Here is a 54,045-nt window from a genome sequence, read left to right on the forward strand (position 1 = left end):
CCAAAACCGCTACGCGCTTTTGGGCGAAATGCATCAAACAGTTCCAATCAGCATGAAGCGCGTATAATTTTTTGTCGGCAGTTCGCCGGAGAACCGCACCTCCCGTAGCGCCGCCATTTCCTCGAAGGCTGCAAGCGAAGCCACGCAGTTGATGTGCGTCGGCTCGCTAAAATAATCGTTCGATTGCAGCAGTACATTCGTGCCCGGCGGAAGCAGAGCAAGCCAGGCGCGCAGATCGGCTATATGTTCGCAGCTCGTATTGACCATCAGATCGGGCCGCCCGGCCGCATAGTCGAGTGCGTACATATCTGCCGTCAGCGCCCGGAACCGGTCGCCGGCTTCCCGGTTGAGGGTCCGGGCGACCGGCGCGACTTCGGGGTCGATGTCGATGCTATCGACCGCCGCGATGTCGAAGCGGGCGTCGTTGAAAAGCATTGCCGGCAATACGCCGTACCATCCACCCAGAACCCATATGCGCCCGAAGCGGCCGCCGCCGCTTTCGAACAGCCTGTCGAGCGCCCACATCTTGCAGGCGACCTGCTTGTGGTTGAAGGCGTTGGCGATATCGGCCTTCGGATGCTTGGCGACGACGCGCGCCAGCCCTGCCACGAGAGGGCAGTTGACATAAGCAGCAATTCCCCGCGTGAGGTCCAAGGCTTGCTCGTGCCAGTCCATGGCATTGCGTGGTTGCGTGACATCCATCATAATTCGTCTTGTATGTTGGGATTTTGGGCGACACAACGCAATGTTGCCACCCGCAAGACTGTTTGATTCCGCGGACGTGATCATGCTGCAAGCCGCTTGGCTATTGCCCGGTGCCGGAGAGAGCCTGTTGCATCTGTCCGGATCATCGGCGTCCATCCGCCAGCACCAGCCGCGCAGCTGCGGCCTCGTGCTGCTCGGCTGTTCGCCAAAGCCCTGCGAAAGCCGCGGACCGTTTGGCCAGCTGCTTTCTTCGCCGATCAACAATGCCCATGTCGTTGCCATCGACCGTGCGCCGGAACTGGATCGCGCCGCCTCGCAGGTTCCTTGCATCGTTGAGCGCAGGACAATGTCCGTGCACAGCAGCTTCGAGCTTGGCGATGAAGAAATTGCCGATACGCCATTCGCCAGCAGGTGCTTTTACATCCTGCATCCTTCCAACTGAAGGGTCTACAGTCGCATATGGAAGCCAGCCTAGCCCGCTATATCTGGACGCACACCAAGAAGCAGCAGCTCTGGATATTGATGATCGTCGTGCTTTCGATGATCCCGTATTTCATGTCCTTCGACCTGCCGAAGCTGATCGTCAACGGACCGATCCAAGGTCGCGGCTTCGAGCAACCGGGCGCGACCCAGCCATTCATGAGGCTACACTATAACCTGCCGTTCATTGGAGAGGTCCAGTTCTTCTCCGGTTTTCAGCTCGACCGCGAGGAGACCCTGTTTGCCCTGAGCCTTGTGTTCCTCTTGCTAGTCGTCATCAACGGCCTGTTCAAATTCTACATCAACACCTACAAGGGCCGCCTCGGCGAACGCATGCTGCGGCGTATCCGCTTCGATCTGGTCGACCGTGTGCTGCGTTTTCCGCCGGTTTACTTCAAGCGGGTGAAATCCGCCGAAGTGGCGACCATGGTGAAGGACGAGGTGGAGCCGCTGGGCGGCTTCATCGGCGACGCCTTCCTGCAGCCGGTACTGCTCGGCGGCCAAGCGCTGACGGCCATGCTGTTCATCATGATCCAGAACGTCTGGCTCGGAATGATAGCGGTCGTGATCGTGGCGATCCAGATCGTGCTCATCCCGCGAATGCGGCGGCGGCTGATCGTGCTCGGACGCCAACGGCAGTTGACGGCGCGCGCGCTTTCGGGCCGGGTTGGCGAAATCGTCGACGGCATCGGCGCGGTTCACGTCCACGATACATCAAACTACGAGCGCGCCGACATAGCTGCCCGGCTCGGGCTCATCTTCAAGATCCGCTTCGATCTTTACCAATGGAAATTCATGGTGAAGTTCCTCAACAATTTTCTCGCGCAGCTCACGCCCTTTCTGTTCTACATGATCGGCGGGTATCTGGTCCTCCAGGGGCGGCTGGACGTCGGCCAGCTCGTGGCCGTGATCGGCGCCTACAAGGACCTGCCCGGACCGATGAAGGAACTGATCGACTGGGATCAGGATCGGCAGGATGTCCAGGTCAAATATCAACAGGTCGTTGAACAGTTCACCGTCGAAGGTCTCATCGCGCCGAAAATCGGGGTATTGACGATCGACGATCCCGATCCGATGACCAAGCCGCTGTCGGCGATCAATCTGTCCGTAGCAGACGATGGCGGTGCAATGCTCCTTAACCGTATCTCCCTCCAGGTCAAGCCGGGTGAGACGGTGGCACTGGTCAGTACCGCAACAGGTGGAGCGGAGGCGCTTGCAGAAGCCTTCGCGCGGCTGAACTGGCCGGACAGCGGAAGGGTCGCTTCGGGCACCGACGACCTGCTTGAACTCCCCGAAGCAGTAACCGGCCGGCGCATGTCGTATGCCTCGTCGGATGTTTTCCTGTTCCAGGCAAGCCTCCGCGACAACCTGCTCTACGGGTTGAAGCATGCGCCGCTGACATCGGTGCCTTATGACGGTGCTGCGGCAGATCAGCACCGCTGGAACATTCACGAGGCGCGCCGGTCGGGCAATCCGGATCTTGATATTCACAGCGACTGGATCAACTATGCTTCCGCTGGCGCTACCGGCCCGCACGACCTCTTTGAAGCCGTGCGCCGGGTGCTCGACGCGGTTGTTCTGTCGCGTGACATTCTGGATCTCGGCTTGCGCTCTTCGGCCGACCTCACGCGTCACACGGAGCTTGCCAGGCGGATCGTCGAATTGCGTGCGGCGCTGCGGACCCGGCTGGAACAAGAGGGGCTGAGCGCACTGGTGGTTCCTTTCGAACCGGGCGCCTACAACAAGGAAGCAACGATCGGCCAAAACCTGCTCTTCGGCGCTGCCGCCGGCCCCGCACTGGCCGACAGGGCCCTGGCGGCCAATCCCTATTTTGCTTCCGTGCTGAGGCAAGCCGGCCTCGACCGCACGCTCTACGACATGGGCTTGGAGATCGCCAAACAGGCGATCGAGCTGTTTGCCGACCTGCCGCCCGATCACCAGTTCTTCCAGCAGCTCGCCTTCATGAGCGCGGAGGAGATACCCGCCTACGAAACCTTGCTGCAACGGCTCAAGAACCGTCCCTACGAGGCGGTTTCGGAGAACGATCGCGCCATGATCGTCACCTTGAGCTTTGCCTACATCGAGCCCCGGCACCGCTTCGGCCTGCTGAGCGACGAGCTGATGAGCAAGATCGTCGCTGCACGCAACCGGTTCTATGAAGACCTGCCGCCCGAGCTGCACAATGCGGTCGAACGGTATGATCCTGCCAAATACATTGCCGCGGCCACCGTCATGGATAATGTCCTGTTCGGGCGTGTGGGCAACAATCATCCCGACGCGCCCGACCGCATACGCTCCATCGTCTATGACATTCTTGACGAACTGGGGCTTTATGGCGAACTTCTGGATGTCGGCCTGGACTTCAACGTCGGCTCCGGCGGCAGGCGGCTGACCGGTGGACAGCGACAGAAGCTCGATGTTGCCCGGGCCTTGCTCAAGCGTCCCGATTTTCTCATTCTCAACCGGCCGCTGTCGGCGCTAGACCAGCGCATGCAGGATAAGGTGCTGCGAAATGTGCTCGAGGAAGCCAGGCGCGACGGCCATTCGCCGGCAATTGTGTGGGTCGTGACGAATCCGGCAATGGCGATGATGTTCGATCGCGTTATCGTCTTCGACTCGGGTCAATTGGCGGAAGACGGAACACACGAGACACTTTTGGCAGGGAACGGTATCTTCAAGGAACTGTTGTCATAGAGCAACGGACATTCAAATGGGATCATTCTGCCGGTGCACGATATCGGGCTCGCCACCTTTCGCGTGGTTTGTCTCGCCATCCCGGAAAGAGAATTGATTCCATCTGGGCGTCCGTTGCTCTAGTCTGGCAAACGCGAATTTTGGAAGGTTTGCGACAATGCTGCTCAAGGATGAAGTTGGAATGCTGCAACGCGTTCCCTTGTTCTCTGCCATCGAGCCGACAAAGCTCAAGCTGCTTGCGTTCACATCCGATCGTGTGAGCTACAGCGCCGGCCAGATCCTTTTCCGGCAGGGCGACGAGGGAGACGCCGCCTATGTCATCCTTTCAGGCAGGGCGGATATTCTTGTCGATTCCGACAGCGGACCGATAAAAGTTGCCGAACTGGAGCCAAATTCGATCGTTGGCGAGATCGCCATATTGTGCAACAGCTCCCGCACTGCCACCGTCAGAGCGGCAAGTCCGCTGGAAGCCCTGAGAATCCGCAAGGATCATTTCCTGAGGCTTATGAGGGAGTTCCCGGAAATGACCATCGAGATATTGCGGGTTCTTGCCGATCGCCTAAGCCATACGACCGCGGATCTGATCGACGCACGAAGCGCCAAATAACGAAGGACGTGCGCTCGATCCTCGCCGTCGTGACGGCACTGTCCTCTCGCTGAGAAGATCACCCGGAGAAAGCCTGTCTCGCCTAGCAGCAGTTGTTTGGATATGATGGGCGAAGGGGTAGCATGGACGACAACGTTTTCCTGGTCAGGTTTTGGGGTGTCCGCGGCAGCATTTCGGTATCAGGGCCAGAATTCTCTCGCTATGGCGGCAACTCAATCTGCGTCGAGATGCGATGCGGTAAGCATACGCTTCTGTTCGACGCAGGCTCTGGCCTACGGCCTGCCGGCGCGGCGCTTCAGGCGTTGGGCGTGACCGATTTCGACCTGCTTTTCACCCATTGCCATTACGATCACATCATCGGGCTGCCGTCTTTTGCGCCGATCTATGACCGGGGCGCCAAGGTTACGCTTTGGTCCGGGCATCTTGCAGGACACATGACGACCCGGCAGATGGTCGATGAGTTCATGCGGCCGCCGTGGTTTCCGGTGAAACTGGAGGCCTGCAAGGCAAGCCTCGACTATCGCGATTTCGTATCCGGAGACGTGCTTCGCCCGCGCGAAGGGGTGGTGGTCCGAACCGGCAGTCTTATGCACCCGGGCGGCTGCATAGGCTACCGGGTCGAATGGGGCGGCGGCGTCGTGGCGGTGATCACAGACACTGAGCACGAGCCGGACAAACTCGATCAGGCGGTGCTCGGCCTGATCGAAGATGCCGACCTCGTCATTTACGATTGCACCTACACCGAGGAGGAAATGGAACGCCGCCGCGGTTACGGGCACTCGACGTGGCAACAGGGCGTCAAGCTCTGTGAGGCGGCCGGTGCGCGGAGGCTTGCGCTGTTTCACCACGATCCGACACGCACCGACAAGGAACTGGACAAGATCCAGAAACTGGCCAAGGACAGGTTTACCGGCGCTTTTGCCGCGCGGGATGGCCAGACGCTCAAACTTCCAGTCCCATTGCGCAAAAGGCGCTGAGCTATTTTCCTCTATCTCTTTGTTTTGACGCAATTCCGGACGGAAACCGTTCATACTTTCCTGGAATTGTTCTACCGGCGCTGCGCCCGATCAATGTCCTGATCGGAAGCCATGCGCAGGCTTCAGTCTGTGCGGTGACTGTGAACAGCCGTTCGAGGAAGAGCCAGGCCGATTCATCATGTACGAGATGGTGGGTGAGCAGGCCCACCGGTTCGCCCCCATCGAATGCATGCTGCAATTGCGCGATGATAGCCTGAACCAATAGGCCATGATCGCGGCAGCCGCGCGTGCCATGCCAATCCATGATGTCGACATTGCTGTTGATGACCGCAAGTGAAGCCGGCCTTGGCGGCCCATAGACCGACAATGCCGAAAATCCTATCGATCCAAGGTCGGATACCAAGCCGGCGTCGATCCTGTTCCAGGGTGGCACCAGCATCGGAACGGCACGTGCGCCGTGCAGGCCGGTTACGTGCGCCAGCCCGCGAGCCAGATCATCGAGCACCGCCTCGCGTGGCCGATGCGCGCCGAGCTCCTGCTTCTTCTGGCCCTCGGGCGCATGATTTCGGTGCGCCCAGCCATGGATGGCGACCGTGGCATGCGGCGCCTCGTCAAGCCGAACGACAAGCTTCTCGTCAGTCAGGGCGGGAATGACGGCCAGAGTCACCGGAACCGCGAATTCACCGGTGAGGTCGAGCAACCGATCAAGCGCAGGCGTCGGATCCACGGCGTCATCGTCGCGCAGCCAGAACTCTGCCTTACGGTCCGCCCGCTGCCGGCTCGCCAGTTCCTCCACCAAGGGTTGCCAGATTTGATCGGATGTCATGAGACCGGGATCTTCGCAAGAAGTTCGGCCAGACGCGCCGCTGCAGCACCGAGAGAACGTTCTTCGAGGATGAAACGTCTGGCTTCTGCGGCCATGATGGATCTTTCGTCGTTACGGGCCAGAAGCCTTTCAATGGCAGAAGCGAACGCCGCCACATCGTCCGGCGGGGTGAGAAACCCGGCCTGGCCATTCCGGACGACCTCCGGCACGCCGGCGACGTCCTGAGCCACAACCGGAAGGCCGGCGGCCTGTGCTTCAAGATAGGCAACGCCATAGGCCTCGCCGAAACCCGGCCAGACGTAAATTCCCCCACTGTAGAGGACATCCGGCACGGCGGCTGGCTCAATCGCGCCAAGCCATTCGATACGCTCGGCGGGCAAGCCGGCGAATTGCGCTTTGATCTCCTCGCGGGCAGGTCCGTCCCCGACGACCGACATGGTCCAGGGCAGGTGACCGATCGAACCGAGCGCCTGCGCCAGCATGCGATAGCTTTCGACTTTGTCGCCCGGGCGCATCATGGCGACGGTAACGAGGCGCGTCGGACAACCCCGTGCCGGCGTTTCCCGGAATAGCGAGGTGTCGATGAAGGGCGAAAGCATGCCGAAAGCGGCGTCGGGTACCGCATCTGCCAGTCCCTGACGATCCCTTTGCGTGAAGCAGATGTTCAGCACCGCCTGTTCGACGGCTCGCGCCACCAACGCTTGCGTATCGGCCCACAAACCGGTGTTGCGCCGCCTCGAATGGGAGGCTTCCGCTGTCACATAGGGGACACCAAAGGCCAACGCCAGTTCGGGCCCGATCAGGTCGGGCGCCTTGTAATAGGGATGATAGGTGAACCACAGATCGGGCTTGCCGTCACGATCCCAAAGCCTTGCCAGCCGCGCGGCTTCCTCCCGGGCCTCGATCTTGAGCGCATCGAAACTTTTCCAATCCGGTTCGCGTAGATAGAAGCGCAATTCGGATGCCAGTTCGACGCTATGTCCTCCATGCTCCAGCGCCTTGACCAGCATCCGTGCCATCTGGCGGTCGCCGGAGGCAACGGGATGATTGGGCGACTTCAGCGGCGCATAGAAGGCAATTCGCATCGCCGGACCCTATCATCGGAAAGCCTGCGCAAGTCAATTTCGAAGCATGATCGACTTCACCCTCAAGCACTGGAATGTGCTATCTGATGCTCATGGAAACAGCTGCCGCGTCCGATCCGTTTGTTGCTTCTCTGCCGGTCTTCGCAAAGTTTGAAAGCGTTGCCGATATTGATAACTATCGGCCTCTCCCCGATGGCTGGGCGCTGGCCACCGCAGACATCGTCGGCTCGACCAAGGCGATCGAGGCGGGGCGCTATAAAACCGTCAATATGGCCGGTGCCAGCGTCATTTCGGCGCTGCTCAATGCGCTGGGTAGGCAAGATCTTCCCTTTGTCTTCGGCGGCGACGGCGCGCTCGTGGCGTTTCCCGGCTCGGCGCTGGAGATCACCCGCAACGCGCTGGCGGCTGTCCAGAGATGGGTGGCGGACGAACTGGATCTGACCTTGCGTGCCGCAATCGTGCCGATAAAGGATATAAGAGCGCAAGGCCTCGACGTTCGCGTGGCGAGGTTCCAGGCCTCCGATGCGGTCTTCTATGCCATGTTCGCCGGAGGTGGCGGCAGTTGGGCGGAAGCCGAGATGAAAGCGGGGCGCTACCGCATCGATCCTGCGCCGGCCGGCGCGCGGCCGGACCTGACCGGCCTCTCGTGCCGCTGGAACCCGATCGAAGCCCGGCATGGCGAAATCGTCTCGATCATAGCCATACCGGGGGCGTCGCGCGACTTGCGCGGTTTTCAGTTTCTGGTTTCCGACATCATCGCCCTTGCCGGCAGGCAGGAACGCGATGGCCACCCGGTGCCGGTGAACGGGCCGGACTACAGTTTGCTGCCCGCCGGCCTCGATATCGAGGCGCGGGCCACGGCGCCGGCAGGACGGCGATGGCTGTCGAAGCTGTGGATAGTGTTCCTGATGACGCTTACGGCTGTTACGGATAGATATGGCTGGACGATCGGCAGATTCGATCCGAAGATCTACAAACGCGAAGTGGCCAGCAATTCGGATTTCCGGAAGTTCGACGATGGCTTAAAGATGACCATCGACGTTGACGCGGATGTGTTGCAACGGATCGAGAACCGGCTGAAACAGGCGGAAGAGGCGGGCATCTGCAACTATGGCCTGCACCGCCAGAAATCGGCCTTGATGACATGCCTCGTCGCATCGCCGCTGCAGCGCGATCACGTTCATTTCATCGATGGCGCCGCCGGCGGCTATGCGATGGCTGCCGCAAGCCTTAAGGCGAAGGTGCCGGTCTGACGGCTTGCGGACATCGATTTTCCGCAATATGCCTCGGGGCTCTTGTGAGCGGTGAGCCTCACCATGGAAGCGGACGGCCTGTCCGAATTGACGGGAAGCAGATTTTTGGACGCCTCACGATCGACATATGACCGTCTTCTGAACCGGATTTCGACGCGTGCCGCGCAAGTCGGCGTGATCGGACTGGGCTATGTCGGGTTGCCGCTGGCGGTTGCGATCGCACGCGCCGGCTTCCCTGTTTGCGGCTTCGACATCGAAGCCCAAAAGGTCGAGAGCCTGAACAACGGACAATCCTACATCGAGGCGGTGACGTCGACAGCCCTTGCCGGCCAGGTGGCGAGCGGACGGTTCCGCGCCACTGCGGATTTTGCCGAACTGGCCGTCTGCGATGTCATCATCATCTGCGTTCCGACACCACTGACGAAACACCGCGAGCCGGATCTCTCCTTTGTCAGGAACACCGCCGGCACCATCGCGAAGCATCTGCGTCTCGGCCAGCTGATCGTGCTGGAATCGACCACCTATCCCGGCACCACCGACGACGTGATCAAGCCCATCCTGGAAAAAATCGGCTTGCAGTCGAGGATAGACTTCTTCCTCGGCTTCTCGCCCGAACGCGAGGATCCCGGCAACCGCAGCTTTGAAGTCGCGACGATCCCCAAGGTCGTGGCAGGTGACGGCATTGAAGCGGCGACGCTCGTGCAGGCTTTCTACCATGGCGTGGTCAAGACCGTCGTTCCGGTTTCCACCACGGCGACCGCCGAGGCGGTCAAGCTGACGGAAAACATCTTCCGCTCGGTCAACATAGCCCTCGTCAACGAGTTGAAGATCGTGCTCGGTGCGATGGGAATCGACATCTGGGAGGTGATCGAGGCGGCAAAGACCAAGCCCTTCGGCTACATGCCGTTCTATCCTGGCCCTGGACTTGGCGGGCACTGCGTTCCGATCGATCCCTTCTACCTGACGTGGAAGGCTCGCGAATACGAACTGCCGACCCGCTTCATCGAGCTGGCGGCAGAGATCAACACGGCCATGCCGCGTCATGTGGTCGATGAACTGGCGAAGGCGCTGGACCGGCGCTGCGGCAAGGCGCTCAGCCGCTCGCGCATTCTCATCATCGGGCTCGCCTATAAGAAGAATGTGCCCGACATCCGCGAAAGCCCCTCATTGCGGCTCATTGAACTCATCGAGGAATGGGGCGGCAAGGCGGAATTCCACGATCCGCATGTTACCGAAATCCCGGCCACACGGGAGCATATGGCGATCAAGGGGCGTCGCTCGGTCGAATTGACCGATGTGGCCTTGAAGGATTTCGACGCTGTCGTCGTTGCAACCGACCACGACGCGATCGACTATCAGGCGATCGCGGATCACGCTCTACTGATCGTCGACACACGCAATATTTTTGGCCGCCTCGGGCTAGCCCGAGAGACGGTGGTGAAGGCCTGACGGCGTCCGAGCCGGCGAATTTGTGCAAGGAGATTTCGAGATAGCATGAGCACAGCGCAAGCAGAAATTTCTGCCATTCTCATGGATAAGGTTGCCGATTGGCTGACCCAATCGGCGTTGGCGGGCGACGACCTGGAAACATTGGTAAGGGGCTTTTGTGAACGGCTGGCTGCTGCCGGCCTGCCGTTGAAGCGGGTGCATTTGAGCTTTTCGATGCTTCATCCGCTTTATGACGCGCTCGGCTTCACCTGGCTCCGCGGCCAGGGCCTGGAAGTGGAAGGCTTCCGCAAGGAGAACGGCGTTCATTCCGACAGATTCCTGACCAGCCCATACTACCATCTGCTCAGCCACAAGCTCGACCATCTGCGGCGCCGGCTCGACCCGTCGGTGCCGTCGGAATTTCCTGTTTTCGATGACCTCAAGCTGATGGGCGTCACCGATTACATGGCTTTCGTCCATCCCTTCAGCGGCAACACCAGTCAGGGCATGATCGGGTCTTGGTCCACCGACAGTGCTGCAGGCTTCAGCGACAGCATGATTTCGGCGCTGCTGCGCATCCAGAACCATCTCGCTATCGCAACCAAGATGGCGGTGCTCACCAAGCTTGCCGACAACATGATGACCACTTATCTCGGCGGCGACGCCGGCAGGCGCGTGCTCGACGGCCAGATCAAGCGCGGCGAGGGTGATACAATCCGGGCGGCACTGGTCATGGGCGACATGCGCGGGTCGTCAAGACTTGCCGAAACCTCCGGCCGCGAAGTCTATATCGATACGCTGAACCAGTTTTTCGACGCCGCTGCTGCACCTTTCAATCGCAAGGGCGGGCAGATCATGAGTTTCATAGGTGATGGCTTCATTGCCGTCTACCCTTGCGCAAGGCACCGTTCACAGTCCGAGATCGCCTGCCAGGCTGCTCTTGCAGCAGCGCACAAGGCCACCGCGCGCATGATGGATCTCAATCTGCGCAGAAAGCAGCAGGGATTGAGCGACATAAACTATGGTATCGGCCTGCATGTCGGCAATGTGATGTTCGGCAATGTCGGGCTTACCGACCGGCTCACATTCTCTGTCTTCGGCTCGGCTGTAAACGAGGTCCAGCGCCTCCAGACCCTGACCAAGAAATATCCGCACAGCGTTCTCGCCAGCAAAGATTTCGCCAGCTATTGCGGCGCCAACAACTGGCTGGCGCTCGGCATGGAGGAACTGGCGGGCATCAGGCAGAAGCTAACGGTGCTTTCACCCGATTTGTCGGGTACTCTCTCGCTCGACGAAGACGGTGCGCTGGAGCCGATTTACGACCGAATATCGGACGCCGAGCAGGTCATGCTGCTTCATCGCAATGCCGCGCGGCCGTCCGCGGGCGACCCGAGGAAGCTCCAGTAACCGCCACGATCTGATCCGAACGCGTTTGGTAACAGTCCGGTCGCCGGTTCCGCCAGGGAACTGGCGACTGTTCGAATCCAAGTTGCTCTAGGCTGGCAATGCGATAGTCTCGCCTTCTGGACCTGCCAGAGTGGGGGCTGGTGTGAGAATGAATTTGGGCGTTGATCTGCTGCGGATCGAGGATGTTGGCATCTCTTTTGCCATTATAGGGGGACCGTTGCATGCCGTCAGGCGTGCAAATCTTCGCGTCCTGCCCGGCAAGGTTACCGCGCTTGTGGGCGAGTCCGGTTCCGGAAAATCGGTTCTCAGCCAGGCAGTGATGGGCATTTTGCCGAACACAGCCCATGTTCGCGGCCGTATCCTGTTTTCCGATCCTGAAAAGCCCGGCACGACGCAGGATATCCTGCAGATGCCGCGTGACGGACTCGAAATCCGGGCGTTGAGAGGCAGCCGCATCGGCAAAATATTTCAGGAGCCGATGACATCACTGTCGCCGCTGCATACGATCGGCAATCAGGTGAGCGAATCCCTGCAGATTCATACGCCCATGGCTTGGGTGGAGCGCAAGGCGCGGACCGAGGAAATGCTCGGACTTGTCGGCTTTCCCAACCCCAAGCGCGCCTATGACATGTATCCCTTTGAACTTTCGGGAGGATTGCGTCAACGCGCCATGATCGCCATGGCGCTTATCTGCCGGCCCGCGCTGTTGATCGCCGACGAGCCGACGACGGCGTTGGACGTCACCATCCAGGCGCAAATCCTGCAATTGCTGCGCGAGCTTCAGACGAAGCTGAACATGGCGATGCTGCTGATCACGCACGACCTTGGCGTAGTCGCCAACGTCGCCGACGAGGTGGTGGTCATGTACCATGGCGAGATCATGGAAGCGGGACCTGTGGAGGCGATATTCCGCCGGCCGGGCCACCCTTACCTGAAGGGCCTGATGGCAGCCGTTCCGCATTTCGACCTGAAGCCCGGCGAAAGGCTAAAGGCGCTCCGCGAGGTGCCGGTGAATGTCGGGAACCTGCTCGGCAAGCAGACGGCGCCGGCATCGAAGGGGCCGGACGACATCCTGCTGTCGGTCAGGGATCTGACAAAGACCTTCACGATCCGCAAGTCCGGATGGTTCGGCGGAGATCATCAAACCTCTGTTCGCGCCGTGGACGGCGTGAGCTTTGATATCAGGCGGGGTGAGTGCCTGGGTCTTGTCGGCGAAAGCGGCTCCGGCAAAACCACCGTCAGCAAGATCCTCATGCGGGCTGTCACCCCTAGCGGCGGCTCTGTGATCTTCAATGGCCGCGATGGTCCGATCGACGTCTTGGAAGCCGAGGGAGACGCCCTGCGCATGCTGCGCGCGAAAATCCAGATGGTCTTCCAGGATCCGGTTTCGTCGCTTTCACCCCGCATGACGGTGGAGAACATTTTGAGCGAGCCGCTGGAAATCCATCGACGTGGCAATGCCGCGTCCCGACTCGCCACGGTCAAGAGCCTGATGCAGGCAATCGGGCTCGACCCGCGCTTCATAAAGCGTTATCCGCATAGTTTCTCCGGCGGGCAGCGTCAGCGTATCGGCATCGCGCGCGCGTTGGCGTTGGGGCCTGAACTCCTGATCTGCGACGAGCCGGTTTCGGCACTCGATGTCTCTGTCCAGGCGCAGATCCTGAACCTTCTGAAGGACCTGCAGAAGGAACTGGGCCTGACCTACCTGTTCATATCCCACAACCTGGCGGTGGTGGACTACATGGCAGACCGCATCGCGGTGATGTGCGGCGGGCGTATCGTCGAGCTCGCGCCGCGCGAAATTCTGCTTAGGAAACCGGTCCACCCCTACACGCGCTCACTGGTCGCCGCAGTACCTTTCCCCGATCTCGACAGGCCGATGGATTTCAAGACGCTGAAACTCAGCGGCGCTTCCGACACCAGCGCATGGGGACCGCAATTCCGCGACGAGGGCGACGAGGACATGCTGTCGCCGCTCGATCTTGGCGGCGGCCACCTCGTGCTGGCCCGAAGTTCGGCCGATGTCAGCGAGCTACGCCATTGATCAGCCGGCGCACCGTCCTTGGACTCATGGCTTCGGCATTTCTGCCGGGCACGTTGCGCGCCGGCGATCTGGAGCCGGAATTTCTTGAGCCGCAGCTGAAGGCCAGAGCGCTGCCGGCACTCGCCGAACGCCTGCCCAAGCGCCCGCGCGCGTTGAATCTCGCTGCGATGGGCCGGCAGCCCGGCCAATATGGCGGCACGCTGCGCACGATCATCGGCAGCCAGAAAGATATCCGGATGATGACGATCTACGGGTACGCTCGCCTGGTCGGCTATGACGAAAAGCTTAACCTGCAAGCCGACATTCTCGAAAGTTTCGATGTAGCGGATGATCGTGTCTTCACTTTCAAGATACGAGAAGGACATAAATGGTCTGACGGTAGCCTGCTGACGTCGGAGGATTTTCGCTATTGCTGGGAAGATGTCTGGCTGAACGATGAGCTTTCGCAAGGCGGGCTTGCCCCGGCCCTGCTGGCGGACGGCAAGCCGCCACGCTTCGAGATCGTCGATCCGTTGACGGTCCGCTATAGTTGGGATGCGCCCAATCCCGACTTCCTGCCCAAGCTCGCCGCTGCTTCGCCCCTATCGCTTGTTCTGCCGGCCGCCTATCTCAAGCAGTTCCACAAGAAATACCAGGATCCATTCCGGCTCGCCGGCCTAATGAAGGAGAACCGGGCCCAGAAATGGACGCTCTTGCATATCCGCATGTCGCGGCAGTATCGCCCGGAGAACCCGGAACTGCCGACGCTCGATCCCTGGCAGAACCGGACCAAGCCGCCGGCTGAGCAGTTCGTCTTCGAGCGGAACCCGTTCTTTCATCGAATAGACGAGAATGGCCGGCAACTGCCCTATGTCGACCGGATTGTCATGAATGTCAGCTCGTCGGCGATCATTTCCGCCAAGACCGGTGCGGGCGAGAGCGACCTGCAAGGCATGGGAATTGACTTCACCGATTACTCCTTCCTGAAGGATGCGGAGAAGCGCTACCCGGTGAAGATGCATCTCTGGAAACGCACACAAGGTTCGCGGCTGGCGCTGCTGCCCAATCTGAATTGTGCCGACCAGGTGTGGCGTGGCCTTTTTCGTGACGTGCGCGTGCGCCGCGCACTTTCGCTCGCTGTGGACAGGCGCGAGATCAATTTGGCTGTGTTCTACGGATTGGCGCAGGAAAGTGCCGATACGGTCCTGCCGGAGAGCCCGCTCTACCGGCCGGAATTCGCGAAAGCCTGGGTCGCCCATGATCCCGACCAGGCCAATGCCCTGCTCGACGAGGTCGGGCTTCAGGCGCGTGACGATGACGGCCTGCGGATACTTCCCGACGGACGCTCGGCGCAGCTCGTAGTGGAAACGGCCGGCGAAAGCACGCTGGAAACCGACGCGCTCGAGCTCATCACCGATCACTGGCGCAAGATCGGCATCGCCCTGTTCATCCGGACTTCGCAGCGCGACATCTTCCGCAGCCGCGCGCTTGGTGGCCAGATCATGATGTCGATGTGGTCGGGCATCGACAATGGCGTGCCGACCGCCGACATGAACCCCTACCAACTGGCCCCAACCGTCGATGACCAGCTGCAATGGCCGCTCTGGGGTGCTCACTACTTGTCCCGTGGCAAGGTCGGCGAAGCGCCCGATCTTCCGCCCGTGGTCGAGTTGATGGCTTTACTCAGGCGCTGGAACGCATCGACCGAAGCCACGGAGCGCGCCGAGATCTGGAATTCAATGCTGTCGATCTATACCGATCAGGTGTTTTCGATCGGCACGGTAAACGGAACGCATCAGCCGGTTCTGGCATCCTCGCGGCTGCGCAATCTGCCTGACAAGGCGCTCTACGGCTACGACCCGACCGCCTATTTCGGTGTCTATATGCCGGATACATTCTGGCTTGGAGAGTCCTGAGCGTGCTTCGATATTTTGTCTGGCGCATCGCCGTGATGGTTCCAACGCTGCTGGTCATATCGGCACTGGTGTTCACGATCATCGAACTTCCCCCAGGCGACTATTTCGACAGCTATGTTGCCGAGCTTCGGGCTCAGGGCGAAGCGGTGGATTCCGATCGCATCGAGATGATGCGCAAGGAATATGGTTTCGACAAGCCACCGGTCATTCGCTACTTCTACTGGGTCGGCGGGATGCTGCACGGCGATTTCGGCTATTCCTTCGAATATGAGCTGCCGGTTCGCGACGTCGTCGGGGACCGAATGTGGCTGACGGTGCTGGTTTCCTTCGTCACGATCATCTTTACCTGGCTCATCGCCTTTCCGATCGGCATGTACTCCGCCACGCATCAATACAGCTGGGGCGACTACGGCCTGACTTTCTTCGGCCTTCTCGGCCTTGCGATTCCGAACTTCATGCTGGCGCTGATCCTGATGTATTTCGCCAACATCTGGTTCGGCACGTCTATCGGCCATCTCATGGACCAGCAATATCTCGGCGAGCCGATGAGCTGGGCCAAGGCGAAGTCGATCCTCGCCCATCTCTGGATTCCGGTCTTGATCATCGGCACCGGGGGCACGGCAAGCATGATCCGGCGGCTGCGCGCCAATCTGCTCGATGAGCTACATAAGCAATATGTCGTGACCGCGCGGGCCAAAGGCCTTCATCCCTTCAGGGCGCTGGTCAAATATCCGCTGCGCATGGCGCTCAATTTCTTCATTTCAGATATCGGCTCTATCCTGCCGGCCATCATCTCCGGCGCCGAAATCACGGCAATCGTGCTGTCTTTGGAGACGACCGGGCCGATGCTGATCAAGGCGCTGCAAAGCCAGGACATGTATCTGGCAGGGTCGTTCCTGATGTTCCTCGCCTTCCTGACGGTCATCGGCGTCCTGATTTCCGACTTGGCGCTGGCGCTACTTGATCCGCGAATTCGTTTGCAAGGCGGCAGCACCAAATGAACACGCAATCGCCGCTGCCCGCTCCGGGCGCCCCGCTGCAACACTACGTTTCCATTGCGCCCTTTGACCTGGAGTCGGTCGAGGCGATGACGCCGGAGCAGTCGAAGGTCTTTCAGGCGTCGCAGCTGCGGCTGATGTGGTGGAAATTCCGTCGGCACCGGCTTGCCCTTGTATCCGGCATATTCCTGGCAGCGCTCTATTTCGGGATACTGATCTGCGAGTTCCTGGCGCCCTACGATCTGCACACGCGCAACATGGACTACATCTATTCGCCGCCGCAGCGAGTGCACCTGTTCCACAACGGCCAGTTCGTCGGGCCGTTCGTCTATGGCCGCCAGATGACGCTGGATATGGACACGCTCAAGCGGAACTACGTCGAGAAACAGGATGATGTTCAGCGGATCCGTTTCTTCTGCAAGGGCGACAGTTACCGGTTCTGGGGCCTTATCGAAGGTGACAGGCATTTTGTCTGCCCCGCCGAAAACGGCCAGCTCTTTCTGGCCGGCACTGACAGGCTGGGGCGCGATGTGCTCTCGCGCATCATCTATGGCGCACGCATTTCACTGACAATCGGCCTCGTCGGCATCAGTTTCAGCTTCCTGCTCGGCATTGTCATCGGCGGACTGGCCGGCTATCACGGCGGTATCTTCGACCTGATCGTCCAACGGATAATCGAAGTTCTGCAATCGATCCCCAGCATTCCGCTATGGCTGGCTCTGGCGGCGATTATGCCGATAACCTGGAGTCCGATCCTGATCTATTTCGGCATCACCGTCATCCTCGGGCTGCTCGACTGGACCGGACTGGCGCGGGCCGTGCGTTCAAAGCTTCTGGCCTTGCGCGAGGAGGATTACGTTCTGGCCGCGCAATTGATGGGCGCCAGAAGCAGCCGCATCATCGGGCGGCATCTCATTCCCGGCTTCATGTCGCATCTGATCGCGACGGCGACGATCTCCATACCTGGCATGATCCTGGGCGAGACGGCGCTGAGCTTCCTCGGGCTCGGGCTGAGGGCACCGATAACCAGCTGGGGCATCCTGCTCACCGAGGCGCGCAGCGTCAGCGTGATCGCGTTCTATCCATGGCTGCTTTTGCCGATGCTCCCCGTCGTTCTCGTCATCTTGGCGTTCAACTTCCTCGGCGACGGGTTGCGGGACGCCGCGGACCCCTACAAGTGACAGCGCTATTCCGCCGCGCGCAGTGCCGCCGACTCCACCCGTATGATCCTTGTCGGCAACTGTTCGCTTGTTGCAGTGTTCATCGTCCGCCTCTACACGCGGCAAGACTCGATCGGGGTTTAACACGTCGGCCTCGGGTTTCAGCCGCGAAACGCTCTGGTCGGGGGCAGTTGATTTCGTGAACTGGTTCTGGACATACAATCGCACATGAGTCGCCTTGACAGTTTCATCCGGAGGATGACCGCACAGCGCGACATACTTGATCATGTCTGCGCCGAGGTGGCAAAGATGGAGGGGCCCGTGCTCGAGCTCGGCCTCGGCAATGGCCGGACGTTCCACCATCTGCGCGAGCGCCTGCCCGGACGCCGGATCGTAGCGTTCGACCGCGCACTTGCCGCACACGCCAGCTCAATTCCCGAAGCTGAAAACCTCGTGCTCGGCGAAATACGCGAGACGGCGAGCAGGTTCATTGGCATCGACGCCGCTCTTGTTCATGCCGACATCGGCACCGGCTATGAAGATCGCGATGCAGTGACCTCTACCTGGCTTCCCGATCTGACCGCGCGCCTGCTTCGCGTCGGCGGCATCGCGGTCAGCGGCACGCCGCTCGATCACCCGCAGTTGCAACGCCTCCCGCCGCCACCTTCGGTTCCCGCCGATCGTTATTTTATCTGTAGGCGCGTGTGAGGGGCCGGGACGAGCCAAATCTTCAGGGGCCAAGCCTTCAGGGGATCGTATATACTGCTATCTCCCGGTCAATGCCGCGCAGCGAGACCTCGTGGGGCGCGGGCGTCAGCGCGTTCCTGTGCAAGAGATCGGCGGTGAGATTGTCGTCGACCACCGCCCGAGTGGCGAAGATCGCCTGTGCGTTGGCAAGGTTCTGGACCCGCGAAGCAATGTTGACCGTCTGGCCGAAATAGTCCTGTCGCTCATTCATAGACACGGCGATGCAGGGGCCGGCATGGACTCCGATCTTGAGCAGCAGATCCTCGCGCCCGCTCTTGTCGTTGAGCGTACGCATGGCATCGCGCATCCTGAGGGCTGCAGCAATCGCACGATCAGGCGTCGCGAAGGTCGCCATCACCGCATCACCGATCGTCTTCACCACCGCGCCTGCCTCCGCCGTGACGATCTCGTGCAGAACCTGGAAATGCTCGCGCACGAGATCGAAGGCTGAAAGGTCGCCCACCCGCTCGTAAAGCTCGGTCGATCCGCGCAGGTCGGTGAACAGGAACGTCAGGCTGGTGATCTTCAGGCGCTGGTTGATGTCGAGTGTATCCGTGCGATAGAGATCGCGGAACGTCTGGTTGGTGAGCAGGCGCTTGGCGGTCAGGAAGGGCCGGCGTTTTCCCAGGAAATCATGCAATGCCTGGCCGGCGATGAAGACCGTCGGCAGCACGCGGGTGTCGGTCCGGTTTTCCAGCGAAATGCGCAACGGGCCGGGTTGCATCTCCAGCGTCTGGTTCTGGACATGGTCGCGGTCGAAGGCCAAAGAGAGGCTCCGGCGCTCCTTTGTTGGTTCGCCCTTCCCGTCGATGAACTGCGCTGAATGGGTGACCGGCTCGAAGACGATGATGAATTCAGACGGAAGCTGTATGGTCAGAACCGCCTTTTCACCGGGCGCAAGCTCGATATCCTCCAGGGAGAACGCTTCTAGCTTTTTCGCGAAATCCTCTTCCGGCAGATCGACGCCGGACGCCCAGTAGATCTGGCGGAAATATTCCGCCACCGGCAGTTCGTGTGGATTGTGGGCGGCAATCCTGCGCACGCGGGGACTGACGGTGAATGTCACCTCGACCATCTCGTCGAGGGTCGGTGAATAGCCCTCTGAGCACAGCGCGCAGGTGTATTCGTCCTTTTGCAGGGTTTTCAGCGTGGCGTTGGTGTCGAGCACGCCGCCACAGCCGGGGCACAGAACATTCCAGGAAATGTCGAAGATGCCCACCCGCGCCGCATGGAGAAAGGCGCTTATTGCGCGCTCCTCGTCGAGGCCATGCTTGCTGGCGAAGGCTGGCGCATTGATGCGGCAAAGTTCGTGGTCCTCGCCCTCCGCGATGGTTCGCTTGATCGCGTCGATCGCCTGCGGATCGACATCGGCCGATTGTCGCAGAAGTGAGAATAGATCCTGAGCTTCGTTCATCGTGCAGGCTCCGGAAAATGCACCTCGAGGCATTTTGACCGGACCGATCTTTGGTCCGAGTATTCCATCTTACTTCGAAACGGACCGTACGGCCATTCGAATGGATAAGCCTGGTGACCGTTCAATTTCCATTCGGCGGATTTTAACCGGCCGCAAGCAGCACTATGATGGTCCATGGAGCATTCATCTTTGGGATTTTCTCCCATGCCGACATCAGACAATCCGCCATTTCCCGCGGCCCTGCGCCTTTTTTCTGCGGGGGTCATCGTCGTCCTGATCGTAGGCGCCGGCCTGCTTTTCATGCCTGCGATAGTGAAACCGGGCTGGCCTTGGGCCGTCACGCCGTTCAATGCGCGCTTCCTCGGTGGCTTCTACACCGCCGAAATGGTCGTGATGGCGGCACTGCTGGTCTGGAATCGCTGGTCGCCCGGCAGGCTCGTGCTCGTCATGGCCTTCATCTTCACCGTCATCGTGTCGGTGGCTTCGTTCATCAATCTCGGCTATTTCAACTTCGAGCGCAAAGCGCCCTGGCTGTGGTTTTTGGTCTATCTTGCATCGGTCGCGGTATCCGGGCTGTCCCTGTGGCGGGCCAGGGCCCGTCCTTCTGCAAAAGGCGTGACCTTAAATCCCGCATGGCGCGGCTACATGCCGGCGGAATCCGCGATCCTTGGGCTCTATGGCGTCGGCCTGTTGCTGTTTCCCCTGACATTCAGTGGCATCTGGCCATGGCCGATCGATGCCTTCCACGCTCAGGTCTACAGCGCCATCTTCCTCGCCGGTGCGGGCGGTATATATCTCGTCTGGAGAAGCGCGCCGCGCGAGGAACTGCTGGTGCTCGGGTTGGCGCAGTTTCTGGTTGGCCTGCTTACCATCCTCGGCGTCGTCATCACCGACGCTGCGGTGCACCGGATCGACTGGACGGCGACCGGGACATTGTGCTGGCTCGCCCTTTTCGGCTGGATAGGCATCAGCGGCGTCTTCAAACTCTACGCCGCCTCCCGGTATTTTAGCTCGCAATCGGCATCATAGGTCAGAGACGGCTGGATTTTCAGGTGGCGTCCGGTGCATCGTACCGGGCCGATTGCCTTCGCCGGGAACGCCATGACCAGCACGACCTCGCCACCCTCCGAGAAAATCGAGCCGCTGCTGCGGTCCGTCCGGCCAAGCGATGCGGAGGCGCTTTGCGCTATCTTCAACATGCCGGGCTTCCGCTGGGGCACGCTCAGGATGCCTTTCGAGATGGTGGAGCAGGTGGCGCGGCGCATTGCCAAGTCCGGCCAGGAAACCACCTGGATCGTTGCCGAGCTGGACGGCAAGGTCGTCGGCCATGGCAGCCTGGTCGTGCAGGGTTCACCGCGCCGTTCGCATATCGGCGAGATCAATATTGGCCTTGACGATGCCTTTGTCGGCAAAGGTATCGGCTCTGCCATACTTGGCGCGCTGCTTGACGTGGCCGACAACTGGCGCGCCCTGAAGCGGGTCGAATTGACCGTCTATGCCGACAACGAAGCGGCTCTCCGTCTCTACAAAAGCCACGGCTTTGAGGTCGAAGGCCGGCATGTGAAGGCCGGCTTTACCGACGGGCAGTACCACGACCTCCTGAGCATGGCCCGGCTGCGGTTCTAAGATCCGCTGTTTGGCGTTAGCTGTTTAGCCAGTCTGACAATTCGTGCCGAGCGAACAGGTGATTGCTCATGGAGAGCTGCGTAGGATACGGCCATTTCGTCTCACGCCATCTTAATCGAGTTGACGATCTATGTGTGGGCCGGCCGCATCCAGCAAGTCTGGTCTCGCTTGGCGTTTGCACCGCAAGCGGCTAGACGGGACCAATGACCGCCGTCTTTGATCCTACCTCTACCCCTACGCCTCCGGTGGAAATTCTGGCTGTGCTGTCGCTGCTCTGCCCGGAGGTCGTGCGCGACATCGAGCAGAACTGGAATGCACCGGTTTCCGACTACGCCCGCCATCTTTGGCGGCCGGTGGCAAGGCCTGCATCGGGCCCGGCGATCGCTGCCCGCTCGATCCTGCGCGAAGTCCTGCATCAGCGCCTCGGTATGACCATGCAGCCTGACGAGATCGGCAAAGCCCTCGACGAGTTCGAGCACAGACCGGTGATTCAGTCCGGCCTGCACTGCCTGCTTCTGATGGACCGGATCACCTTCGATGCCCTCCTGCTTGCCTGGCTCGGCGCGGTCGAAAACGGGCTGTCGGCCTTCGTCGGCTTCATGGGAACGACGATGACCATGGAGACAGTTGGCCGGGAGGGGCCGGGATGGCTCGACGTCGGCGACGACAAGATCAACCTCTTTGGCATGGGGCGCCACAAACTGTGCCGCAAAAGCGCCTGCGTGGCCGGTCCCGTCTCCCTCAACAAGCGCGCGCTCGAAGCGGTGGGCGACGAAACGGATGGCAGCCGCTGGCTGGGCACACTGCTTGCCAGCCAGGACAAGGTGTTTGAAACCGCCGCCGATGCGCTGACTGCCCTGAACCAGGATCTGGTCGCCAATTGGGATCGTGCCGGCATGGCCCTACCGGTTTTCATCGATGATCGGGCCGCCGCGGCTGCCATGGCGCGGCATCTGGAATATGACGGCAGCCTTCTTTCCAGGCTGCTCATTGAACCCGCAAGACGCCAGCGTCTCGAACATGCCTGGCAAGAGGCCGCATCGAGCCCATTTGGCAGATTCCTGCCCAATGCCACGGACTATTTCTGGGGCATCCGCGAGGAGCGCGTGCGCAAGCTCGTTCTCGAGAACGGGCACCTGATCGAGCCTGACAGGCCGCAAGGTCTTTCCATCCCGTTCGAGCGGCCACATCTCAGGCGGGCGCTGCTGGAAGGCGTGCTGCTGCCGAACTTGTTCCTGACGTTCCTTGTCCTTGCCATATTGCCGCGCGTGCGGGTCGTGGGCGGCCTGAGACAGATTGGCTACGTAGCGCTTTTCCACTCGATCCTTCTGGCCGTGCTGGACGAAAACGCGCCGGAAGAGCGCGATCTGGCCGCGGAGCTGCAGGTTCGGGAAAATGCCTGGGGCATGCGGGTCATCGATGAAAAGATCTCAGTCCGCGAGCAGCTTGCCGGCCTGCCGGAAGTGGCGCTCTTCCCAAACCTGCTCCGGCAATACCGATTGCGGACATTTGCCGAGACGACCGACGACCTGAAACTGGTTGGCGAAAACGCCAGATGGCGCAAGATCGGCCAGGCAGAGATCAAGCCGACCTGAGACTAGTGCGCAACCGCAAGCGACGGCGATCTATCGGGGAGCCTCTAGCGTCTGATCCGGCCGCATAGGCCTCACCTGTCATTGCACCGCACCGCCCCTTGCGGAGCCCATCCACCACGTGTTCGAAATCGACCGGTTCTTGTAGGGCAAGACTTTGCGACGGTATTCCAACGAATAGTCGGGATTGACGCGAAGCACCTCCTGCCATGCCGCGCGGGCTTCGGCGAAACGGCCCAGATGGCCGTAGCTGCGGGCCGGAAGCGCGCGAGACGTCGGTGACAGCGTTGCGAGTCAGCCCGTTGCATCAAGAGGTCAACGGCCTCTCATCTTCATGATAGCAGGAAGACGGAGGGTAAGAGGGAACTTTCGCAGACGACGGCCACGCAGCCGCCCGAATGGGCAGCGCTCTGCCACCGGACCCACACGGATCGCTCGCTGCCGCTTGCCCGTCGACGACTATCGGTGCATCCTTGTGAATAGCCTGGCCGTGAAGTGTGGGCGAGATCACGCCGTCACGGCCACTAGTGAGGTCTTGTTCGATGGACTGCTCGGGCTGCGGTTTCGAGATTGAGGGCGGTTACGCCTTCTGTCCGAGGTGTGGCAGGCGCCAGCCCGTGCCATGCGCCAGTTGCGGCTACACCTGCGCACCTGATTTCGAGTTCTGTCCGAAATGTGGGGCAAGCGTTGGTGCGCCCGCAAAAGCCGTCGAACGGCCTGCTCCGGCACCAAGCCGGACCATTGTGCCGTCTTCTCGAACTCCGTCGCTGCTTCCGAACATCGAAAACGAAGAAGGGCTGCATCCCGTCTCTGACGCCGATCGCCGGACGGTAACGGTCCTGTTCGCCGACCTTTGCGGCTTTACGACACTCAGCGAGCAGCTCGACCCCGAGGTCATGCAAGCGCTGCAGAACAAACTGTTCAAGGAATTGACGGCGGCCGTGCGAAACTTTGGTGGTTTCGTCGACAAATTCATCGGCGATGCACTGCTCGCTTTGTTCGGTGCGCCGGTCGCGCATGAGGACGATCCGGAACGTGCGCTTCGCGCCGCTCTCGACATGATCGCCCGGACGGCGCGGCTCGGCGAAAGCACCCCCCACTCCGGCTCGCCTCTGTTACTCCACATCGGCATAAACACTGGTCCGGTCGTTACTGGCGGATTGGGCATCGGCACCGCCAGATCCTATTCCGTGACCGGCGACACAGTGAATACGGCGCAACGCCTGCAATCGCTGGCCGCACCGGGTGAGGTGCTGGTAGGCGAGCTCACTCACAGGCTGACCCGGCATGCCTTCTCTTACGAGTCGCTGGGTGATGTCGTGTTTCGCGGCAAGGCCGGCAGCGTGCTCGTTCATCGACTGGACGCACCGCTAGCGGTGCCGCGTGCAGCGCGCGGGCTCGAGGCGCTCGGCCTCAGTGCGCCGCTAATAGGTCGTGGTGCGGAGCTCAATAGAATGATGGCGAGCCTTGACCAGGCGTGCGGCGGCTCGGCCCAACTTGTCCGCCTCGTCGGAGAAGCCGGCATCGGGAAATCGCGGCTGGTGAAGGAGTTCGTCGCCCGCGTCGGCGACGAGGAGCGTTTTCGCAACGTCGCCGTGCGGCAGGCCACGTGCTCACCGCTGGGTGAACAATCTTTTGGCGCCTTGGGCGCAGTGGTGCGCAGCGCTGCCGGGATGATGCAAAACGACAATGGGGACGAAATGCGGGGGAAGCTCGCAGGCTTGCTTGCCGATCTCGGCCTGCAGGGCGAGGAGGCGAAGCGGCTGATGCCTTTGCTCTACCATGTGCTTGGCCTTGGCGACCCCGATGCCACCTTGCAGCATGTCGAGCCCGAGCAGCTGCGGCGGCAAATTCTCTACGCAGTCCGCACAATCATCGAACGGCGGCTTGCGTTGTCGCCGCTATTGATTGTCGTCGAAGACCTGCACTGGGCGGACGCCGTGTCGCTCGAGGCACTACGTTTCGTGATGGACAGGTTGGAACGCACGCGGTTGATGTTGCTGGTCACGCATCGTCCGGCGCCGGACAACGACCAGCTCGACTCAAGTCGGGTCAGTCACACAGCGCTCAGGCTTCCGCCACTCAACAATGATGACGGACGCAGCCTGCTGGCAGCGCTTTTCGGCGAGAGCTGGGTAAGCTCCGCGGGAGGGCTTCTCGACCAGATCCTCGAGCGCGCGGGCGGCAACCCCCTTTTTGTAGAGGAAATCGTTCGCGGCCTTATCGATCGCGGTGTACTGGTGCGAGAGGGCCAGCGATGGCGGACTGTGGCAGGCGAAGTCGCAACCGGCATCCCCGCCACTATCCAGGCAATGTTGCTTGCCCGAGTCGACCGGCTGCCCCAAGAGGTGCGCCGGTTGGCCCAGGAGGCCGCGGTAATCGGCCCGCGCTTCGATGCCACACTTCTGAAAACCGTGACAGCCGACCCCAGCCGGCTCGAAGCCGGCTGCGAACTGCTTTGCGATGCGGAAATCATCGAGGAAGTTGCCGGATCAGGCTCGGTCTCGTCTCAAAGCTACCGCTTTACGCAAACATTGCTGCAGGACGTGATCTACCAGAATCTGCTCCTGCAACGCCGGACCGAAATCCACGGGCGGATCGGTGCTGCCTTGGAGCAACTGTGCGGCGACGAGCCGGAACGGCTCGAGGATTTGACGGTGCTCGGTCATCATTTTGCACAGAGCGCCGAGCGGGAGAAGGGCGCGCATTACCTGCAGGCGGCAGGCGATCGCGCTCGCATGATATATGCCAACGACGACGCCCTTCGTTTCTACGAGCGAGCACTGACTGCGTTGGGCGCGATCGGGCAAACACCGCTCAAACTGGCAATTGCAGAGCGCATTGCCGATTTGAGCGGCCCGGCAGGCCGCCGCGAGATCGCGCACCACCACTACGAGACGGTGTTGCAGGCATACCGCGAGTCGGCCAATCGCGTCGCCTCGGCGCGAGTTTTGCGTAAGATCGGTCGGCTGCTCTGGGATGTCGGCAAGCGGGACAAGGCAGAACCCCGCTATGCTGAGGCGGCAGCGCTCCTCGATGGAGCGGATGCCCCGATCGAGCAGGCGCATCTGTGGCAAGAACGTGGCCGACAGGCGTTCCGTAGCGGAGATCACGCTCTCGCGGCAAAATGGGCAGACGCGGCGCTGGATTGCGTAGGCACACTGACAACGGAGCATGTCTCCGAGGTAAGGTGTGATGCCACTCTTGTGACCGCCGAGGCACTCAACACCAAGGCTGTCGCGCTGGCTCGCCTTGGGCGAAACCGTGAGGCCGTGCGTCAGGTTGAGCGTAGCATTGAATTGGCCGAAGCCGCCGGTCTGCTGGGCGCGGCCTGCCGCGGCTACACCAATCTCGGCGTGCTTTACACGACCATCGATCCCGCAAAAGCGATGGAGGTCTGTCGGCGCGGTCTTGAAGTGGCGCGCCGTATTGGTGATTTGGGTTTCCAGGCGCGCCTCCTCGCCAATCTGGCGGTCGCTTGTTGTACTTTCACGGATCGCTGTCCAACGGAGGGCGTGCCTGCTGCCGAGAAGGCCATCGAGCTCGACCGGGCGCTCGACCAGCGCGAGCACCTGCCGGTGCCGTTGATCGTGCTTGGGCAGATCCACCAGTGCAACGGCCGTCCGGACCTGGCGGTTGGGTTGTTCCACGAAGCACTGGACGTAGCTCGCGAAACGGGCGAACCCCAACTGCTGTTTCCGTGTTATGATGGTCTCGCAACGCTTAATCTCGACCTCGACAATCTGGCCGAGGCCGAACGCTACTTTTCCCTGGCGCAGGGTATATGCGCCCAGCACGGGCTCGACCCGGAAGCGCTTGTGGTGCTGCCTTTTCTCGACTAGCCGGGGTTGGAGGTTGGAAATGTCCGCGCGTAGTGACTTGGTGCCGCTTCAACCGGGCGACCGTGCGCCAAACGTGATACTCGACGCCATTACCCAGGAAGGCAAGATCGCGCTTGACGATTTTCGCGGCCAAAAACCGGTGCTGGTCGGCCTGTTTCGAGGTCTGCATTGCGCGTTTTGCCGGCGCCATATCGCCGCCCAGGCGCGGCTTGATCCGGAGCTGCGCGAAAAGGGCGTGGAGAGCCTGACGGTGGTCAACACGCCGATCGAACGGGCGCGTCTCTATTTCCGCTACCATCCGATGCCGAATCTGCTTGCGGCCTCCGATCCTGAACGCGCTTCACATCGTGCTTTTGGACTGCCCAATCTCGAATTCACCCAAAACGAGACGAACTGGCCGTACAAGGTCTCGATGGCAGCGGCAAAGGATATGCGGGTCGACATACCAGGCGAGTTGCCCGGTCCTATGGATCCTCTTGCGGCCAGCGAAATCCTCAACAAGAGGGACCATTACGAGCTGACCGAAGCCGACGAGCAGATGCTAGCAACGGGACACGGACAATTGGTCGGTCAGTTCCTGCTGGACCGGCAGGGGATCGTCCGCTGGAGCTTCACGGAGGTTCCAGAGGGTGGGCGATACATGTTTGGGGCGCCAAGCCCGCAGGAGCTGATGTCAGCCGTATCCCAAGTCGCCCAATAGACTTGCGAACGAGGTAAGCGGGCGGGACACCGAATAAAAAGCGGAACCAATTTGTTACAAATCTAGATACTGACAAGTTCACCGTTCATGCGAGCACGGCCTCGACTTTGCCAACAAAGTCATCGAGCGAGTGATCTCCGCGAATCTCGATGCGCGGAAGGTCGATGGGATCGCAATCGAGGTCCGCCGGCCCGTGTCTGCCGCCGAAGCCGATTCGATAGCCGCACTCCTTGGCCAGCCTGCCAAGCCGTCGGTCGGTGACAGAGAAGGGTGCCGCGAACGCCGTGGTTGGCCGACCGGTCCATCGTTCGATGAACATACGAGAGCGCAGGAGCTCGGCGGCCAAGTCAGAGCTCGACAGACCATCGATCGCGCGATGCGTCGCCAGATGGCTTCCGAAGAACGCACCTTCGCCGGCGAGGCGTCGCACCGTCCCGGCGTCCATAAGCTGCGTCGGCGGGCCGCTGTAGGCGTCCCATTGTGCACTTTCACCCACCAGGTCCGTCACCAGGAACACTTCCGCGGTCAGATCGTTCGTGCGCAAGGCCGGCCAGGCATGGTCGGCAAAGTTCTGGAAGCCGTCATCGAACGTGATGAGCACTGGGCGGCCAACGAAAGGCTGACGGTTGACGATGAACCATTCCAGCTGCTCGGACCTAATCGCGTGAAAGCCATTGGCGCGCAGCCATGCCATTTGGCTGGCGAATGCGGCGGGCGCGAGCCGAAAACGGGCGAGCGCGGCCGGACCATCATCGGCGACGCTGTGATACATGAGGACAGGGATACGCTGCCGCCGCTCGCTACGTGCCACGTCGCGGCGCAAGGCCCGCGCCCCGCCCCAGACGATATTTCGCGCGACCCCGATTTCAACGGGTGCGCGGATTGGCACATGATCTACCATCGGTTCCGTCGCAACGTCGCCTGGTGACAGGCGGCGGAAGCGGTCTATGCGGTAGAGCTCGGTCTGGATCGATTGCTCGAGGACGAGGCCGTCGGTCGCTGCCAGCGTCTCTGAGATCGCTTGTGCACCGAATGTGTTCCAGTCGAAGCCCGTCCTTCCAACATTGTCTCGTAGCACGAATGCGTGTGCGCTGATGAAACTGCCGCCAGGCGCCAACGCCTCAATGAGTTTTTTGGCGATGCGCCGCACATCGGCGAGATCATCCAGGTAGTAGAGCACTTCCGAACACACGATCAGATCCATTTCGCCCGGCAGCGTGTCCGCAGAGAAATCCAGTACGCCGAACTCAACATTCGGCTGATCGCTGCATCGCGCGCGCGCCCGCCCGACGGCTACGGCGGAGATGTCAGTTGCGGTCAAATGGCCCACGCGCGGCGCCAGCTGCCGCGTGAAGTGGCCCTCCGCGCAGGCCAGCTCAAGCGCCCGCCCGATGGGACCGGCAGGCAGAATTTCGAGCTGCCGCTCATATTTTTCCTGCTCATAGGGCGAACCGTAGTTCCAGGGATCCTCGGTCGCGAAATGGCGATTCCAGAAAGATGTGCGATCATTGTCGCGCCCATCCGCGGCCCGTGCACGGCGCGGCGCTGTAAAAGGCTCTTTAGTTTCGGCGCTCGACCGAACCAGCGCCTGCGCTTCCGCGGCCAATCGCGCGAGTTTGCCGAAATGGCTGTCCCGATCAGACCGGCGTCCCGCCATGGACAACAATGCCTCGGCTGCAAACATGTTTGACTTGTCGGCACCGGCGCCCTTTTGCGGTGCATCTACAGGCGATCGCCTCGCAAGTCGCGCGGCACTGTGCATAGGCCGCTCAGGGGGCACGAAATTCAGGATCAATTCAATCCAATGACGCCTTGTCACTCTCCCGAGTACGCCGAACTGCACGAGAGCCTCGATCTGGCCATCCATCATCAGATGGGCATAGATTTGATCGATTCCTTCCGGCACTTCGATTGAGGCCGGATTTCGCGCGTCGACACGAATTCCAAGTGTCCGCGCCAGCCTGCGCGGCGCGGCAAGATCGTCGACATCGAGCAGCATTTGCTCAAAGTGATACTGCACGCGGCGAGCCGCGTCGGGATTATTCCAGACCTTGCCGAGTTCGATGATCAACTCGGTGAGGGAGCCGCCGAACCTGTCCCACCTGGCAGCCAATTGCGCTGGCACCGACAGGCTTCCTACCATAAGGCCATCGACGGCCACCTTGGCGATCTCACGCGCCCACTTACGTCCTGCCGGGAGCGTGCGCAGGGACTGCGGGTTGATCGAGCGCGAGCCGCAGCCGCAATCCGATGCGGCGTTCCACAACGCGAACCACGCGAGTGCTTCTGAAGCGGTGCGGCCGTTCGCCTCGATCGCTCCATTGGCGTGAGCCGATGCCGGGTTTTTGACCCTGGGATCGGCGGAAAAGCCGCGGGCGATCACGATTTCCGCATCTGCCAGCATCTGCGTCGAATTGCGGCTGAGCGAGTTGGGGCTGACCCGATAAAAAGCGAGCGGCTCGTCGACCATCACCCAATTTTTGCCTAGACGTGCGAGGCGCTGCCACAGATCCCAGTCCTCGCAGGTGCGCAGCGACACATCGAAGCCGCCCAACTCGGCAATTGTCTTCCGGTCGACGAGCAGCGCGTGAGTGCGGATCGCGCACCGGCGCGCGAATGTTTCGAAGGGCTGGATCGCAACCTCCGTCGCGATGCTCGACTGGGTGAGTTCGCCATCGGGCATCACGCGCCGGGAACCGCAATAGGCGGCGACCGCATCGGGCGCGGCTTCAAGTGCGGCCAGCATTTTCGCAAGGAAGCTGGCATCCACCCAATCGTCCGCATCCAGAAACATGAGCCAGTGGCCGCGCGCTGTCGACATCCCGATATTGCGCGCGCCGGCGGCGCTATACGCGCAAGAGCTCAACGTCCGAAACCGGGCATCGTGCTCCACATAACCGGCGATGATCGCGGGGGTGCGGTCCGTGGAGGCGTCGTCGACGATGATCGCCTCCCAATCCACTATTTCCTGATCGAGAAGGCAATCGAGTCCGCGCGCCAGCGTTACCTCCGCGTTGTGCGCAGGAACCACGATTGAAACCAAGGGATTATGCGCCACGCCGTGTAACCCGCGCGTTGGTTCGAAGGTAGAACAAGAGTCCCGAAACATAGCCGGCGATTTCCTGCCAAAGGAAACGGTCCTCAGGGACGCTGCGTCCAAACAGTCTCCTGCGAACTCTTCCGAGCCGCCGCGACGCCGCCATTTGGCTGCAGAGCGAGCTTGCTCCTGTCGTGCTACCGAAGTTGGAAGCCTGGCACAGCATTCGCATCCGTGCCGCCGAGCTTGGGCGCCAGCTGTCGCAGATGCACGTCAAAGCCAAGCATGCCGCATACTCATGTCGATCCCCGGAGTCGGCGCCATGACCACAGGCGGCGGTCCCGGGCACCGTATGAGTGCAATAGCTATGGCAACCTGACGTCTTTTGCAATTGGGGGCGCAACAAATGCCGCCCACTGAAGCTTTGGTGTGAATGACTGCAGTTATTGGGACTGTCGCTCCCCTCCTATCGACCGAAACGCCTCGATTCCGAGGTGCATTCTCGAACAGCCATTCTCCGTGCGAAAGAAGACCTTCCTTCTACCGTTGGGCCCGCATCGGAAGCTGATCGTCGCAGTATACAGTCGGGTGCGAGACGGTACGTGCACCGCCAGACCAGCTACTTTAGACACTTCTAATTAATCTGCGCTACTTAATTGCGCTCCAGTAGCTATAGCCTGACATTGTATTACTCATTTCGATAGTAGATTGCGTCCAATGATCGATTAGATTAGCCGGTTATGGCTGCTATCACAAAGAGATGCGAGAGCGACATCAATCCGAACTCGTGCATTTGCTGCTAGTCCAAGAGATGTAAAAGGGAGGCACGAATTGGCTTAAGCCAAGAAGATTCCGGCTTGCGAGCCGGGTATTTTGCTGGCATGCTTGCTGGTTTCTGAGTGGTGCACTGTGGCAATTGTTCAAAGAAGGGGGCATAAAGATGGCCAAGGAATCTTCGAATACCGCTTCTTCAGCAAATAAAGCGGACGCAAATCTGATAAGTAATGCAGACGGAAGCGGGCTGACCTTCATGGCGGGCCAGGCTCGCGAGAGCGGGGCCCCCGGCGACGCTGTAGGTGTCGACAAGATACGTGATCTGCTGTTCGGCAACCAGATGCAGGACTATGACCGCCGCTTTTCCAAGCTTGAAGAACGGGTCTTGCAGCGCTTCAAGGATGTCGAATCCGAGGCCAAGCGCAATCTTGAAATGTACGAGTCAAATGCAAAGAAGCAGGTGGACTCGCTTGCGGCGCAATTGCGGAACGAAAAAGACGCGCGAGCCGACGCCGACAAGGAGATTGATCGGAATCTTCGCGAGCAAAATCAGGCGCTCGAAAAGCAGGTGCGCGCGTTGTCGGATCAGTTGAGCGAGCTTGAGCGGGAAGTTGCGGACCGGATAAATCGAAACGATCATTTGCTGCGTGAGGAAATCAAGCAAAAGAATGAAAGCATTCAGATGCTGATGGAGAAAATGTTTTCCGATCTTGGCAATGTCAAGACCGACAGAAATCTTTTGGCTGGCCTGTTTGTCGAGGTTGCAAAATGTCTAAATCAGGATCCCGTCGGCAGCAAGAACAACTCGGAGCGTACCTGGAAAGTGAGTTGATCGGAACTTGACGTCGACTGTCGACCCAATCAGCCTCCCTCAAAGAGCAGCTTCGAACGATACAGAGATTGATCGCGAGGCTCTGGCTCGCCTTTTGATCGAAATTGCCCGGAACGTTGATCCGGACTATCGTGCGCGTCTCGAAGGCGTTCCAGCCGCCGATCCTCGCATGGAAACGCTGCGCCAGTTGCTGGTCGGCGGCGAAATTTCGGAGCTTTCACGAGTTACGCACCTGCTCGACGAACCCGAGCAGCTTGCGGCTGCAGTGGGGAGCGTTCTCCCCAGTGCAGCCGCACGTGCGCCTCATGCGCAACTCGGAGAGGCCCTTGCGCCAGCTGTCGAGAGGGCCGTGCAACGGTCCATCCAGAAGAGCCCGCGTACGCTGACGGATATATTGTACCCGGTGTTTCTGCCGGCTATTCGCAAGTCGATCGGCGAAAAGATCGACCAGACCTTTCAATCGCTGAATGAAACTTTAAGACATATATTTACCTGGCATGGGCTCAAGTGGAGACTTGAAGCCTGGAGAACAGGAGCAAGCTTCTCAGAAGTTGTTCTTAAGCATTCTCTTGTCTATCGTGTAGAACACGTCTTTCTAATCAATCGCAATTCCGGGCTTTTGATAGCGCATGTAACTGCCGATAATGCAACTAGCGAAGATCCTCAACTCATTTCTTCTATGCTTAGTGCAATTCAAGATTTTGTAAAAGACTCATTTAACGAGAAAGAACAGAGCGGCCTGGACACCATTCGTTTCGGGGAGCTTCGTCTCTGGTCGGAAGTTGGACCGTTTGCGACCTTGGTTGCGGTGATCCGGGGAAATCCGCCGGAGGAATTACATGAAATAATTCGCGATGTATTGCTTCGCATCCATGATGAATGCTCACAGGCTCTAGAGCAGTTTGACGGCGACAGTTCGCAGTTGGCCGGCGTAGAGACGCAGTTGCAGACCTGTGTTGAACTGAAGCAGGAGGAATCAAACCAGGGATTTCCGTGGCTGGTCGTGGCTGCAGTCCTGCTGGTTTTGATTCCGGCAGGCGGTTGGTTCTTTCTTTCCTGGCAATCCGGGCAGCGCTGGCAGGCCTATGTGTCGCGACTGGGGACCCAGCCGGGCATCATCGTTGCCGAACAAAAGGTGCGCGATGGCCAATTCTATATTGCCGGCCTGAGAGACCCGCTTGCCGCCGACCCGCAGGCTCTGTTGGCCGGAACGCAGGTCGATCCCGCTCGCGTTCATTCGCAGTGGCAATTCTATCAGAGTCTTGATCCGGAGTTCGTGTTGAAGCGGCTAACGGTGTCGCTGGTTCCGCCGGATTCAGTACGACTTTCGATCGTCAATGATCGCATCGTTGCCGAGGGTGAGGCTCCCGACACCTGGATAGATCGGGCGCGCGCAGCGGCCCAACAACTTTCGGCAGGCGGACCGGAATTCGATATCTCCAAGGTTCGTGACGTGAGCCCCGAAGCACGCGCGGCGGAGCGCTGGCAGGCCTATGTGTCGCGACTGGAGGCCCAAGCGGGAATCATCGTCGCCCAACAAACGGTGAGGGGCGGACATTTCTATATTTCCGGCCTGAGAGACCCGCTTGCCGCCGACCCGCAGGCTCTGCTGTCCGGAACGCAGGTCGATCCCGCCCGCGTTCATTCGCAGTGGCAATTCTATCAGAGCCTTGATCCGAAGTTCGTCCTGAAGCGGCTGATGGTGTCGCTGGTTCCGCCGGATTCAGTACGACTTTCGATCGTCAATGATCGCATCGTTGCCGAGGGTGAGGCTCCCGACACCTGGATAGATCGCGCACGCGCAGCGGCCCGACAGCTTTCGGCAGGCGGACCGGAATTCGACATCTCCAAGGTTCGTGATGTGAGCCCCGAAGCACGCGCGGCGGAGCACTGGCAGACTTATGTGTCGCGACTGGAGGCCCAAGCGGGAATCATCGTCGCCCAACAAACGGCGAGGGGCGGACATTTCTATATTTCCGGCCTGAGAGACCCGCAGGCCGCCGACCCGAAGGCTCTGCTGTCCGGAACAGGGGTCGATCCTGCTCGCGTTCATTCACAGTGGCAATTCTATCAAAGCCTTGATCCGAAGTTCGTGGTGAAGCGGCTGATGGCGTCGCTGACTCCGCCGGATTCAGTACGGCTTTCGATCATCAAGGATCGCATCGTTGCCCAGGGTGAAGCTCCTGCCGCCTGGATAGATCGGGCGCGGGTCGCCGCCCAACAGCTGTCCGCGGACGGACTCTCTCTAGAAATCTCCGAGCTGCGTGAGTTGACCCCTCCGCAACTCACTCATTTGAGGGAGGCTATTCAAGCGGTCGACATTTTGTTCGATTCTGGCAAGGCTGTACCGGGACCAGAGCAACTGCCGGTTCTCGACAAATTGGCGAATCAGTTGAAGGAATTGGCCAAGGCCGCCCGCAAGGCAGGCGTAACAGCACAGTTCATGTTGACCGGCCATTCGGACGAGACGGGCCGTGAAACGGCCAAGTTGTCGATCAGCGCCGCGCGCGCGGAAACAGTTCGTGCGCTTCTCAAGAAGCGCGGCGTCGATCCGGAGTTGCTCTTGGTTCGCGGCGCGGGCACCTTTGAGCCAGCGGAGATTGAAAATAGCCGAACCGGGAACTCCGCCAACCGCAGAGTTTCGGTTACGGTAAACTTCCACTAGGCGGAGCCCAGGATATTGCAAAAGAAGATCTGCATGTTGGGCGGGTTCGCTGTCGGAAAGACCAGTCTGGTTCGCAGGTTTGTGCAAAGCATCTTTTCAGAAACCTACTTGACCACGGTGGGAGTGAAAATCGACAAGAAGAGTGTCGCATTCCCGGACAAAACCGTGGATCTGATTTTGTGGGATTTGGCCGGCGAAGACGATATCGGCTCATTCCGCGTCAGCTATGTGCGAGGTGCGAGTGGGCTCGTGCTTGTCGTCGATGGAACACGCGCTGCTACTCTTGCCGTGGCGCTCACGTTGCGCGAGCGGGCCGAGGCTGAATTCGGCGCTATGCCGTTTGTATTGCTGTTCAACAAATCCGATCTGGCCGATCGGTGGGCAATATCGGATAGTGAAATTGACGAACTGAGGCAACTTGGATGGCAAATCTATCTAACAAGTGCGCTTTCGGGTGAACATGTTGATGATGCGTTTCGTCAACTTGCTTCGATGGTCAGCAAATAAACCATGCATGTCTTGCCAAGAGAAGTTAGAAGCTGGATTTACGATTTCTTCTACAACGAGCGCTCGGTCGCATATCTGAAAATCGACGCCCAGCTTTGCATAGCTGCGAAGGGCGGTAACGTTAAACATTACGGACTCTCATCAGTTCGCATAGGTAAGCCTGTTGCCGAGCAGCTTGAATTCATGGAAGGTTTGCTGCCCTGCCCGGAGCTTCCATATGATATGGCCATGGTCGAACTGCCCAGCGGGCGTGTCGCGGACCTCCATCTTTTTGCTGACAATGCCTGCGTGTGGCTGCTCTTTCTTGACGCCACTGCCGAACGCGACAATAGGCAGCGACTTCAACAGAAGGCTTATGAAATGACGCTCCTGCAAGAGAGGGAGCGTCAACTCAACGAGAAATTACAATCGATGAACGAGGCGTTGAGGGCGAGCCAAGAGGGATTGTCGCGTGAATACCAGCGCGCCGAAGCCCTGCTCCTCAACATTCTTCCGGCGTCTATCGCGGAGCGGCTAAAAGCGCACGAAGAAATTGCAGACAACTACGCAGAGGTGAGTGTGCTTTTTGCCGACATCGTCGGTTTTACGGAACGAGCGCGGAACGTCGGAGCCGTGACGACGCTCGCTATTTTAAATTACTTCTTCAAAGCGGCGGATCTGCTCTCGGAGCGATACGGCTGCGAAAAGATCAAAACAATCGGCGATTGTGTGATGGTGGTCGCTGGCCTGCCCGCCGCGCGATCCGATCATGCGGAAGCCCTTGCGCACTATGCGCTTGAACTGCGGAAGGCGGTTAAGCTCGAACGCTTCGCAGGAGAACCGATAAGACTCAGAATTGGAATTCACTCAGGACCAATCGTGGCGGGCGTCATAGGCAAAAGGCGGTTTGCCTATGACCTATGGGGCGACACCGTTAATCTCGCCGCACGTATCCAAACGTCCGCGGAGCCCGATGAAATCCGTATTTCGGATGCAACTCATCAACTGCTTGGACCAAATTTTGCTTGCGACCCACTCGAGGAAACGGAATTGCGTGGTACAGGTCGTGTGCGAATGTGGCGGCTCCCGGCCTGATTTGCCGCATGGCAGTGCCGACCCGGAAGCGCATTGCATCTCAAGCAACATCATGGTTTCGAATGTCCGCAGCGGTGCGCGAAGCAGTTGACCACCGAGCGACCGCCAAAGGTCTGTCCTGGTCAACTCACGAAATCAGTTCCTGAGATTTAACGTCGATGCCCAGTTCATAGAACGGCCGGAGGCCTGGGCCGAGGTCGGAATGCCCTGCCCCCGCGGCTAAATAAACACCGCCAAGTACCCGGCGCAACGGTCTGGCTCGGAACGATGACGTCTTGCACCGCAACATCGGTTTCTTCAAGGTAGGGCAACAACGGACATAGATGTCGTTGCTCGCCGATCTGACCGGAAGGTTAACAGCACGATGCCACTCATGACTCGACGATTGGGAGCCAGGAACCTGGCGCGCCCGGCACGGCGTCTCGGAGACCTGACTGCGATGTTTGCCCTGATTGCCAGGCCGCTCGTCTTTGGGATCGCCCTTTTGTTGGCTGGTCAGGCGCAGGCGCAGGCGCCGGCGACCGTCCCGCCTGAAAGGGTCAAACAGCTGTTCGAGGTTCTCGACGATCCGTCAGTGAAGGCCTGGGTGGCCGAACAGCGAAATCAGGACGCCGGGTCAACGGGAGCGCCCGCCGAGAGAGGGGCTTCGCCGACCGACGCATCGTCCGGCGCCGTGGCCGCACCAGGCCAGATGAATACGATGGCATCCTCGACGCTCGATGGGATCAGGCATCATATCGAAAGAATCGTGCGAACTTTGCCCTTGCTGCCAGGCCAGTTCGCGCGCGTTCGGGCAGAGACGATGGAGGATATGTCCAGCAAGGGGCCTGCCGGCGTATTTGTGCTGATTGCAATGTTCATCGCTGCCGGCCTGGCACTCACTTGGGCAACGTTCAAGCTCACCCGTCCATTTCGTCTTTGGATTATCGCGCAACCGAAGGATACGCCCGTTGGGCGAGCCAAGAAGATTGGTGGCCGCCTGCTTTATTCCAGCATGCTGATAGTCTCTTTCGCACTGGGCAGCGCCGGCGCGTTCATGTTGTTCGACTGGCCGATGCTTATCCGCGAGATTGTACTGACATTTCTGATGGCGGCAGTCGTTACATGGGGTGTGCGCATGTACGTCATGGCCATGCTCGTCCCTTCCTTCATGAACGTCGAGAACGCCGTCGAGGTTCGTGCTTTGCCGATCACCAACGAAGCGGCTGACCATTGGTCCTATTGGCTACCCCGGATCGTCGGCGTCTTCGCCTTCTTCTGCGCCGCGTTTATCCTCTTGCCAGGTCTCGGCATCGATCAGGACGGAATGATGGTCCTGTCACTGGGCGCCGATTTCGTGCTGCTGTTGCTCCTGCTGCTCGCCATTTGGCGTCGGCCAAGAACGCAGCGAGACGGTGCGCGCCACATCGGTCACACGGAAGCGACATGGCTATTGACTGCTTATTTCGTCGTCCTGTTCCTGCAGCGTATCGCCGGCCTTTATACATACTTCTGGTTCACCTTCGCCGCATTCTTCCTGCCTTTGGCAATCGTGGTGACGCAGCGCGGGGTTAATTTCGTTCTGCGGCCAGGTTCGGAAGATGTCGGCCGGCCCACGATCCCGGCGGTGACGATCGCTGTCATCGATCGCGGAATCCGAATGATTTTCATCCTGGCGGCGGCTTACCTTCTCGCACGTGTCTGGGGTCTGGACATGCAATCCATGCGGGACAGCGATACGACGACGACGTTCATATTGCGCGGCTTGATCAATGTCGTAGTCATTGCCCTCGCCGCCGACTTCGGCTGGTCGATCATCAAAGCTTTGATCGAACGAAAGCTGGGCATCGAAACACCGCACCCTGTGATCAGCGACGAGGACGTCCCGATCCTCGATCCGCAGCAGGCGCGGCTGCACACGCTCTTGCCGATCCTCCAGAATATTCTGCTCGCATCGATCATCGTGATGGCGGTGCTTATGATGCTCGCCTCGCTGGGTATCCAGATCGGCCCATTGATCGCCGGCGCTGGCGTCGTCGGCGTCGCCGTGGGCTTTGGGGCACAAACCATTGTCAAGGACGTCATTTCAGGCGTGTTTTTTCTGCTCGATGATGCGTTCCGTGTTGGCGAATACATTTCATCGGGCAATTACAAGGGTACTGTGGAAAGCTTTTCGCTGCGCTCGGTGAAGCTGCGCCACCATCGTGGTCCGCTGTTCACGATACCTTTCGGTGAACTCGGGGCAGTCCAGAACCAGAGCCGTGACTGGGTTATCGACAAATTCAACATCACCGTTGGTTATGACACTGATATCGACTTCGCTCGCAAGCTGATCAAGCGGATCGGCCTCGAACTGGCGGAAGATCCCGAGTTCAAACACTGGGTGCTCGACCCGATCAAGATGCAGGGCGTACAGGAGTTCGGCGAATACGGCATCGTATTGAGGGTCAAGGCCACAACCAAGCCGGGAGGCGCCTTCGGTATGAAACGCAAATTCTATGTACGCCTCCGCCAGGTCTTCAAGGAGCAGGGAATCGAACTCCCATTGCCGACCGTCCAGGTCCAGGGGCTACAGAACCAACATGGGGCAGAGAATGCACCGTTGGAGATCACGCCCGAGTTGAAAATGGCCGTCGCGCAGTCGCACACTATTCGGCGCAGAAAAAAAGCTAGCACAACGGAATAGAAAAGCTGCGACACCTGCTGGTCACAGTGCGGCTTTCCGCGCATCGCCCATGGCAGGGACACTCTTTTCGCCATGTAAGCAAAAGGCGCCCCGAAAGGCGCCTCTTAATCGCTTGGTTCCCCTCAAGGAAACTGGAGCGGGTGAAGCGATTCGAACGCTCGACCCCAACCTTGGCAAGGTTGTGCTCTACCCCTGAGCTACACCCGCTCGCGCGGCTTTGGGCCGCAAGCCGCGCCTATATGGCTGAAGAGCGCGGCGATTGCAACAGGGAATTCGCAGGCTTTTTGCTTCGTCGGCAATGCGAACAAGCCTCCTGCGAGACGTCGCAAGGCAATCGCCCCCGCGTTGCGCGACGGGCTTGTCTTGGCCGCATCATTGGCCGTAAACGGCGTTAGCCGAACAAGCCGTTGAAAGCGGGCCATCAGAAGAAAGACCGATGCCGAAGACCGAAGCCGAACTTTTCGCCTTTCTTGCCGGACTCGGGATCGAGGTATCGACGCGGCGGCATCCGCCGCTGTTCACGGTCGCCGATTCGCAGGCGCTGCGCGGCGAGATTGCCGGCGGCCATACCAAGAACCTGTTCCTCAAGGACAAGAAGGACAATTTCTTCCTGGTCAGCGTCGGCGAGGAGGCGGTGGTCGATCTCAAGCATATCCACCATCTGATCGGCGCTGCCGGGCGCGTGTCTTTCGGCCGGCCGGAGATGCTGATGGAGCTTCTCGGCGTCGTCCCGGGCGCGGTCACGGTGTTCGGGCTGATCAACGACACCGAGCGAAGGATCAAGGTCGTGTTGGACGAGGAGCTGATGAGCCATGCGGTGGTCAATGCCCACCCGCTGACCAACGAAGCGACGACTTCCATCGCTGCCGCGGACCTGGTCAAATTCGTCGAGGCAACCGGACATGATGCTGTTATCTTGAAAGTCTCGGCATGATCGCCACATGGGTGACTGAAACCGGGTTCTAAAGAAGGATGTTGCGCCCGTCCCTTGGCCGGCGGCGCGACCGAAAGGCGACGAGATGAGTGATAGCAACCCCTTTGGCGGCCCATTTGGCAGCAATGGCGGCCGGTATGCCACCACCGTGCAATATGGCGGCACCGATGCCGCGCGTGAGAAGGTCGCGCTTGCTGAGGCGCCGGCCGACGTCATCAAGGACACAACGACCGCTGGATTTGCCGCCGACGTGATCCAGGAATCGCGTCACCAGCCGGTGCTGGTCGATTTCTGGGCGCCGTGGTGCGGCCCTTGCAAGCAATTGACGCCGCTGCTGGAGAAGGCGGTGAAAGCCGCCGGTGGCAAGGTCAAGCTGGTCAAGATGAATATCGACGACCATCCATCGATCGCCGGCCAGCTTGGCATCCAGTCGATCCCGGCGGTCATTGCCTTCAAGGACGGCCAGCCGGTCGACGGCTTCATGGGCGCCATTCCCGAGAGCCAGATCACGCAATTCATCCAGAAGGTCGGCGGCAAGAACGGTGGCGCGCCGCAAGTGGCCGAGGCGCTGGCCGCGGCCGCCGAAGCGCGCGACGCCGGGGACGTGCAGACGGCGGCCGACATTTACGATGCCATCCTGGAACAGGCGCCGGAGACGATCGAGGCGATCGCTGGCTTGGGCGATCTGCTGTTCGAGGCCGGCGATGCCGAAGGTGCCGAGGCGGTGCTGGCGCGGGCGCCGGAAGCAAAGAAGGATGCGCCCCAGCTCGCCGCGCTGCGGGCCAAGATGGCGCTCGCCGCGCAAGCAGCAGTGCTCGGCAATCCGGCGGAACTGGAACGGCGGCTGGCCGAAAATCCCGGGGATCACCAGGCACGGTTCGAGCTTGCCATGATCCAGAACGCCAAGGGTGATCGCATGGCGGCGGCCGACAATCTGCTGGCGATCATCAAGGCCGACCGCTCGTGGAACGACGACGGCGCCAGAACCCAGTTGCTGCAGCTCTTCGAGGCATGGGGCATGACCGACGAAGCAACGCTGTCGGCACGGCGCAAACTGTCGTCGCTGCTGTTTTCCTGAGCCGGCGCAGACTGTTTTGTCGCGCGGGCTTGCGGTGGGCCGCGGCTGCGCCAGATTAGGTTTTCGGACGGCGTTCGATTTCAGGTTTCCGGTGTTGCGCCTTGTGCCGGCCGGGAGGAGACGGATTTGGTGCGCTTCCTGACAAAGCGATCGGAGGATTGAGGTGCAGGCGGGAAACGCGCATTACCGGCTCGCTGCGGACTTACCGTCGACCATGCCGATCTTTCCGCTTGAGGGCGCATTGCTGCTGCCGGGAGGCCGCATGCCGCTCAACATCTTCGAGCCGCGCTATCTGCAGATGGTCGACGAGGCGATCGCCGGGCCGCGGCTGATCGGCATGATCCAGCCCAGCCTTGACGGTGCGCTGCGTCCCAACGGCGAGCCGGAGCTCTGCAATGTCGGCTGCGCCGGGCGCATCATTGCGCTGTCCGAGAGCGGCGACGGCCGTTACCTGATTTCGCTGCAGGGCGTGTGCCGGTTCCGTATTGTCCAGGAGCTCACGGTCAAAACACCGTTCCGGCAGTGCCGGTTGGCACCCTTTCTCGCCGATCTCGACGAGGAGCAGGCAGACGCCGAGATCGACCGGCCGGCGCTGCTCAAAGCGTTTCGCGCCTATCTGCAGGCTAACGATCTGGAGGCCGACTGGGAAAGCGTCAGCCGCGCCGAAAACGCCATGCTGGTCAACGCACTGTCGATGATGGCGCCCTACGGGCCGGCCGAGAAACAGGCGCTGCTCGAAGCGGCCGATCTGAAGACACGCGCCGAGACCCTGATCGCCATCACCGAAATGGCGCTGGCGCGCGACAATGAGGATTTCGGTTCGAGTTTGCAGTAGGTTCTTGCCTTCTCCCCTTGTGGGAGAAGGTGGATTGGCGCGCAACGCCAAGACGGTTGAGGGGTGCTGGACGGAGTGTCGTCGGTGCCAAGCTGGAACACCCCTCATCCGACCGAGCTTCGCTCGGCCACCTTCTCCCACAAGGGGAGAAGGAAGTTCGCGCTCGAAACCTTAACCCGATTGCCCTGTGGAAGGACAAACCAAATGGCGGATGGACGTGACGGGAACAGGACTGTCGACCCCAAGCTGCTGGAACTCTTGGCCTGCCCGCTGACCAAGGGGCCGCTTGCCTGGGATCCGGAGCGCGGCGAGCTTATCTCGCGGGTGGCAAAGCTTGCCTATCCGGTGCGGGACGGCATTCCGATCATGCTGCCATCGGAAGCGCGTGTCATCACCATAGATGATGCCATGCCACCGCCGCCGCGCCTGGGTGGAACGCCCTGAGTGCTGCGGTTCAGAGCCGCTCCGTCGCGATCTTTCGCGCCTCTATTGAAAATTGCGCCCTTTGGGCATGACCTTCTCTGCCTTTCCCATTAGTTCCGTTTGCGCGATGCTGCCAGGCTGAGCCTCGTCTGCACTGCTCGACGGTCTGTCCGCAGGCCTTGCCTGCTCAAGCAGCACCGACAGCCACGGCGTCAGATCCTCGACCTTCTCGGCGACGATATGGATGACGTCCGATTCCGATTGCAGCTTGCCGGTGACGCGGATGAGACGCGCTCCCATGACGATGGGGCGGAAGCGGTCAAAAGTCCTTTCCCAGAAAATGATGTTGGCGACCGCATTCTCGTCTTCCAGCGTCAGGAAAATCGCCTTGCCATTGCCCGGCCGCTGCCGCACCAGCACGAGGCCGGCGACCGAAACGCGCCGGCCGTCCCGCACCTGGCCGAGCCGCACATTGGGCGTGACGCCGGAACGATCCAGCCTTTGACGCAGGAAGGCGACCGGGTGCGCCTTCAGCGACAGGCCAAGCGAGCGGTAGTCGTGGACGACGTGCTCGCCGAGCGGCATTGTCGGGAGCCTGGTTTGGGGCTCGAGGTCGCGAAAGCGGATCGCCGGCTGGTCGAACAGCGGCAGCTTTTCGGCGGCACTCTTGCCGTCGAGCGCGCGGACCGCCCATAGAGCGTCGCGACGGTTCAATCCAAGCGACCGGAAAGCGTCGGCCTGCGCCAGTTTTTCGATCTCGTCGACGTTGAGGCCCGAGCGCAGCCAGACGTCGCGTACGGATGCATAGCCGGCGCCGCGCCTCGACACAAACGCTTCCATGCGCTCCTTCGACAGGCCCTTGACCTGGCGAAAGCCGAGCCGGACGGCATGGCTGGTCCGGATGACGCCGCGCATCTGGGCATGGCGGTCAAGGATACGATCCGGATCGAAAGGCGATTTCTCCAAGGCGCAATCCCAGCCGGAAAAATTGACGTCGACCTCGCGGATCTCGACGCCGTGGTCATGCGCGTCGCGGACAAGCTGGGCCGGCTGGTAAAACCCCATCGGCTGGGAATTCAGGATCGCGGCGCAGAACAGGTCGGGATAGAAGGTCTTGAACCAGCAGGAGGCATAGACCAGCAGGGCGAAGGAGGCGGCGTGGCTCTCGGGAAAGCCGTATTCGCCAAAACCCTCGATCTGCTTGAAGCAGCGCTCGGCGAAGTCTTTTTCGTAGCCCTTGGCGACCATGCCGTCGACCATTCTCTTGCGGTAATTGCCGATCGTGCCGGTGCGCTTGAATGTCGCCATGGCGCGGCGCAGTTCATCGGCCTCGCCCGGCCTGAAGCCGCCAGCAACGATGGCGATCTTCATCGCCTGCTCCTGGAACAGCGGCACGCCCAGCGTCCTGCCGAGTATTTTTTCCAGTTCCGGCTTGGGATATTCGGGTTTTTCCTTGCCTTGCCGGCGGCGCAGATAAGGGTGGACCATGTCGCCTTGGATCGGGCCGGGCCGCACGATCGCCACCTCGATGACGAGGTCGTAAAAGCTTTTCGGCCGCAGCCGCGGCAGCATCGACATCTGCGCGCGCGATTCGATCTGGAAGACGCCGATCGTGTCGGCACGGCAGATCATGTCGTAGACGTGCCTGTCCTCGGCAGGCAGCGTGGCCAGCACATAGGGCCGGCCATACGCGTCTCGCGCCTGCGGGTAATGATCCTGGAGCAGCGTGAAGGCGCGCTGCAGGCAGGTCAGCATGCCGAGCGCCAGCACGTCCACTTTAAGGATTTTCACCGCGTCGAGATCGTCCTTGTCCCACTCGACCATCTTGCGCTCGTCCATCGCCGTCTTGACGATGGGCACGATCTCGTCGAGCCGGTCGCGGGTGATGACGAAACCGCCGACATGCTGCGACAAATGACGGGGAAAGCCCATGATCTCGTTGGCGCATTCGATCACATGCCTTGTCGATGGATCGGTCTGATCGAGGCCGCCGGCCTTTGTCTCCTTTTCGCCGAGCTCCGAGGTCGACCAGCCCCAGATCGAACTGGACAGCGCGCCCCGGACGTCGTCCGACAGGCCCATCGCCTTGGCCACTTCGCGCATCGCCGAGCGGCCCCGGTAGCTGACGACGGCGGCGGCCAGCGCGGTGCGCTTGGTGCTGTATTTGGAATAGATGTACTGGATGACCTCCTCGCGCTTTTCATGCTCGAAATCGACGTCGATGTCGGGCGGCTCGTTTCTTTCCTCGGAAATGAAGCGTTCGAAAAGCGTTTCGATCTTGTCCGGGCCGACTTCGGTGATGCCAATGCAGAAGCAGACGATCGAGTTGGCGGCAGAGCCGCGCCCCTGGCAGAGAATGTTCTGGCTGCGGGCGAATTTGACGATGTCGTGGACAGTCAGGAAATAGCGCGCGTAGTTCAGACGCTCGATCAGAGCGAGCTCCTCCTCGATGCGCTGCGTCACAAAAGCGGGCACGCCCGAGGGGTAGCGGATGGCGGCTCCCTCCTTGGCCAGCCTTTCCAGTTCGGCCTGCGGCCCAAGACCCGATTCCGTCGGCTCGTCGGGATAGTTGTATTGCAGGTCACTGAGCGAGAAGGTCAGCTCGCCGGCAAAACGCAGCGTTTCCGCCAGCGCTTGCGGATGCCTGCGGAAAAGCCGTGCCATCTCCAGCGGCGGCTTTAAGTGACGCTCGGCATTGGCCGCCAACTCCAGCCCCACCTCGGCGACGGGCACATTGAGGCGGATCGCCGTCAGCACGTCCTGCAGCGGGCGCCGTTCCGACGTATGGTAGAGAACATCGTTGGTCGCCATCAACGGGATGCCGGCCAGCTCCGCCATCGCCGCCGCCTGCTCGATACGGAAGCGGTCGTTGCCGCGGTAATCCGGCGAAACCGCAAGCCGCAGGTTTTCACCGAAACGATCCTTGAGCCGGCTAAGGAGTGCGAGGCTGGTTTCCGCGTCCGCCGACACATCCGGCAGTATGGCGAGCGACAGGAGATCGCCCCATTCGAGAAGATCGTTCTGTTTGAGGAGCGTCGCCCCTTTTTCGTTCTCGTCTCGCAGATTGGCCCGCGTCAGCATGCGGCAGAGATGACCCCAACCCTTGCGATCCTGCGGGTAGGCGAGGATGTCCGGCGTGCCGTCGCAAAAAACCAGGCGGCAGCCGGGATGATAGGAAACACCCTCCACCTTGGCCTGCTGCCAGGCGCGCACCACGCCCGCCACCGTGTTGCGGTCGGCGAGACCGATCGCCGAAAACCCCAGGAATTTTGCCGCGACCACCAGCTCCTCCGGTTTCGAGGCACCGCGCAGAAACGAGAAGTTCGACTGGATGCCGAATTCGGCATAGGGGTTGGCCGTCAGCGCATTCATGCGAAGATCCCATGCATGAACCAGCGCGGCGAGGGCTGCGAGGCGCCGTAAAGGCCCTGGCGATAGAGCCAGTAACGGCGGCCGTCGGCATCCTCGATGCGGAAATAATCCCGGGTCGGGGCATCTTCTCGTCCCGCCGCCCCTCGCCACCATTCCGGCGCGATGCGCTCCGGCCCTTCGGCGCGCGCGACCCGATAGAGCGCGCGCCGCCAGCGGAAGTTCAAAGGCGGGCCTTCCGGCATTTCGGTGGCCGGCACCTCGATCGGCTCGGGCGAACGGAAAAGCCGGATCGGCCGTTCCGGCTGGAAGACGGTCGTGGGAGCGTCCTTCGCCTTGTCCGGCTGCTTCGGCGGCGAGCTTCTCTGCGGCGCCTCCGTGAAGGGAAGGGTGGCGACGGCGCGCTCCGGCAAATGGCTCTCGACGGCGACCGTCTTCAAGACCGCGCCTTCGCCGAGCCGGGCGCGAATGCGGTCGGCAAAAAGCGCGATATCGGCACCGTCGTCGCTCGTCTCGCCGGCAAGGTCGGCCTGCTGCATGTCGAAGGCGGCGGCGGTCAGCACCGAAAGGCGCACAAGATCGAAGCCATAGCCGGCGTCGATATCCTGTTCGAGCGCGGCAAGCCTTTCGTGGAACAATTTCTGGATCAGCCGCGGCTCGCGCAGAGGCCGCGAGGTGCCGACGGCGATGCGGCTGACGCCGCCATCGACGCGGAAAAGCAGCAGCGCCAGCCGCCTTGCGCCCTCGCCGCGACGCTCGAGGTCGCTCTTCAAGGTGGTCGCCAGCATGCCGGTCAGCCGCTCGATGTCCTCGGTCAGCATGATCGGCTCGGCAAGGTGACGCTCGACCGAAAGCGGTGCCACCGGCAGGCGCGGCGACACGGCCTCCTCGAGGCGGCCAAGCGCCTGGTCGAGGCGCAAGAGCAGCGATGCGCCGAAGCGGCGGGCCAGCGGCGCGCGCGGTGCCGCCATGACGGCGCCCGCCGTGCGCAGGCCGACGCTTTCGAGGCTGGCGCGTACCTCCGGGTCGATGCGCAGCGCCGCCAGCGGCAAGGGCGCGAGAAGCGCTTCCTCCTCACCATCGGGCACGATGCGGTCGCCAGCAAACCGCGCCGCCGCCCAGGCAGCACCAGGCGTGGCGGCAAGCCCGGCGCGGACATCGAAGCCCTGATGGAAAAAACGCGACAGGATATCGTCCAGCATCGAGCGTTCGCCGCCGAAAAGATGGGTGCAGCCGGTGACGTCGAGATAGAGGCCGTCGGTCCCGTCAAGCGCCACCAGCGGGGTATAGCGGTCGCACCAGTCGGCGAGGCCTTCGAGCAGGCGCCGGTCGGCCTCCGGATCGGCCTCCACGATGTCGATCGAGGGATGCATGGCGCGTGCGTCGGCTATGCCCATGCCGCGCTTCAGATTAAGCGCCTCGGCCCGCTCGTCGAGGGCGGCGATGCGCTGGGCGTTCCGGTCGCGGTGACTGATCACCAGCGGCAGGTGATCCGACGGCCGGGAACGCCAGGACCGCCCCAGACGCTGCCGCAGGATCCTCTCGGCGGCGAGATGCGGAAACCACAGGGATAGGATTCTTTGGCCGTTCTGGGGCCCATTCCTGAGACCTTCCTTGCTCGCCCCGTCTTTCTTCGAATATGCGTTCATCGGGGTTCCACTCCAGTGTGAATTTTCCGGGCAAGGCCGTGCGGCTCTTGCCGATGGCGACGGTGAAGGCGGGTCGGCCGATCGAGCCGGCGAGCGGCCCGGCAAGCGTCTTACGCGTTGCCGCCGGTGCCGCCGACAGGATGAGGCGGACGGGCGCTGCCGTCGGTTCGGGCTCGCCGGCCTGGCGCAGCAGGAACAGCGGCCGGCCCGCACTCTGCGCGCGGGCGTGCAGCCGCCGCGTCGCGGTGAGGTCAAGCCGCTGCGGGCTGCCGCGGATTTCGAGGATGACGGCGGCCAGCGCCGTCATCCGGGCAGCCTCCTCGGCGATCCACAGCGCATCGAGCAGCCTTGGCGCCTCGGAAAACAGCAATTGCTCCGGCTCGATGCCGAAGAAGGCGTGAAGCCCCCTGGCATAGGGAAAGCCGGCCTCGCGGAAAACCTCGGATGTGCCGATCCACAGCACCGGCAATCGCGGCCCCTGGCTGAGGATCAGGCTGACGAGCGACAAGGCAAAACCGGCAACGGCCCCGGCATCGCGGGTCGCGGCGCCATGAAACTCGCTCACCGCCGCCTTCGGCAGGCCGCCGCTCAGCGCAGCATCGAGGCGCTCGGCGCCGGTGCGCAAAAACGCATCGGGCGGCGCCACGGCGAGGCCGCGCCGGACAATGGTCAGATTCCGAGCGGGTGTCGGATGCCGAGAGGGTGTCAGACTCTGACGAGGGACATCCGCGTCAAACGACGAACTGGCCGGCGCCTCCAGGCGCTCGGGCAAGGTCCCTTCGATCTTCGCGATCTGGCGGCGCAGGGCAAAAACAGTCTCCCGCGCCACGGCGCTTGTCGCCATGACGGTCAGCTTCCACTCACAATTGTTCCTGTTATGTTCCCTATAGATTCCAGAGGCCGCTCGAAGAGTCAAGCGGAGTCATGGGGAATTTATTCCCAGAAAGAGCAACCCGAGCTTTTCAAGGAAACCGCTCGGGAGGCTGGGTTCATAAAAAAGGGGCGGCTTTTGACTCTAGCCTGAAGCCAATTCTGAAGCGACACGTCTCAAATATTGGGCGGTAAAGTCGGCGATTTGATCGACTTCTTCATCGTCATATTTGCGAAAGCTAAAGCGGCTGAAGCTAGGGTCGATAGCTTGGAGGGGTTTTCGTAGGGGACCGCGAAAATTCCTCATTTGATGGTTCCCCTCATATGCCAATACGTCTGCGCATTGAAGCGGTGGGTGCCTGGTTTTTGAGCCGAAATTGAAAGTCGCCGATTTTCCCGGAAAATGCCGCTGGACTTGCTGGAACGCCTCAGTCGCCGCCGCGCTGTACTGGTTGGCTTCATGGACGAATGCGATGTTATCGTGGCCTTCCGATGCGAGTTTCTCCCACGTGCTGCGAAGGGCCCATTGCAGGCAGATGTAGTACCAGCCGCGTACCATGTCTTCCGGCTTGATGGCTAAGCTATGTTTGTGAGCCAAGACCTCGCTCAGTTTCCGCCTGTCGACGGCGGCGATAATGCCCCGAATGTAGTGGTTTTTGACTACCGGCAGGATGCACTTGACGTGTCTATCTCGCTTTTCGCGGGTCCACCCTTCGTACTCCCCATGCCTGTTATGGCAATCGACCGAGTGGTGAATTTTTATCGGCGCCTTCGCCACGATCCAATCGAGGGTCCAGATCTGCCAGTCTTCTTTTGAAGCCCAAACGGCGGATACGGAAAGAATTTGCGAGTCATGGTCAGTGCCAGATTCGTCTAGGTAGACCTCAATCACCACCACCAAACCTTCCCGAGGGGCAAGAAAGGTGTCGCGGAACTCTAGGACGCGCCTTCCACCATTTCCGCCGACTCATCGGCTCGAAATTTGTTCAGCACGGTACCACCTCCTTAGCGCGTACGCGAATTACGACACGCTGAATTTATTCCTGCTTATGATCCTGGGGCAAAGGCGGCAGCCCCGCTATTTGCCGAGTCCGGCCTGAAAGCCTATATGCCGGGATCAAAGGACAAAGCATGGCTCGCATCTACCAAACACGCATCTGGCACGACCAGCTTTCGCCAACGATGGAGGAAATTGAGCTCTTGGCGCTGGAGGCCTATGCCCATCTGCCGGAGGACTTTCGCAAGTTGACCGGCGAGATCGTCATTCAGATCGCCGAATTCCCGACCGACGAGATCATGGACGACCTTTCGCTGGAAACGCCCTTCGACCTGCTCGGCCTGTTCGAGGGGCGCGGCATCGCCGAGCGCTGGAACCCGCAGACCGGCGAGGGGCCGAACCGCATCACGCTCTATCGCCGCGCCATCCTCGACTATTGGGCCGAGAACGAGGAAACGCTGGGCGACATCGTCACCCATGTGCTGATCCACGAGATCGGCCACCATTTCGGCCTGTCGGACGACGACATGGAGAAGATCGAAGAAGCGGCGGAGTAGGGGGTGCCGATCGGCTGAGGTTACGCAACAGTCCGACGTCTCATTCCTTCGCGCCCCCCTCTGTCCTGCCGGACATCTCCCCCACTTGGGGGGAGATTGGCAGCTTCGCCGACCGCGCCCTCTTTCTAACATTGAGATTTGGCGAAGCCCGGGATGATGGCCGATCTCCCCCCGCGTGGGGGAGATGTCCGGCAGGACAGAGGGGGGCGCTGTCCCGCGGACATCTCGCCGCGATTTCAGCGTCTACCAATCGCTGAGCTTGGTGTCGGGGCCGTATTCCTGGCCCTCGATATCCTTCACCACCGCCTGGCCGCAGCGCATGGTCTTGGCCTCCTTGTCATAGGCATAGGTCGGCGAGCCGAACAGGTGCCAGCCCTTGTTCAGCGCCGCCGTCACCTTGTGGCAGAAGCTGGCATCGTCCGGGCCGGACAGAAAGCGGTAGAGTTTCATTCTTCAATCCTGTCGTCAGTTACGTTAGTCATGCGCGAACAGCGGCGGCCTTCGCCAGCAGTTTTTCGGCCTGCGCCAGATGCAGCCGCTCGACCATCTTGCCGTTCAGCGCAACTACCGCCCTACCGGCATTTTCGGCGAACGCGAAGGCATCCTTGACCGCGCGCGCCTCGGCTATTGCTTCGGGCGACGGTGCAAAGGCGCGGTTCGCGGCTTCGATCTGAGCTGGGTGGATCAGCGACTTGCCGTCAAAACCCATGGCGGCCGCTTCCGTGCACTCGCGCGCAAACCCGTCCATATCGCGAAAATCATTGAAGACGCCATCGAGCAGGTCGAGGCCGCCGGCACGCGCCGCGAGCACCATTTGCATCAGCCATGGCACGAGATAGCGCCGATCGGGCGTGGCGAGAATGCCGGTGTCCTTGATCAGGTCGTTCGTTCCGGCAACGAAACAAACCAGGCGAGAGGCTGGGTCGCGGCCGAGCTCGGCGATCGGCCCGATATTGAGCAGCGCCTTGGGCGTCTCGATCATCGCCCACAGCTTGACCTCGTCCGCGATAAAATTGTCGTCGAGCACGTCGCCGGCCTCGAGGATGTCGCGCGGCGTGTCGACCTTGGGCAGCAGGATGGCGTCGGGCGTGCATTTTGCCGCGGCCGGCAGATCGTCGGCGCCCCATTCGCTCGACAGCGCATTGATGCGCACCACCATCTCGCAGCGCCGGTTGGAATGGCCGGCGAAAATCGCCGCCAGCTTTTCGCGCGCGGAAGGCTTGTCGGCCGGGGCGACGGCGTCCTCGAGATCGATGACGACGGTATCGCAGGCCAGCGATTGGATCTTGGCCAGCGCCTTGTCGTTCGAAGCCGGGACGTAAAGCACCGAGCGGCGCGGGCGGTAGCTTTCGGTGGTCATCTTCGATCTATGCCGCCTGCAGCTAGCCGAGGCAAGCCGTGCATAAAAACTGCACGCAATTTCGGAAAATCTCCTCGTCTCCGCCCCGCTTGCCACCCGACCGGATGCGACAAGGGCGGCATGCAAGAGCAAAAGAACTCCCGTTGGTCCCTGCCGTACCGGCTTCGCCGCGAAAGCTGGTGGCTCGTCGATCCGCCCCAGACTTTGGCAACCCTCCTCCCTTTCGTCCGGAAATCCCTGCCCACCAGCCGCATCAAAGCCGCCGAGAAAGCCCGATCATGACAGTATTCCTCTCGGCGGCGCCGAGCTATTGCAGCCGCTTCGGCGTTGCCGTCCTGCTCGTCGCGTTGGCCGATTTCTTCTTCTATGGCCAACCGGCGGGCATCACGCTTTTCCTGTTCGGCGTTGCGATTGCAGCGGCGAGCATGGCTCTCCATCCTCTCGACGTCTTCAACGATGGCAGGTTCTGGTTCAAGCCGGTTGCGCTGTTTATGGCGCTGCTGCCGCTTGTGGAAAATGTCAGCGCACTGTCCGTCTCGATCGCGCTGGCGGCGACGGCCATCCTCGCGCTTTCACTGGCCGGACGGTTGCGGCGCGGCCTTGCCCGTATTGCCGGCCAACTCTCGCTGTTCCTGCTTGCAACGCCATTTCGGCTCGTCCTTGATTTCTTCCGCTGGCGCACGGCGGCGCGGCGGCTTGGCCGGCGGCGCGTGCGCCTTGCGGCGATCGCCGTCTGGGTCATGCCGCTGGGCCTCGGCGCAGTGTTCCTCGCGCTGTTCGGCGCCGCCAATCCGGTCATCGAATATTGGTTCTCGCTGATCGACCTGATGGCACTGCTCGACGTCGTCCAGCTGCCACGTCTCGGCTTCTGGCTGTTCGTGCTTGCCTGCGTCTGGGCCTTTCTGCGGCCGCGGCTGCCGCGCTTTCTCCGCCGCCGCAGGGTGTCGCCAGCCAGCGCACCGGCGACGCCGGCCACCAGGACCACCATCGAGGACATCGTCTTCGGCAAGGCCGCTATCCTCCGCGCGCTCGTCGTCTTCAACATCCTGTTCGCGGTGCAGAGCGCACTCGACGCCACCTATCTGTGGGGCGGCATCGCGCTTCCCGACGGGCTGACCTATGCCGCCTACGCGCATCGCGGCGCCTATCCGCTGATCGTCACGGCGCTGCTGGCCGCCGGCTTCGTGCTGGCGGCGCTGCGGCCGGGAAGTGCGACCTCCGGCGATCCGCTCATCCGCCGGCTGGTTTATGCCTGGGTGGCGCAGAACATCCTCCTGGTGATCTCGTCGATCCTGCGGCTCGATCTCTATATCGGTATCTATGCGCTGACCTATTGGCGTGTCGCTGCGTTCGTCTGGATGGGGCCGGTGGCGGCGGGCCTTGTCCTGATCATAGCCCGCATCGCGCGCGAAAAGTCCAACGAATGGCTGCTTGCCGCCAATCTTCTGACGCTATCGGCGACGCTCTATGCCTGCTCGTTCATCAACTTTGCCGCGCTGATTGCCAACTACAATGTCGACCATTGCTTCGAAATGACCGGCCAAGGCACCCAGCTCGACGTCTGGTACCTGCGCTCGCTCGGGCCCGGCGCCTTGCCGGCGCTCGATCGCTTCGTCCAGCACCAGAGCAGGACGGTTTCCGCGGAGGATGCCTCCATCCGCGAACTCGCCGGCTGGTATGCACAGGACGAAGCACGCTTCCGCGCCGGCCAGGAAAGCTGGCGGGGCTGGAGCTTTCGTGACTGGCGGCTCAACCGCGCCCTCGACAGGCGTGGCCCGTTCGTGGTTCCTCCGATGTCCGAACCCTTCATGCCGGGCCGCTGATTTGATGCCGCACCACATACTGGTCGCCGACGACGACCCGCACATTCGCGAAATCATCTGCTTCGCGCTGGAAAAGGCCGGCATGAAAACGCTGGCGGTGCCGGACGGCGCGGCTGCCTTGCAGGCGATAGAGCGCCATGCGCCCGATCTCGTCGTGCTCGACATCGGCATGCCGGAAATGGACGGGCTGGAAGTGTGCCGGCGGCTGCGCCACACATCCGACCTGCCGGTGCTGTTCCTGTCCGCGCGGGATGAAGAGATCGACCGCGTCCTCGGGCTGGAGATGGGCGGCGATGATTATGTCACCAAGCCGTTCAGCCCGCGCGAGCTGGTCGCCCGCGTCAACGTCATCCTGCGCCGCGCGCGGCCCACGCCGGAACCAGCCGACGACCGGCAATTCTCGCATGGCAGACTGTTGCTGGTTCCGGCAAGCCATACAGCCAGCTTCGACGGCAAGCCGCTGGCGCTGACGTCGATCGAATTCGCGATCCTGAAAGGCTTTTTGGCGCGGCCGGCGTATGTGCTTGGCCGCGACATGGTGATGGCCAACGCCTATGCGGCCAATATCCATGTCGCAGACCGCACCGTCGACAGCCATATCCGCAATATCCGCGCCAAGCTGGCGGCCGTCGGCTGCGTCGATGCGATCGAGACCGTGCACGGCGTCGGTTTTCGGCTGGGCGGATGCGGCGCGTGAGCGCCCAAGAACTGATTGGCAGCAAATGGCGGCCTCGCCTCGCCACGGTCGTCATCGCCATCCTGATCATGGTGATGGCGCTGCCGCTGGCCGGCCTGTTTTTCTTCCGGCTCTACGAGAACCAGCTGATCAGGCAGACCGAGGCCGAGCTGATCGCCCAAGGCGCCGCCCTTGGCGCGATCTATGCGCAAGAGGTTCGCGAGGCCGGCCTTGCCCCGGAAAAGCTCGGCGCACCCGTGCCTTCACCCAACACCAGCGATCGGGCCTCTCCCTACCAGCCAATCGAACCGCGCCTCGATCTTGCGTCCGACAGGATCCTGCCGACCCGGCCCGCGGCCACCGCGGCCAGGGCCCCGACCCCCGTACGCGCGCAACGGGCCCCCCAGTCGGGGCGTAGTTGCGGGCACGCCGACACCCCC

39 protein-coding genes, 1 tRNA gene and 3 pseudogenes are annotated in these 54,045 nt (G+C 61.1%); 30 read left to right on the forward strand and 13 right to left on the reverse strand.

Annotation, left to right across the window (positions count from 1 at the left end; translation table 11 throughout):
* Nucleotides 1-33: 33 nt before the first annotated feature.
* Nucleotides 34-702 (reverse strand): class I SAM-dependent methyltransferase, encoded by a 669-nt coding sequence (locus NKJ32_RS19645; RefSeq protein WP_352450272.1) that lies wholly within the window; start codon nucleotides 700-702, stop codon nucleotides 34-36.
* Between the two features lie 462 nt (nucleotides 703-1,164).
* Here NKJ32_RS19645 and NKJ32_RS19650 point away from each other — a divergent pair, with 462 nt between their 5' ends.
* The 3 genes from NKJ32_RS19650 to NKJ32_RS19660 all read left to right on the forward strand — a co-directional run bounded on the left by NKJ32_RS19650 (nucleotide 1,165) and on the right by NKJ32_RS19660 (nucleotide 5,463).
* Complete coding sequence (locus tag NKJ32_RS19650) at nucleotides 1,165-3,879, forward strand: ABC transporter transmembrane domain-containing protein (RefSeq protein ID WP_352828565.1); 2,715 nt, start codon at nucleotides 1,165-1,167, stop codon at nucleotides 3,877-3,879.
* Between the two features lie 157 nt (nucleotides 3,880-4,036).
* Complete coding sequence (locus tag NKJ32_RS19655) at nucleotides 4,037-4,486, forward strand: cyclic nucleotide-binding domain-containing protein (protein WP_023675957.1); 450 nt, start codon at nucleotides 4,037-4,039, stop codon at nucleotides 4,484-4,486.
* 122 nt (nucleotides 4,487-4,608) lie between these two features.
* Nucleotides 4,609-5,463: an MBL fold metallo-hydrolase gene (locus NKJ32_RS19660; RefSeq protein WP_352755869.1), complete on the forward strand. Its 855-nt coding sequence runs from the start codon at nucleotides 4,609-4,611 to the stop codon at nucleotides 5,461-5,463.
* Nucleotide 5,464: 1 nt separating this feature from the next.
* Here NKJ32_RS19660 and NKJ32_RS19665 read toward each other — a convergent pair whose 3' ends face one another.
* Both NKJ32_RS19665 and NKJ32_RS19670 read right to left on the reverse strand, forming a co-directional pair.
* Nucleotides 5,465-6,289: a polysaccharide deacetylase family protein gene (locus tag NKJ32_RS19665; RefSeq protein WP_352570086.1), complete on the reverse strand. Its 825-nt coding sequence runs from the start codon at nucleotides 6,287-6,289 to the stop codon at nucleotides 5,465-5,467.
* Complete coding sequence (locus tag NKJ32_RS19670) at nucleotides 6,286-7,374, reverse strand: glycosyltransferase family 4 protein (RefSeq protein ID WP_352570085.1); 1,089 nt, start codon at nucleotides 7,372-7,374, stop codon at nucleotides 6,286-6,288. The genes NKJ32_RS19665 and NKJ32_RS19670 overlap by 4 nt, the downstream gene beginning before the upstream one ends.
* 74 nt (nucleotides 7,375-7,448) lie before the next feature.
* On the opposite strand from NKJ32_RS19670, the gene NKJ32_RS19675 reads away from it, so the two are divergent.
* From NKJ32_RS19675 to NKJ32_RS19710, 8 genes are all read left to right on the forward strand, one after another.
* Nucleotides 7,449-8,627 (forward strand): DUF3095 domain-containing protein, encoded by a 1,179-nt coding sequence (locus tag NKJ32_RS19675; protein WP_352457190.1) that lies wholly within the window; start codon nucleotides 7,449-7,451, stop codon nucleotides 8,625-8,627.
* A 105-nt stretch (nucleotides 8,628-8,732) separates the two neighbouring features.
* Complete coding sequence (locus NKJ32_RS19680) at nucleotides 8,733-10,076, forward strand: nucleotide sugar dehydrogenase (RefSeq protein WP_352570084.1); 1,344 nt, start codon at nucleotides 8,733-8,735, stop codon at nucleotides 10,074-10,076.
* Nucleotides 10,077-10,121: 45 nt separating this feature from the next.
* Nucleotides 10,122-11,462, forward strand: a complete 1,341-nt coding sequence (locus NKJ32_RS19685) for an adenylate/guanylate cyclase domain-containing protein (protein WP_352570083.1) — start codon at nucleotides 10,122-10,124, stop codon at nucleotides 11,460-11,462.
* 148 nt (nucleotides 11,463-11,610) lie between these two features.
* On the forward strand, nucleotides 11,611-13,506 hold the full coding sequence (locus tag NKJ32_RS19690; protein WP_352570082.1) for an ABC transporter ATP-binding protein: 1,896 nt from the start codon (nucleotides 11,611-11,613) through the stop codon (nucleotides 13,504-13,506).
* Nucleotides 13,503-15,401: an ABC transporter substrate-binding protein gene (locus tag NKJ32_RS19695; protein ID WP_352570081.1), complete on the forward strand. Its 1,899-nt coding sequence runs from the start codon at nucleotides 13,503-13,505 to the stop codon at nucleotides 15,399-15,401. Before NKJ32_RS19690 ends, NKJ32_RS19695 begins: the two co-directional genes overlap by 4 nt.
* 2 nt (nucleotides 15,402-15,403) lie before the next feature.
* Nucleotides 15,404-16,402 carry an ABC transporter permease gene (locus tag NKJ32_RS19700; protein WP_352570080.1) on the forward strand — a complete coding sequence of 333 codons (999 nt, stop codon included), beginning with the start codon at nucleotides 15,404-15,406 and terminating at the stop codon, nucleotides 16,400-16,402.
* Nucleotides 16,399-17,580 carry an ABC transporter permease gene (locus tag NKJ32_RS19705; protein ID WP_031211575.1) on the forward strand — a complete coding sequence of 394 codons (1,182 nt, stop codon included), beginning with the start codon at nucleotides 16,399-16,401 and terminating at the stop codon, nucleotides 17,578-17,580. Before NKJ32_RS19700 ends, NKJ32_RS19705 begins: the two co-directional genes overlap by 4 nt.
* A 207-nt stretch (nucleotides 17,581-17,787) precedes the next feature.
* Nucleotides 17,788-18,267: a class I SAM-dependent methyltransferase gene (locus NKJ32_RS19710; RefSeq protein WP_352457162.1), complete on the forward strand. Its 480-nt coding sequence runs from the start codon at nucleotides 17,788-17,790 to the stop codon at nucleotides 18,265-18,267.
* A 37-nt stretch (nucleotides 18,268-18,304) separates the two neighbouring features.
* On the opposite strand, the gene NKJ32_RS19715 is transcribed toward NKJ32_RS19710, so the two are convergent.
* Nucleotides 18,305-19,720 (reverse strand): adenylate/guanylate cyclase domain-containing protein, encoded by a 1,416-nt coding sequence (locus NKJ32_RS19715; protein WP_352570079.1) that lies wholly within the window; start codon nucleotides 19,718-19,720, stop codon nucleotides 18,305-18,307.
* Nucleotides 19,721-19,924: 204 nt separating this feature from the next.
* Here NKJ32_RS19715 and NKJ32_RS19720 point away from each other — a divergent pair, with 204 nt between their 5' ends.
* From NKJ32_RS19720 to NKJ32_RS19730, 3 genes are all read left to right on the forward strand, one after another.
* Nucleotides 19,925-20,749, forward strand: a complete 825-nt coding sequence (locus NKJ32_RS19720) for a hypothetical protein (protein ID WP_352828571.1) — start codon at nucleotides 19,925-19,927, stop codon at nucleotides 20,747-20,749.
* A gap of 72 nt (nucleotides 20,750-20,821) precedes the next feature.
* Entirely contained in the window at nucleotides 20,822-21,346 is a 525-nt protein-coding gene (locus tag NKJ32_RS19725) for a GNAT family N-acetyltransferase (protein ID WP_352450247.1), read from the forward strand.
* Between the two features lie 203 nt (nucleotides 21,347-21,549).
* The gene (locus tag NKJ32_RS19730) at nucleotides 21,550-22,941 is read left to right on the forward strand and encodes a hypothetical protein (protein WP_352570077.1); all 1,392 of its coding nucleotides are present in this window, start codon (nucleotides 21,550-21,552) and stop codon (nucleotides 22,939-22,941) included.
* A 97-nt stretch (nucleotides 22,942-23,038) separates the two neighbouring features.
* Here NKJ32_RS19730 and NKJ32_RS19735 read toward each other — a convergent pair.
* A pseudogene (locus tag NKJ32_RS19735) lies at nucleotides 23,039-23,264 on the reverse strand (adenylate/guanylate cyclase domain-containing protein); the annotation flags it as partial.
* A gap of 216 nt (nucleotides 23,265-23,480) precedes the next feature.
* Between NKJ32_RS19735 and NKJ32_RS19740 the strand changes: the two are divergent.
* Both NKJ32_RS19740 and NKJ32_RS19745 read left to right on the forward strand, forming a co-directional pair.
* A complete protein-coding gene (locus tag NKJ32_RS19740; protein ID WP_352620981.1) occupies nucleotides 23,481-26,780 on the forward strand; it encodes an adenylate/guanylate cyclase domain-containing protein in 3,300 nt (1,099 codons plus the stop codon).
* A gap of 19 nt (nucleotides 26,781-26,799) precedes the next feature.
* Complete coding sequence (locus tag NKJ32_RS19745; RefSeq protein ID WP_352570074.1) at nucleotides 26,800-27,480, forward strand: redoxin domain-containing protein; 681 nt, start codon at nucleotides 26,800-26,802, stop codon at nucleotides 27,478-27,480.
* Nucleotides 27,481-27,565: 85 nt separating this feature from the next.
* On the opposite strand, the gene NKJ32_RS19750 is transcribed toward NKJ32_RS19745, so the two are convergent.
* The gene (locus NKJ32_RS19750) at nucleotides 27,566-30,538 is read right to left on the reverse strand and encodes a trifunctional glycosyltransferase/class I SAM-dependent methyltransferase/polysaccharide deacetylase (protein ID WP_352570072.1); all 2,973 of its coding nucleotides are present in this window, start codon (nucleotides 30,536-30,538) and stop codon (nucleotides 27,566-27,568) included.
* Between the two features lie 161 nt (nucleotides 30,539-30,699).
* Here NKJ32_RS19750 and NKJ32_RS19755 point away from each other — a divergent pair.
* The 6 genes and pseudogenes from NKJ32_RS19755 to NKJ32_RS19780 form a co-directional block, all read left to right on the forward strand.
* A pseudogene (locus NKJ32_RS19755) lies at nucleotides 30,700-30,845 on the forward strand (IS110 family transposase); the annotation flags it as partial.
* Nucleotides 30,846-31,457: 612 nt separating this feature from the next.
* Nucleotides 31,458-32,123 (forward strand): DUF3450 domain-containing protein, encoded by a 666-nt coding sequence (locus NKJ32_RS19760; RefSeq protein ID WP_031211579.1) that lies wholly within the window; start codon nucleotides 31,458-31,460, stop codon nucleotides 32,121-32,123.
* Nucleotides 32,124-32,217: 94 nt separating this feature from the next.
* Nucleotides 32,218-34,788, forward strand: a complete 2,571-nt coding sequence (locus NKJ32_RS19765) for an OmpA family protein (RefSeq protein WP_352570071.1) — start codon at nucleotides 32,218-32,220, stop codon at nucleotides 34,786-34,788.
* A 15-nt stretch (nucleotides 34,789-34,803) separates the two neighbouring features.
* Nucleotides 34,804-35,295 (forward strand): Rab family GTPase, encoded by a 492-nt coding sequence (locus NKJ32_RS19770; protein ID WP_254818889.1) that lies wholly within the window; start codon nucleotides 34,804-34,806, stop codon nucleotides 35,293-35,295.
* Nucleotides 35,296-35,298: 3 nt separating this feature from the next.
* The gene (locus NKJ32_RS19775) at nucleotides 35,299-36,369 is read left to right on the forward strand and encodes an adenylate/guanylate cyclase domain-containing protein (RefSeq protein WP_352755868.1); all 1,071 of its coding nucleotides are present in this window, start codon (nucleotides 35,299-35,301) and stop codon (nucleotides 36,367-36,369) included.
* A 439-nt stretch (nucleotides 36,370-36,808) separates the two neighbouring features.
* A complete protein-coding gene (locus NKJ32_RS19780; RefSeq protein ID WP_352755866.1) occupies nucleotides 36,809-39,034 on the forward strand; it encodes a mechanosensitive ion channel family protein in 2,226 nt (741 codons plus the stop codon).
* Nucleotides 39,035-39,166: 132 nt separating this feature from the next.
* Here NKJ32_RS19780 and NKJ32_RS19785 read toward each other — a convergent pair.
* Nucleotides 39,167-39,241: transfer RNA gene (locus tag NKJ32_RS19785), tRNA-Gly, on the reverse strand.
* 229 nt (nucleotides 39,242-39,470) lie between these two features.
* Here NKJ32_RS19785 and NKJ32_RS19790 point away from each other — a divergent pair.
* The 4 genes from NKJ32_RS19790 to NKJ32_RS19805 all read left to right on the forward strand — a co-directional run bounded on the left by NKJ32_RS19790 (nucleotide 39,471) and on the right by NKJ32_RS19805 (nucleotide 42,325).
* Nucleotides 39,471-39,968 (forward strand): prolyl-tRNA synthetase associated domain-containing protein, encoded by a 498-nt coding sequence (locus NKJ32_RS19790; protein WP_352570069.1) that lies wholly within the window; start codon nucleotides 39,471-39,473, stop codon nucleotides 39,966-39,968.
* A gap of 85 nt (nucleotides 39,969-40,053) precedes the next feature.
* Nucleotides 40,054-41,046: a thioredoxin gene (trxA, locus tag NKJ32_RS19795; protein ID WP_352458335.1), complete on the forward strand. Its 993-nt coding sequence runs from the start codon at nucleotides 40,054-40,056 to the stop codon at nucleotides 41,044-41,046.
* Between the two features lie 163 nt (nucleotides 41,047-41,209).
* Entirely contained in the window at nucleotides 41,210-41,881 is a 672-nt protein-coding gene (locus NKJ32_RS19800; RefSeq protein ID WP_352450238.1) for an LON peptidase substrate-binding domain-containing protein, read from the forward strand.
* 204 nt (nucleotides 41,882-42,085) lie between these two features.
* On the forward strand, nucleotides 42,086-42,325 hold the full coding sequence (locus NKJ32_RS19805) for a Trm112 family protein (RefSeq protein WP_023675986.1): 240 nt from the start codon (nucleotides 42,086-42,088) through the stop codon (nucleotides 42,323-42,325).
* Nucleotides 42,326-42,367: 42 nt separating this feature from the next.
* Here NKJ32_RS19805 and NKJ32_RS19810 read toward each other — a convergent pair whose 3' ends face one another.
* The 4 genes from NKJ32_RS19810 to NKJ32_RS19825 all read right to left on the reverse strand — a co-directional run bounded on the left by NKJ32_RS19810 (nucleotide 42,368) and on the right by NKJ32_RS19825 (nucleotide 49,090).
* On the reverse strand, nucleotides 42,368-45,676 hold the full coding sequence (locus tag NKJ32_RS19810; RefSeq protein ID WP_352570067.1) for an error-prone DNA polymerase: 3,309 nt from the start codon (nucleotides 45,674-45,676) through the stop codon (nucleotides 42,368-42,370).
* Nucleotides 45,673-47,151, reverse strand: coding sequence for a DUF6504 family protein (locus tag NKJ32_RS19815; protein ID WP_352570065.1), 1,479 nt, complete (start codon nucleotides 47,149-47,151; stop codon nucleotides 45,673-45,675). Before NKJ32_RS19815 ends, NKJ32_RS19810 begins: the two co-directional genes overlap by 4 nt.
* The gene (locus NKJ32_RS19820; protein WP_352570063.1) at nucleotides 47,084-48,166 is read right to left on the reverse strand and encodes an ImuA family protein; all 1,083 of its coding nucleotides are present in this window, start codon (nucleotides 48,164-48,166) and stop codon (nucleotides 47,084-47,086) included. The genes NKJ32_RS19815 and NKJ32_RS19820 overlap by 68 nt, the downstream gene beginning before the upstream one ends.
* A gap of 171 nt (nucleotides 48,167-48,337) precedes the next feature.
* Nucleotides 48,338-49,090: a DUF3800 domain-containing protein gene (locus NKJ32_RS19825; RefSeq protein WP_352570062.1), complete on the reverse strand. Its 753-nt coding sequence runs from the start codon at nucleotides 49,088-49,090 to the stop codon at nucleotides 48,338-48,340.
* Between the two features lie 233 nt (nucleotides 49,091-49,323).
* On the opposite strand from NKJ32_RS19825, the gene NKJ32_RS19830 reads away from it, so the two are divergent.
* Entirely contained in the window at nucleotides 49,324-49,746 is a 423-nt protein-coding gene (locus NKJ32_RS19830) for a metallopeptidase family protein (protein WP_023680515.1), read from the forward strand.
* 243 nt (nucleotides 49,747-49,989) lie between these two features.
* Here the strand turns inward: NKJ32_RS19830 and NKJ32_RS19835 are convergent, their stop codons facing one another.
* Complete coding sequence (locus tag NKJ32_RS19835) at nucleotides 49,990-50,196, reverse strand: DUF1737 domain-containing protein (RefSeq protein WP_352458330.1); 207 nt, start codon at nucleotides 50,194-50,196, stop codon at nucleotides 49,990-49,992.
* A 28-nt stretch (nucleotides 50,197-50,224) separates the two neighbouring features.
* Nucleotides 50,225-51,106: an HpcH/HpaI aldolase/citrate lyase family protein gene (locus NKJ32_RS19840; protein WP_352570060.1), complete on the reverse strand. Its 882-nt coding sequence runs from the start codon at nucleotides 51,104-51,106 to the stop codon at nucleotides 50,225-50,227.
* A 278-nt stretch (nucleotides 51,107-51,384) separates the two neighbouring features.
* Here NKJ32_RS19840 and NKJ32_RS19845 point away from each other — a divergent pair, with 278 nt between their 5' ends.
* From NKJ32_RS19845 to NKJ32_RS19855, 3 genes and pseudogenes are all read left to right on the forward strand, one after another.
* Entirely contained in the window at nucleotides 51,385-52,929 is a 1,545-nt protein-coding gene (locus NKJ32_RS19845) for a DUF4153 domain-containing protein (RefSeq protein WP_352755862.1), read from the forward strand.
* 4 nt (nucleotides 52,930-52,933) lie between these two features.
* On the forward strand, nucleotides 52,934-53,626 hold the full coding sequence (locus tag NKJ32_RS19850; protein ID WP_352450230.1) for a response regulator transcription factor: 693 nt from the start codon (nucleotides 52,934-52,936) through the stop codon (nucleotides 53,624-53,626).
* Nucleotides 53,614-54,045 (forward strand): annotated as a pseudogene (locus NKJ32_RS19855) (two-component sensor histidine kinase); the annotation flags it as partial. The gene NKJ32_RS19850 and the pseudogene NKJ32_RS19855, both read left to right, overlap by 13 nt.

Origin of the sequence: Mesorhizobium sp. M0159 (assembly GCF_040322295.1) — a bacterium.
Taxonomy (GTDB): Bacteria; Pseudomonadota; Alphaproteobacteria; order Rhizobiales; family Rhizobiaceae; genus Mesorhizobium.

Coding starts and splice junctions, on each gene's coding strand:
- NKJ32_RS19645 (WP_352450272.1), bottom strand. CDS start 702: ATGGATGTCACGCAACCACGCAATGCCATGGACTGGCACGAGCAAGCC.
- NKJ32_RS19650 (WP_352828565.1), top strand. CDS start 1,165: ATGGAAGCCAGCCTAGCCCGCTATATCTGGACGCACACCAAGAAGCAG.
- NKJ32_RS19655 (WP_023675957.1), top strand. CDS start 4,037: ATGCTGCTCAAGGATGAAGTTGGAATGCTGCAACGCGTTCCCTTGTTC.
- NKJ32_RS19660 (WP_352755869.1), top strand. CDS start 4,609: ATGGACGACAACGTTTTCCTGGTCAGGTTTTGGGGTGTCCGCGGCAGC.
- NKJ32_RS19665 (WP_352570086.1), bottom strand. CDS start 6,289: ATGACATCCGATCAAATCTGGCAACCCTTGGTGGAGGAACTGGCGAGC.
- NKJ32_RS19670 (WP_352570085.1), bottom strand. CDS start 7,374: ATGCGAATTGCCTTCTATGCGCCGCTGAAGTCGCCCAATCATCCCGTT.
- NKJ32_RS19675 (WP_352457190.1), top strand. CDS start 7,449: ATGTGCTATCTGATGCTCATGGAAACAGCTGCCGCGTCCGATCCGTTT.
- NKJ32_RS19685 (WP_352570083.1), top strand. CDS start 10,122: ATGAGCACAGCGCAAGCAGAAATTTCTGCCATTCTCATGGATAAGGTT.
- NKJ32_RS19690 (WP_352570082.1), top strand. CDS start 11,611: ATGAATTTGGGCGTTGATCTGCTGCGGATCGAGGATGTTGGCATCTCT.
- NKJ32_RS19705 (WP_031211575.1), top strand. CDS start 16,399: ATGAACACGCAATCGCCGCTGCCCGCTCCGGGCGCCCCGCTGCAACAC.
- NKJ32_RS19710 (WP_352457162.1), top strand. CDS start 17,788: ATGAGTCGCCTTGACAGTTTCATCCGGAGGATGACCGCACAGCGCGAC.
- NKJ32_RS19715 (WP_352570079.1), bottom strand. CDS start 19,720: ATGAACGAAGCTCAGGATCTATTCTCACTTCTGCGACAATCGGCCGAT.
- NKJ32_RS19720 (WP_352828571.1), top strand. CDS start 19,925: ATGCCGACATCAGACAATCCGCCATTTCCCGCGGCCCTGCGCCTTTTT.
- NKJ32_RS19725 (WP_352450247.1), top strand. CDS start 20,822: ATGACCAGCACGACCTCGCCACCCTCCGAGAAAATCGAGCCGCTGCTG.
- NKJ32_RS19730 (WP_352570077.1), top strand. CDS start 21,550: ATGACCGCCGTCTTTGATCCTACCTCTACCCCTACGCCTCCGGTGGAA.
- NKJ32_RS19740 (WP_352620981.1), top strand. CDS start 23,481: ATGGACTGCTCGGGCTGCGGTTTCGAGATTGAGGGCGGTTACGCCTTC.
- NKJ32_RS19745 (WP_352570074.1), top strand. CDS start 26,800: ATGTCCGCGCGTAGTGACTTGGTGCCGCTTCAACCGGGCGACCGTGCG.
- NKJ32_RS19760 (WP_031211579.1), top strand. CDS start 31,458: ATGGCCAAGGAATCTTCGAATACCGCTTCTTCAGCAAATAAAGCGGAC.
- NKJ32_RS19775 (WP_352755868.1), top strand. CDS start 35,299: ATGCATGTCTTGCCAAGAGAAGTTAGAAGCTGGATTTACGATTTCTTC.
- NKJ32_RS19780 (WP_352755866.1), top strand. CDS start 36,809: ATGTTTGCCCTGATTGCCAGGCCGCTCGTCTTTGGGATCGCCCTTTTG.
- NKJ32_RS19790 (WP_352570069.1), top strand. CDS start 39,471: ATGCCGAAGACCGAAGCCGAACTTTTCGCCTTTCTTGCCGGACTCGGG.
- trxA (WP_352458335.1), top strand. CDS start 40,054: ATGAGTGATAGCAACCCCTTTGGCGGCCCATTTGGCAGCAATGGCGGC.
- NKJ32_RS19805 (WP_023675986.1), top strand. CDS start 42,086: ATGGCGGATGGACGTGACGGGAACAGGACTGTCGACCCCAAGCTGCTG.
- NKJ32_RS19810 (WP_352570067.1), bottom strand. CDS start 45,676: ATGAATGCGCTGACGGCCAACCCCTATGCCGAATTCGGCATCCAGTCG.
- NKJ32_RS19820 (WP_352570063.1), bottom strand. CDS start 48,166: ATGGCGACAAGCGCCGTGGCGCGGGAGACTGTTTTTGCCCTGCGCCGC.
- NKJ32_RS19830 (WP_023680515.1), top strand. CDS start 49,324: ATGGCTCGCATCTACCAAACACGCATCTGGCACGACCAGCTTTCGCCA.
- NKJ32_RS19835 (WP_352458330.1), bottom strand. CDS start 50,196: ATGAAACTCTACCGCTTTCTGTCCGGCCCGGACGATGCCAGCTTCTGC.
- NKJ32_RS19840 (WP_352570060.1), bottom strand. CDS start 51,106: ATGACCACCGAAAGCTACCGCCCGCGCCGCTCGGTGCTTTACGTCCCG.
- NKJ32_RS19845 (WP_352755862.1), top strand. CDS start 51,385: ATGACAGTATTCCTCTCGGCGGCGCCGAGCTATTGCAGCCGCTTCGGC.
- NKJ32_RS19850 (WP_352450230.1), top strand. CDS start 52,934: ATGCCGCACCACATACTGGTCGCCGACGACGACCCGCACATTCGCGAA.